This window comes from Flavonifractor sp. AGMB03687, assembly GCF_017811815.1.
Classification (GTDB): Bacteria; Bacillota; Clostridia; order Oscillospirales; family Oscillospiraceae; genus Flavonifractor.
Genome location: NZ_JADKZI010000001.1, coordinates 57,672 through 113,535 on the forward strand (window position 1 = coordinate 57,672; position 55,864 = coordinate 113,535).

The window sequence follows — 55,864 nt, forward strand, 5'->3', positions numbered from 1 at the left end:
GAGCAGCTGCGGGAACTGTTCCGGGAGGTGGAGGGCGATTGGCTGGAGCTGGTGGTCAAGCTGGGAGCCTACCTGGGCCTGCGGCGGGGGGAGATCTGCGGCCTGCGGTGGAGCGACATTGACTTTGAGCACTACGTCATCCGCATCCGGGTCACCCGCACCACCGCAGGGGACCGGGTGGTGGAAAAGGAGCCCAAGACCAAGAACTCCATCCGCACCCTGGGCATCGCCGGGCTGGAGGACCTGACCCGGCTGCTCCACGCCATCCGCCGGGAGCAGCTGGAGCAGGCCGCCGCCCGGGAGGATTACGTGGATAGCGGCTACGTCCTCACCGACGACAAGGGGGAGCCCAGGCATCCCAACATGGTCACCTGGGCATTCCGCACCTTTGTGGAGCGCCACGGGCTGCCCCCCATTACCGTCCACGGCCTGCGCCACACCTTCGCCAGCCTGGCCAACAGCGCCCGCATCCCGTTGCTGGACATTGGTAAGGCTTTGGGCCACAAGGATGTGTCCATCACCGGCCGGATCTACACCCACATCTTTGACCAAACCCACCAGGAGGTACTCAACACCGTGGCCGCCCGCATTGAGGCAGGTTAAGGGGCAGAAAAGACTTGACAAAGAGGGTACATAAGCATATGATTAGAATATAGATAAAAGTTTAGGAGGTATCCCATGACCCAGCGAGAGCGGCAGATCCTGAAATGGATCGAGGAGAACCCTATGATCTCCCAGCAGGAGCTGGCGGACAAGGCGGGCATCACCCGGTCGTCTGCGGCGGTACATATCTCCAACCTGATGAAGCAGGGGCACATTGCTGGTAAGGGCTACATCGTCCGCACCGCGCCCTACGCGGTGGTGGTGGGGGGCGTGAACCTGGACATCGGCGGGCGGTCCCTGGACAAGCTGGTGCCTGCGGACTCCAACCCGGGCCAGGTGCGCACCAGTCTGGGCGGCGTGGGCCGCAATATTGCCCACAACATGGCACTGCTGGGGATGGACGTGCGGCTGTTGACCGCCTTTGGCGACGACATGAACGCTCAGCGCATTGCTGCCAGCTGCGGCGAGCTGGGCATCGACATCAGCCAGTGCCTGACGGTGCCGGGAGGAGCCACCTCCACCTATCTGTTTATTGCCGACCACCAGGGGGACATGGCCCTGGCGGTCAGCGACATGGAGATCTACCAGCACATGACTCCCGCCTTCCTGGCCGGGCGGTCCCGGTTGCTGCACAACGCCCAGCTGATCGTGGTGGACACCAACATCCCGGCGGAGTCCATCGCCTGGCTGGCGGACAATGTGCGGCTGCCCATCTTCGCCGATCCGGTCTCCACCGCCAAGGCAGAGAAGCTGTGGCCGGTGCTGGGCAAGCTCCACACCCTCAAGCCCAACCGGATGGAGGCGGAGCTCCTCTCCGGCGTGACCATCACCGACGAGGCCAGCCTGAACAAGGCCGCGGATGTCCTGCTGGCCACCGGCCTGCGGCGGGTGTTCATCAGCCTGGGCGGCGACGGAATGCTGGCCGCCGACCATAAGGAGCGGCTCCATGTGCCCTGCTGTCCCGGTGAGATGGTGAACACCACCGGCTGCGGCGACGCAGGCATGGCCGCCATCGCTTGGGCCTACCTGGAGGGTACCAACCTGGAGGGCACCGCCAAGGCCGCCATGGCGGCGGGTGCCATTGCCATGGAGAGCGCCGAAACCATTAACCCGGCCATGAGCGCACAGCGGCTCCGGGACCGGATGAAATAAAGAAACGCTGACACAAGGATTTCATATGGAGGTATCTGTGATGAATCTGAACAAGTTTTTGGATGTAGCCCCTGAAGTAGCCGCTGCCGTGGCGGCTGGTAAGCCCGTGGTGGCCCTGGAGTCCACCATCATCTCCCACGGCATGCCCTATCCCCAGAACGTGGAGACCGCTCTGAAGGTGGAGCAGATCATCCGGGACAACGGCGCGGTGCCCGCCACCATCGCCATCCTGGGCGGCCGCCTGAAGGCCGGTCTGAGTGCCGAGGAGATCGAGTACCTGGGCAAGCAGGGCCAGAAGGTGACCAAGGCCAGCCGCCGGGACCTGGCGGTGCTGGTGGCCCGCAAGGCCGACGGCGCTACCACCGTTACCACCACCATGATGATCGCCCACATGGCAGGCATCCAGATCTTTGCCACCGGCGGCATCGGTGGTGTCCACCGCGGCGCCGAGACCACCATGGACATCTCCGCCGACCTGGAGGAGCTGGCCTCCACCCCCGTGATGGTGGTGTGCGCCGGCGCCAAGTCCATCCTGGACCTGGGCCTCACCCTGGAGTACCTGGAGACCCACGGTGTGCCCGTCATCGGCTACGGCACCAAGGAGCTGCCCGCCTTCTACACCCGCAAGAGCGGCTTTGAGGTGGACTACCGCATGGACAGCCCGGAGGAGATCGCCGCCGCCTTCCATGTCTCCCGTGAGCTGGGCCTCAAGGGCGGCATGCTGGTGACCAACCCCATCCCCGAGGAGTTTGCCATGGATCACGACGTGATCAACAAGGCCATCGACGAGGCCATTGCCCAGGCCAACGCTCAGGGCATCCACGGCAAGGCCACTACCCCCTTCCTGCTGGCCAAGGTGAAGGAGCTCACCGGCGGTGATAGCCTGGACTCCAACATCCAGCTGGTGTTCAACAACGCCAAGCTGGCCGCTCAGACCGCGGCCAAGCTGTGCGCCATGAACTGACAACGGAATATGCGCTTTTTCGTGGGGCGCCGCAGCATGCGGCGCCCCATTTTTCCATGTTTCGCCGGGGGAAATTGTAACAATGTTTCTTTTTGCTAACATTGGGGGGCCATACATTGAAACCCCTTTGGCCGGGACGTATAATAGGACACAGAATGATTGACACTGTGTCTGCCCGACGGTTTTCCGGGTGACCGGTGTAAAACCAGATGTCCCGCATGGGAGAAAAGAGGCGATTGTATGACGCGGAAGCATCTGATCTTCCGCCGGCTGTGTGCGGCGCTGCTGGCGCTGGCTCTGCTGCCGGCGGGTGCATGGGCGGCTGAGCCCGTTCAGGAGGAACCTACCCTGGGGATCTATACCACTGGGGATATGGCAGGCAGAGTGGGGCAGACCGACCCCCTTACCGGCCGGATCGAGTACCATAGTTATTTGAAGGTGGCTACGGCCATGGCCCAGGAGCGCCAGAACATGGAGGACACCCTGCTGCTGGACAGCGGGGACGCGGTGGCCAATACCCTGGTCAGCGGCAGTGCCGCCGATACGGCCCTGGCTCTGCGCACCATCGGCTATGACGCCCTGGTGCCCAGCGTGGAGGAGTTCCGGCTGGGCCAGGGACACCGGGCGGCCTTCTTCCAGGAGCTGACCCAGGCGGAGGGAACGGGCACGCCGGTGAATGTGATCTCTGCCGACTGGCTGAGCGGCGAGACCGGACAGACTATGTACCAGCCCTACCAGATCTTTACCACCCAGCTGGATGGTAAGGAGCTGCGGGTGGCTGTGGTGGGACTGGGTACCCTGGAGGTACCCCAGTCCATGCCCTCCTATTACTATCCCGACAGCCAGTTCGGCCACGAGGGCAATACCGACCATACCTACGCCTGGGAGTGGACCCATTGGGTGCAGCCCCAGTTGAGCAAGGAAAACTGCGACCTGGTGGTGGTGTGCTGCCACGACGACCGGAATGGTCTGGAGCAGTTTGCCGCTAAGACCACCGGCATCGATCTACTGGTGGGCGGGCACGGCCGGGCGGACAGCGGCACCTTCCAGAATGCCGCCGGTCAGGAGGTGTCCTGGGTCAGCAGCGGCGGCACCGCTCTCACCCGAACCACCGTGACCCTGAATGACAGCGGAGAGGCGGTCGTTGGAGAGAGCCAGCTGCTGGACCTGTCCGACTATCAGCCGGATCAGACCCTGGCCAAAGCCACGGAGGCGGGCCAGAAGGCTCAGGAGAGCGCCGCCGACCGTCAGGCAGGCCGCCTGTCCGGGGATTGGTCGGAATACAAGACCGATGCCGTCCACCAGAGTGCCGCCGGCGATCTGGTGGCCCAGGCCATGCTGTGGACCTCCGGGGCCGACGGAGCTCTGGTGACCAACGGAAGCCTGGGCAGCCTGCCGGAGGAGGTAGGCACCGGCAGTGGGATTCGCACCCTCACCTTGGGTGACTGCGCCAGTTTGGCCCTGGGCCGCAGCGCCGTCACCGTGGTGGAGATGACCGGTGCCCAGCTGAAAGCCTGGCTGGATACCTGTGCCGGCCGCTATACGGTGGATGAGTACGGACGCATCACCGGCGGCTATGACGCCGATTTCCTCTATGGCATGGACTATGAGCTCTATGTGGGAGCCCCTGCCGGACAGCGGGTGACCAACCTGACCTTTGAGGGGCAGCCCGTGGAGGACGATCAGGTCTTCCGCATCGTGTTGGAGGAGTCCCACCTGTGGGACGGGGAGTTCCCCGACTGTACGGTACTGTGGTCCGCCGGCGCTGATATGCAGTACGCCTCCACCCGGGGTACCATGGCCTCCATGCTGGCAACCTACCTGAGCCGCAACGGTACCGTCACCCCCAAGCGGGAGAGCACCTGGGCGGTCTATCAGGGAACGGTGGACAGCCCGCTGACCCGCCTGGAGTTTGTGGAAATGCTCTATGAGGTGGCCGGTCAGCCCGCACCGGGCGCCGACGGCGCCTTTGTGGATGTGGTGGGCAGCGACGCGGCCATCTGGGCGGCCGAGACCCGGATCGTCAGCGGTGACGGAAAGGGCAAGTTCCTGCCCCAGACGGCGGTGACCCGGGAGCAGGCGGCCGCCATGCTGTACAACTACGCCCGGGCCATGGGCCTGAATACTGCCACCAATGGTGAGGCGGTCAATTCCCTGTCCGACAGCAGTTCGGTTTCCTCCTGGGCACGGTCCGCCGTGGACTTCTGCCTGGCGACCGGCCTGCTGGAGCCGGTGGGGGAGAAGGGCGATCAGTTCCAGCCCGCTGCCACCCTGAGCCGCACCGAGGCCAAGGAAACCATGGCTGTTCTGGCCCAACTGGATTAAAACCGATGAAAGAGGCCCTGCCGCATCACGCGGCAGGGCCTCTTTTGATCTTTCACAAAACGGTAAGGAGGGGTTTAGAAATTTTTAAGATGATTCTGATACACTACCTTCAGAAGCAAAGGAGGAGACACAATGGAGCAGATTCTGAAGGTAGAAGGACTGTGCCGGGATTATGGCAGAGGAACGGTCACCCACGCGGTGGATCATGTGGATTTTTCGGTGGAAAAAGGGGAGTTTGTGGGTATTATGGGCCCCTCGGGCAGCGGCAAAACCACCCTGCTAAATTGTATTTCCACCATTGATACCCCTACAGCGGGACATATTTGGGTGGAGGGGCAGGACATCACCACCCTGAAGCAGAAGGAACTCTCCCGGTTCCGGCGGGAGCGGCTGGGCTTTGTGTTCCAGGACTGCAATCTGCTGGACACCCTCACCGCCTATGAGAACATCGCCCTGGCCCTCACCATCCGCAAGACCCCGGTCCGGCAGGTGGACCCCCTGGTGAAGGAGACAGCCCAGCTGCTGGAGATCACCGAGTGCCTGAACAAGTACCCCTACCAGATGTCGGGCGGCCAGCAGCAGCGTACCGCCGCCGCCCGGGCTATCATCACCCAGCCCGCCCTCATCCTGGCCGACGAGCCCACCGGCGCCCTGGACTCCAAGTCCGCCCGGCTGCTGCTGGAGCGGTTCGAGGTGATGAATCAGCTCCGTCAGGCCACCATTCTGATGGTGACCCACGACGCCTTTACCGCCAGCTACTGCCACCGCATTCTCGTCCTGCGGGACGGCGCGGTGTTTGCCCAGCTGGAGCGGGGGAACCAGGACCGCAGAGACTTTTTCCGGCGGATCATCGACGTGGTGACCGAGCTGGGAGGTGACCAGAGCAATGTTCTCTAAGCTGGCGGTCAAAAACGTGGGGCGCAGCTTCCGGGACTACGGGGTGTACTTCCTCACCGTGGCCTTCGGCGTGTGCCTCTTTTATGTGTTCAACGCTCTGGAGACTCAGACCGTGATCCGCTATCTGGCCCAGCATCCCCGGACCAATATCGTTGGGGCCATCCAGCAGCTCATCGGCATCCTGTCGGTCTTTGTATGGGTGGTGCTGGCCTTCCTCATCCTGTACGCATCCGGTTTTCTGGTGCGCCGCCGCTCCCGGGAGCTGGGCACCTACCTGATGCTGGGCATGGAGCGCTGGCAGGTGGCCCGGCTGCTGCTGGCGGAGACCGCCGTCACCGCCCTGGTGGCCCTGGTGGTGGGGCTGGTGCTGGGTGTGGTGCTCTCCCAGGCCCTGTCGATCTTTACTGCCGGGCTTTTCGCGGTGCCCAGGACCTTTTTCGCCTTTTCCATCTCGGTTCCCGCCCTGCTGAAGACCATCCTGGCCTTCGCGGCCATCTTCCTGCTGGTGATGCTCTACCACGCCTTTACCGTATCCCGGCGGAAGCTCATCGACCTGCTGCGGGCCCGGCGGGTGAACCAGGAGCTGAAGGTGCGCTCCCTGGGAGCCTCGGTCTTCTTTTTCCTGGCGGGCTGTGTCCTGCTGGTCATCGCCTACGCCATGCTGCTCACCCGGGGCCTATTGCGGGTGGACGCCCTGTTCTGGGTGATGCTGGGGCTGGGCAGCCTGGGTACCCTGCTGTTTTTCCGGGCGCTGTCCGGCTTCCTGCTGCGGCTGTGCCAGAGCAACAAGAAGCTCTACTACAAAAACCTTAACATGTTCATCCTGCGGCAGTTCAACGCCAACATCAATACCACCTACCGGTCCATGACGGTGATCTGCCTCATGCTGCTGCTGGCCATTGGCATCACCGCCACCTCGGTGGGCCTGAACAACACCGTGGCCCAGATGGCGGACCAGACCATCGTCCAGGACGTGGAGCTGGCCGTCTGGGAGGAGAAGGGGGAGATCCCCGACCTGCCCGCCGCGCTGAAGGAGGCGGGCTTTGACCCGGACGAACAGTGCAGCCGCTGGCTCTCCTTCCCGGTGTATCGGGATGAGGATGGACACTCCATTATGATCCAGGCCGATTATGACGCCTACGCTGCCGCCTGGGGGCAGGAGGTGGTGGATTCCTTCGTGGACAGCTGGCGCGTCCGCCTGGTGCCCCAGGTGGAGGAGGGCCTGACGGCCGACCGCTGCTACTTCCTGGCCGACTACGCCGGGGACGCCCAGACCACGGAGGAGGCCTTCCTGGCGGCGCTGGACCAGGCCCACTTCCTCTACAGCTACACCTATACCACCAAGCTGTCCACCTGGATGGAGCTGATGGGCACCAAGGTGCTGGTGCTCTTCATCGGCCTGTATCTGGGCGTGGTGTTCCTGGTGGCTTCGGCGGCGGTGCTGGCCCTCCAGCAGCTGAGCCAGGCCGCCGACAGCGCCCAGCGCTACCGGGTGCTGTCCCGGCTGGGCGTGTCCGAGCGGATGCGGGGCCGGTCGGTGGATATCCAGGTGTTCCTGGCCTTCTTCCTGCCTTTGGCACTGGCGCTGGTCCACGCCGTGGTGGGTATGACTGCTGCCAATGCCGTCATTGCCCAGGTGGGCAAGGTGGACGCCGCCGCCTCCAGTGCGGTCACTGCCCTGCTGCTGGTGGCGGTGTACGGGGGCTATTTCCTGGCAACCTGTTGGGGCAGTAGGAAAATCCTGCGGGCATCTGCTTAAAAAATGCGAAAAACCCTTGCAATCGTTCGCTGTTTATGCTATCATTTCATTTACGTGTAAGAGACTGCACGACTTTGTCGCGCGCAAAAATAGCATGGACAATGCCCCGTTTGCGGGGACGAAAGGACGATGTAGCGTGGATATCACCAAGCTGATTCTGAGCATTATCGACGTGGCGGCCTGCCTGTTCCTCATCGCCGTGGTGCTGCTCCAGTCCGGCAAGAGCGCCGGTCTGTCCGGTGCCATCGCCGGCGTTGCTGACACCTTTATGGCTAAGAACAAGGCTAAGAGCTGGGACGCCAAGCTGGCCAAGATGACCAAGTGGGTGGCCATCGGCTTTATGATCCTGACCTTTGTGATCTGCCTGCTCTGAGAAAGCGAAAAAACGCCCTTCCGAGTCCGGAAGGGCGTTTTTTGTTGCAAAAAAGCGGGGTGCAACTGCTGGTTGCGCCCAATACAAGGGAACTTGGTGGACGCAGAACGGCTTTTCCGCTATACTGAGCGGGAAAGAGAGGAGGAGTTCTATGACATTGGGAGAGACCATCCACCAGCTGCGCACCAGCCGGGGCATGTCCCAGGGGGACCTGGCCAATGCGCTGGAGGTGTCCCGGCAGTCGGTATCCAAGTGGGAGACCGATGCTTCGGTGCCCGACCTGGACAAGCTGGTGCGGCTGAGCCGCCTGTTCGGCGTCACCCTGGACCAGTTGGTGTGCGGCACGGAAGAGCAGCCCCGGGAGGCGGGTGAGACCCTGAAGCCCGAGAGAACCACCGGGGAGAGCGCCGCCCCCACGCCGGTGCGCAGGACCGTAGGAGCCGTGCTGCTGGCGGTGGGCCTGCTGGGGTTTTTGATATGCGTTCTGCTATTTGGCCTGGATGGACTGCTGTTTGGCCTGTTGTTCATCCTGCCGTTCATCCTGTGCGGGGCCTTCTGCCTGAAGATCCAGAAGCGGCTGGGACTGTGGTGTGCCTGGGGCGTCTACCTGCCTCAGCAGATCTACTGGACCATGGGTACTTCTATCACCTGGCATCTGGTGCTGTCCACCCCATGGTACACAGCCTCCATGAACTATCTCCGCCTGTTTGTGGGCTGGCTGATGCTGGCCGTTATGATCGTTCTGATCATAGTTACGGCCCGGAGCTGTTCCGATCTGTATAAGCGGCCTGCCCCCGGTACCATCGTGCTGACGGCGGTGCTGTGGGCGGCGGGGCTATCTACCTGGCGTATTTTCAGTCTGGTATGCAGCTTCTTTGTCAATGAGGAGGGCATCATCCGGGGCGGGTTGCTCCTGGGGCTGTTTCAGGGCTTCATGGCAGCCGCCCAGACCGCCGCTTTGGCGGCGGCATTGACGCTCACCCTGGCCCTGGTGCGGGGTGCCCGCGCCAAACCATAAAGCAACGCCGTAAGACCTCCGGCAGATGTGCCGGAGGTCTTACATTTTCGTTGAAGCAGGTGCGCAGAAGGGGGTATAATAAAGAAAAAAGCCATGAGAAAGGAATGTTTATGAAAGACAGACAAGAATTGACTGGTATTTATCAGGCCAGCGGCCGCGGCTTTGGTTTTCTGATCCCGGAGGAGGGGGAGGACTGCTTTATCCCGCCCCGGGCGGACGGCGGCGCCTGGAATGGAGATAAAGTAGTGGCCCGCATCACCGAGGAGGACCCCCAGGCGGGCCGCCGGGTGGCCAAGGTGGTCCAGGTACTGGAGCGGGCCAACAAGACGGTCACCGGCGTGCTGGAGCGGCAGGACCATACCCTGTGGCTGCGCCCGGACAACGAGCGCCTGCCCGGCCCCATCCAGGTGTTCACCAAGCGGAAGGGGGTGCGCCCCGGCGAGCGGGCCGCCGTAGCCATCACCAGCTTCGGCGGCGGACGGACCGCCCCCATGGGTACCCTGCGAGAGCGGTTCGGTCCGGCAGACCGGCGGGAGAGCGCCGTGGAGGCCATCCTCTACACCCACGATATTGAGCGGGCCTTCCCGCCCGCCGTGCTCATGGAGGTGGAGGGGGTGCCCCAGGCGGTGGAAGCGGCGGCTCTGGAGGGGCGGCTGGACCTGCGGGGCAAGACCATCATCACCATCGACGGAGCATCCTCCAAGGACTTTGACGACGCGGTGAGCCTGGAAAAGGACGAGACGGGCCGCTGGGTGCTGGGGGTCCACATCGCCGATGTGAGCCACTACGTGCGTCCCGGCTCCGCCCTGGACCTGGAGGCCTTCGAGCGGGGGACCTCGGTGTATTTTGCCGACCAGGTAGTGCCCATGCTGCCGGTGGAGCTGTCCAACGGCATCTGCTCGTTGAACCCCCATGTGGACCGGCTGGCTCTGTCCTGCATCCTGACCATGGACCAGAGCGGCACGGTGGTGGACCACACCATCGCCAAGACGGTGATCTGCTCCACCGAGCGGATGACCTATGAGGACTGCAATGTGCTGCTGGCGGGGGAGGACCCTGCCCTGGCGGAGCGGTACGCCCACATCCTGCCCATGCTGAAGGACATGGCCGGCCTGGCCAAACAGCTGGAGAAGATGCGGCGGAACCGTGGAGCCCTGGACCTGGAGACCAAGGAGAGCTATGTGATCTGCGACCAGGAGGGCAAGCCGGTGGATGTGGCCCTGCGGCAGCAGGGGGAGAGCGAGAAGCTCATCGAGTCCTTCATGCTGGCGGCCAACGAGTGCGTGGCGGAGTACCTGAATCGCCTCCACAAGCCCTGCGTCTACCGGGTTCACGAGAAGCCTTCTGATGAGAAGAGTCAGGCCCTGCGCACCATGGTGGCCCCCCTGGGTTATGACCTGAAGAATGCCGACAGTCCCTCCCTCCAGAAGCTGCTGGACTGGGCCAAGGGCAAGCCGGAGGAGGGGGCGGTGTCCATGATGGTGCTGCGCTCCCTGATGAAAGCCCGGTACGATGAGGACAACCTGGGCCACTTCGGCCTGGCGGCGGAGTATTACTGCCACTTCACCTCGCCCATCCGCCGCTACCCCGACCTGATGGTCCACCGGGTGCTGTCCGCCCTGCTGGACGGGTCCCTGGATAAGCAGGAGAAGAAGCTGACCACTGCCGTCCAGCGGGCCGCCGTCCAGTCCTCTCAGCGGGAGCTGGCTGCCCAGGAGGCCGAGCGGGAGATCGAGAAGCGCTATTTGGCCGAGTTCATGGCGGGCCACATCGGAGAGACCTTCGCCGGTGTGGTGTCCGGCGTTACCCGGTTCGGCCTCTTCGTGTCGGTGGCCGGGGGCGTGGAGGGCCTGCTGCCCGTGGAGGCCCTGCCCGGCGGAGGCTGGCACTACGACGAGGCCCACCTGACTCTGCTGGAGGACAACGGCAGCGGCCGGTATACCTTAGGTATGCCCCTGGAGGTGGAGTGCGCCGCCGCCGACCCGGTGAGCGGCCAGGTGGATTTTATCCTCCCTGGCGGCACCCCGGTGACCCGAAAGAAGCGGGAGGAGGAGCCCAAGGAACGGCCCGGCCGGGGTGGCAAAAAGAGCCCCCGCAAGCCGGGTAAGGGCCGGGCCATGCATGTGCCCAAACGGCGCAATGGAGGCCGAAAACGATGATGAAGCGTATTCTGAGTGGTATATTATTGCTCTCTGTATTGCTTTTGGCGGGGTGTGGCGGTCAAACGGCCGCCTCCACCCCCGCTCCCGCGGCCACGCCCAGCACCGCGCCTACGCCTGCTCCAACTCCCACGCCGGAGCCTACCCCAACCCCGGACCCGGTGGCGGAGGCTCTGGCGGCCATGACCACCGAGGAGAAGGTGGGCCAGCTGCTGGTGGCGGGCATCCTGGGGACCGAGCCCGGCGAGGACGCGGTCCAGGCCATCCAGGACTACCAGGTGGGCGGCATCATCCTCTTCGGCCGGAATGTGGAGAGCGCCGACCAGCTGGTCGCCCTGACCAACGGTCTGAAGGCCCTCAACGGTGACTACGTCCCCCTCTTCCTGTGCGTGGACCAGGAGGGGGGACGGGTGGACCGGATGCCTCCGGAGGTGGATCGCACCCCCGGTGCCGGACAGGTGGGAGAGAGCCTGAGCCAGGAGGACGCGGGGGCGGCTTACGGCGCCCTGCTGTCGGCGGAGTGCGCCGCCTTTGGCTTCAATCTGGATTTTGCCCCCAGTCTGGACATCTGGTCCAATCCGGAAAACACGGTCATCGGTGACCGGGCCTTCGGCGTGGAATGGGAGAGTGTCAGTGCCTTTGGGTTCCATGCGGTGGGGGCCATGGAGGAAGCGGGAACGGTGATTCCGGTGGTCAAGCACTTCCCCGGCCACGGGGACACCAGTGTCGACTCCCACGTGGACCTGCCGGTGGTGGACAAGACTCTGGACGAGCTGTGGCAAAGTGAGCTGGTCCCCTTCGGCATGGCGCTCTCGGGAGAATACTGGGGGGAGCAGAAGATGGACCCCGCCCCGGCGGTCATGGTGGCCCATATCCTCATGACCCAGATCGACCCGGACCTGCCTGCCTCCCTGTCTCCCGCGGTGGTCACCAGCTTGCTGCGGCAGGGGATGGGCTATGAGGGCGTGGTGTGCACCGACGATCTCACCATGGCGGCCATCTCGGATACATACGGCATGGGGGAGGCCGCTGTCCTGGCGGTGGAGGCCGGATGCGATCTGCTGCTGGTGTGCCATGAGGCGGACAACCTGACCGCCGCCCGGGAGGCGCTGCTGGCGGCGGTGGATTCCGGCCGCATCTCCATGGAGCGGCTGGACCAGAGCGTCTACCGTATTCTGTCCCTGAAAGGGGAATACAGCCTTACCAACGACCCGGTGGGTCAGCCTGACATTGATTCCCTCAATGCCCAGATTCAGGCCCTTGCCTGAACCAACCGTCCTCATAGCGGGGCCGTCTGTCCGAAAATCGTGGACAGACGGCCCCGTTTTCGCTATAGTGGGGTTGAAAGGAGGGGGGAGCATGAAGGTAACGGTTATCATCGATCCGGAGCGGGACGGGCCGGAGATCATGATCACGGCTCCCGCCCTCACCGACGAGGTGAAAGCCCTGGCGGCCCGATTGGAGGGAGGGGGCATCCTTACCGGCTGGCGTGGGGACACCGCCGTGCCTCTGGAGGAGGACGCCATCCTCCGCTGCTACGGGGAGGAGAAGGGGGTGAAGGTCCAGACCACCCAGGGGGTATTCGACCTGCGGGAACGGCTCTACGAGCTGGAGGCCAAGCTGGACCGGCACACTTTTGTGCGCATCTCCCACTCGGAGATCGTGAATCTGCGTAAGATCACCGCCATGGACCTGGGTCTCACCGGTACCATCCGCATTACCCTGGCGGAGGAGACGGTGTGCTACGTCTCCCGGCGGTATGTGAAGAAAATCAAGGAGGCCCTGGGGCTTTGAAAGGAGGGAGATCCTGTGACATACAGACAGAAGCAGTGGCTGGTCCGCATCCTCATCGGCGGACTGATCGGCATAGCGGCCCTGGTCCCGGTGGGGGGACTGTTCAACGACCTGGTCAGCGGAGGTCTCCTCGCCATGGGGAAACATACGCCCTTCCGGCTGGTGAGCTATGATCTGGAGCGGCTGGCCGGCCCCGCCGCCCTGGCGGTCCAGCTGGGGCTCTACTTCCTGATGGGGGCGGTGGTGGGGGTGTCTACCCTGCCTTTTGCCAACGACGGGGCCACTCTGGTCCGTCGGTCCCTGGCCCACTTTGTTGTTACCGCCGGAGCGCTTACCCTGATGGTGTGCCTGTGCGGGTGGAACTGGGGGAGGTGGGTGCCTCTGGTGGTTTATCTCTTCCTGTTGGCCCTGGTCTATGCCTTTATCTGGCTGGTCCGCTGGGCCATCTGGAACAGTGAGGTGGAGGCCATGCGGAAGAAGCTGGGGCTCATTCCAAAGCCCTCTCAGTGGAAGTGGAAGGAGACCCTGCCCTTCATCCCGGTGATCCTGCTCATCTGCCTGGGGCTGCCCTGGCTGCTCCGGCTGCTGGAGGGGGGCGGCATGCCGCTGTTCAGCGGTGCCATCTATGTGGGGATTCTGCTGCCCATCGGGTGTATGGCCGCCGGTATGTTCCTGGGGGAGTGGCACGGCTTTTGTCCCCTCTATCCGGTGCTGTGCGCGGTGGGGGTGCTGCCCGCTGTCTTCCTGCTCTATAATCACACCATACTCATTCTCCTGTGCGCTATCGCCTTTGGCTCCGGCCTGCTGGGGGTGGCGGCGGGGGCCTGGCCCAGAAAAAAGAAGGAGGACTGAATGGACCGGCTGTATCTGCTGATGATGGGCGGCGCGCCCATTCTGAGTGCTCTGCTGGGTACGATGGTGCTCACCCGGCTGATCTGCCGTCTGACCATGGGGCGCTTCCGCCCTCTTCGGCTGCTGCCCCTGGTGCTTCTGGCTATTCCGCTGATGGTTGCCGTCAATCAATACCTGATAAAAAATAGGTTCTGGGAACTGGGGATGCTGTACTCGGGTGTCGTGGGCGGGGCCATCCTCCTGGGCTGGCTGGCGGGATGGCGGCGCTGCCGGAGAAAGGAGAGGGCTTGAAGTGGAGATGCTGCTTTTGCTGTTCTGGGGCCCGCTGGTGGGTGCGCTACTCCTCACCCTGCTGCTGGGGAAATGGACCCGGCGCCGGTGGCCCATGGTGCTCCCCCTGGGCTTTCTGGTTATCCCCCTGGCGGGAGGCGTGTATGGCTGGAAGCAGGGCGGCTTTTTGTGGCAGCTGGAGGTGGCGCTGTGGGCCATGATCGGCGGGGCCATCTTCCTGGGCTGGCTGATCGGGCGGGCCCTCTGCGGAGGAAAGGAGCGCAAGTCATGAAACGGGAAGTGAAGCTGTACAATATCCTGCTGCCCATCTGGATCCTGTATTTCTTTCCCCAGGTGTGGATCATCACCCTCCCGGGGAATCTGATCATCGACTGTGGAGTGCTGCTCATTACCCTGGCGGTGTTGAAGCATACCGGGAAAAAGGCGGTGCTGAAACGGCTGTGGTGGAAGTTCTGGCTGCTGGGTTTTCTGGCCGACTTTATCGGGGCGATGTTCCTGTTTGGCTTCTGGTACCTCTCCCTGCTGCCGGACCCTGTGGGCAGCTGGGTGGACCAGGTGCTCTCCGCCGCCTTCCTCAACCCCTTCCGCACCCTGCCCGGCTTCCTGTACACCCTGGCCGGTGTGGCCATCGCCGGTGTGTGCATCTACTTCTTGGACAAAAGGGCCATGAAGTCCTGCGCCCTGCTGGACGGGCGGCAGCGGCATGTCATTGCCCTGACCATGGCCATTGTCACCGCCCCCTGGACCTTCTTGATCCCCCTCTATTCTTATTAAACGGAACGCCGCAGCCCCAATACGTTGGGGTTGCGGCTTTTTCGTCGGACCGGTATAATAGCGTTATCTGATACAAAGGCGGGATGGATATGGCAAGCCAAGGAGGCAGCAAGATCAGCTTTTTCGGGCTGGTGGCCATGGGCATCGGCTGTATGCTGGGCACCAGCTGGCTGCTGCTCACCGGCACCTGGCTGGATACGGCGGGGGGGCCCCTCAATCTGGCGGTGGCCTTCATTTTATGCATCATCATTGAACTGCCCTTTGCCTTCGCCTACATGGAGGCCATCCCTATGTTCCCCCTGCCGGGCGGCGAGGTGGTGTACTCCTACGCCGCCTTCGGCCCCAGAGGGGGCTTTGCCGTGGGCTGGGCGGGCATCCTGATGAACACCATCGTGTTCTGCTGGGTGGACCTGGCCGCCATCTCCCTGCTGGACGAGCTGTTCCCCGTTCTGAAGGAGAGCATGGTGCTCTACCATGTGGGGGATTTTCCGGTGACCCTGCCCAACCTGATCCTCCAGCTACTGCTGGCGGGAGCCATTCTGTGGGTGCAGATCAAGGGGGCCAATGTGTGTGCCTCCCTGGCCAAGATCGCCACGGTGGTGCTGCTGGTCATGTGCGCCATCGGTCTGGCGGTGTGCTTCGCCCACTTTGACCCGGCGGTGTATGCCGCCGACGGGGGTATGGAGTTTGACTTCGCCGGTTCGGCCTCCCTGCTTTCTCTGCTGGTGTTCTCGGTGGCCGGGTGGGAGACGGTGTCCAAGGCTGCGGCCGACGCCACCGGCCCCGCAGCCCGCAAGGCGGGGGCCGCCCTCATTACCTGCCTCATTCTGGTCACTGGTATTTTGTGCCTGGTGTCCACCGCCGTGGCGGGCTGTATGCCCTGGACCGAGGCGGTGGGCCGCACCGCCCCCTTTGCCGACGTGCTGGTGTCCATCACCGGCCTGCCCTGGGTGCGGCTTCTCTTCCTGGTCACCGCCTTTGTGGGTGCGGTGGGCGTGATGAACTCCACCCTCTACTCCTCCGCCCAGATGCTCTATGGCCTGTCTCGCTTTGCCCTGGTGTCCCGGAAGTTTGCCGTCCTCCATCCCAAGTACGGCACGCCGGTGCGGTGTATCTGCTTCACCGCCGCCTTTGTGGTGCTTACCCCCTTCACCGGCAAGCTCTTCTTCATCCCCTTTATCAATGTGGCCTCCCTGACCACCATCGTCATGTGGGTCATGTCCTTCGCGGCGGTGCTGTGGCTGAGAAGAAGCCGTCCTGAGCTGCGCCGGCCGGTGTCCATGCCCGGCGGGAAGGTGACGGCGGTGTTTGGCGTGCTGGCCTCTGCTTTCCTGGCGGGCAACATCCTGCTGCCCATGAGTCCCGGCGCCCTGGGCGGCCTGGAATACGCCCTGGCGGCGGCTCTGGCGGTGCTGGGCTGGGTGCTCTACCAGTTCCGGGACCGGTCTGTTACCGCCGGGGAGCAGGAAAAGCTGATCTTTGGGGACCTTCTGGGGGGAGAATTCCCCGCAACCCCTTGCAAAATCAGCAAAAAATGATATACTAGTGCCCACTGAGACCAATTTTTACGAATCGAGGGAAATGGAAATGGAACGCACCAAAATCGCACAGATTTTTGCGGACCAGGAGCAGTTCGGCGGCAAGGAGATCACCGTCTGCGGCTGGGCCCGTACCATCCGGGACATGAAGAGCTTCGGCTTTGTGGAGCTCAACGACGGTTCCTGCTTCAAGAATCTGCAGGTGGTCCTGGACGCCAATGTGCTGGACAATTATAAGGAGATCGCCGGTCAGAACGTGGGCGCTGCCCTCATTGTCACCGGTACCGTGGTTCTGACCCCCGAGGCCAAGCAGCCCCTGGAGATCAAGGCTACCAAGATCCAGGTGGAGGGCACCTCCACCCCCGACTACCCCCTGCAGAAGAAGCGCCACAGCGTGGAGTACCTGCGTACCATCCAGCACCTGCGGCCCCGCACCAACCTGTTCTCCGCCACCTTCCGGGTGCGCTCCGTGGCTGCCCACGCCATCCACTGCTTCTTCCAGGACCGGGGCTTCGTGTATGCTCAGACCCCGCTGATCACTGCCTCCGACTGTGAGGGTGCCGGCGAGATGTTCCAGGTCACCACCCTGGACCTGAACAATGTGCCCAAGACCGAGGATGGCCAGGTGGACTACTCCAAGGACTTCTTTGGCAAGAAGGCCAACCTCACCGTGTCCGGCCAGCTCAACGCCGAGAACTTCGCCATGGCCTTCGGCAACGTGTACACCTTCGGCCCCACCTTCCGCGCCGAGAACTCCAACACCCAGCGCCACGCCGCTGAGTTCTGGATGATCGAGCCCGAGATGGCCTTCGCCGACCTGAACGACTATATGGACACCGCTGAGGCCATGATCAAGTATATCATCAACACCGTCATGGAGAAGTGCCCCGACGAGATGAACTTCTTCTCCTCCTTTGTGGACAAGGGCCTGAAGGAGCGGCTGGAGCACGTGGCCAACTCCGACTTCGGCCGCGTCACCTACACCGAGGCAGTGGAGCTGCTCAAGCAGAACAACGATAAGTTTGACTACAAGGTGGAGTGGGGCTGCGACCTGCAGACCGAGCACGAGCGCTACCTCACCGAGCAGATCTTCAAGCGTCCCGTGTTCGTCACCGACTACCCCAAGGACATCAAGGCCTTCTATATGCGCCTCAACGACGACGGCAAGACCGTTGCCGCCGCCGACTGCCTGGTGCCCGGCATTGGTGAGATCATCGGCGGTTCCCAGCGTGAGGAGCGCCTGGAGCTGCTGGAGAGCCGCATCAAGGAGCTGGGCATGAATCCTGAGGACTACTGGTGGTACTTGGACCTGCGGCGCTACGGCTCCTGCCGCCACGCCGGCTTCGGCCTGGGCTTCGAGCGGATGGTCATGTACCTCACCGGCGTGTCCAACATCCGCGACGTGGAGCTCCATCCCAGAACGGTGGGCAACGCTGATTTTTAACAGAGAAGGAAAGAGAACCCCGATGGGGCGCTGCATGGAGCAGCGCTTCATCGGGGCTCTTTTTATCCCTCCAGCAGGGGCAGCAGCTGATTGCGGCAGATCCACTGGTCGTTGTACCGGCGGCGCACGATGGTTTTGGCGTTCAGGCTCCGGTCCTCCCGCATCAGATTGACGATGGCCCGCCCGTGCTCCTCATAGTAGGCCTGCTCGGAGGGGGAGTAGCTCTCGTGGGTGTCAAAGCCAAAGTTCCGGGCGTCCCATCGCATGAAGTAGGCTCCCAGGCTCTCCCCCAGTTCCTTCAGGGCGGGGACAGCCTGGTTGAGCACCAGAAAGTTGCCCCGACTGGCGGCCTCCAGCACGGTGAGGCCGAAGGACTCCGAGTAGGAGGGGCAGATGAAGAGGTTGGATAGCTGGAACAGCTCAAACACCCCCTGCCGGGGGAAGCCGTCGGGGAAGCCGATGTCGGAGGTGAAGAGCAGGTCCCCGTCCCCCAGGCCGTACTTTTTACCCTCGGTGCGGATCATGGCCTTGTAGACCTTGGGGGAAATATCGGCGCTGGGAAAGTCGCAGAAAATGACCTTGATGTCCTGCTCGGTGGCGGCGCGGATAGCGCCCGCCAGGGCGGCCACCTTCTCCAGCCGCTTGCCGGTGGTGAGCCGGGCGGGATAGACCGCCAGCAGGTCCGGGCGGGTCAGATCCATGTGCCGGGCCACCGTCTGTGCCGCCTCGCTCATGGAGGGGATCAGGGGCAGGGTGTTGTACACCACGGCACACCGGCCCTCCGGCACGTCGTACTGCCGGGCCAGGGCCGGGATGCCCGAGCGGGTGGGGTAGACAAATTTGGTCCGGGGCAGGTCGGTAAACCGGGCGGAGAAGGGGTATTCCATCTCCGGAGGCCGGGCTGCCGGGAAGGAGTGGGTGAAGGCCAGGAAACGCAGGTGGGGCAGTGCCTGCTGGGCCTTGCGGACGGCGATGTTGTGGACCAGATGCCAGCCCTGGTAGAGAATGTCGTGGAGGATGCACACGTCCACATCCTTCAGATGGGCCACAAGGTCTTGGGCAATGTGGTCGGCCTCCTCAAAAAAGGTGTCGTGGACCTGTCCGGTGGGGGAGGAGTAGTCGTGCCACTGGATGGCCTGCCCGTGGAGGGTGTTGGTGATCTTGACCCACTCCAGCCGCTCATCTACAAAAATGCCGCTCCGCTCCTGGTCGGGGCAGGTCTCGCTGACCAGCATTTTTACTGATACCCCAGCTTCCAGCAGCATCCGGATCTGGTCCGCCGCCACATTTACCAGGGAGTAGGTGGGGGACAGACCGGAAAACATGGTCAACAGGGCCACCTTCATACCGCATACCTCCTTGTCCGGATGGGATGCACCGGCGCGGCAGGAGCTGCCGCGCCGGCACTTTGTTTGTCAGGGCATATCGTCACAGATGCAGGCATCAAAGAGATCCAGCTTCTGCTTGAGCACGGTTTCCAGACTGGACACCGCGTCCACCATGGATTCCACCGACTGGTTGGCCTTGAGGATGGTGTCGGCTCTGAGGTCCTCAAAGGCCAGGATCTTCTGCAGCTTCTCGCCCTCGGCGTTGAGGATATGGGACAGGGCGGTCTGCTGCAGGGCTACCGACTCAAAGAGATCGGTGATGGCCTGGCTCCGGGGGATGGGAGCCGCTGTGGTGGTGGAGGTTGTGCTGGTGGTGGAAGTGGTGGTCGTGGTGCTGGTTGTCGTCGAGGTTGTGGTGCTGCTGGTGGTACTGGTTGTCGAAGTGGTGGTACTGGTTGTCGAAGTGGTGGTGCTGGTAGTACTGGTGGTAGAACTGGTGGTGGTGCTGGTTGTGGTCGAGGTGGTACTGGAGGTGGTGGTGCTGACGGGCACCAGACAGCCGGTGGCTTCGGGCAGCTCCCCCTCAAAGAGCTCGTTGTGGCTCTCTGCGTTGCCGGCGTAGCTGTCAAAGATGATGTTGCCGTTGATCTGGCTGAAGGTGGTGGCTGCGGCGGCAAAGGGGGCCAGGACGGAGCCGTAGATGGCGGTGGTACTGTTGGACCAGGTCAGGGCCTCCGGGAAGTTCCACAGGATCTTCCGGGCGTTCTCCCGGGTGGCGGTGATGCCGTTGCGGAAGATCTGGTAGCTGCCGTACAGGATATTGGTACCCGACACATTGATAAGGATGGTGGAGCTGATGGGTGCGGTGATGTTGATGCCGTTGAGCCGAGCCAGAGACAGACCGGAGCCGTACAGGTTGGCGCTGTCCAGTTGGAAGATATTCAGAGTCTCATCGGTGCCGGTCAGGTTGAGCTGGCCGAACACCACGGTGCCGGTGCCGTTGGCCTCCAGAGAGCCCCAGTAGAGAGAGGCGCATTTCAGGTAGCTTTCCGCCTCGGCAAAGTCGATGGGCGTACCGGTGGTCAGGGCGCCGTTGGGATTGCCCATGGTGTAGTTGATCACTGTACTGGTGGGGCTGATGACGGTGTTGCCGCTGGCGTTGGAGCCGCCGGACACGTTGACGGCGCCGCCCACCACAAAGGAGGCGTCGGTGCCTGCCGGGGGAAGGGGCGTGATGCCGGCGCCCACGCCGTAGTTGCTGAGGACGGCGTTGCCGCCTACCGCTACCCGACCCTCGGCATCGGTGTTGCTCAGGCTCAGGTTTCCGAATACGAATACGTTATAGTCATTGGCAAGGCCAAAATTGATCGCCATAAAAGGTCCTCCCAAGGAAGAGTGTGAGGGTATCACATGTGCACGCCTATCCTATGCGGCGTGTTCCCCGATGGTGCCAAAAAAGCGGGGCCCCCATAAGGGAGCCCCGCCTGCGGTGCTTATTCCGGAACGACCTCTTCGGCGGGCTTGCACAGGCAGCCCTCAAAGGCGGACAGCTTGGAGTGAAGGATCATTTCCAGCCGGGACACGGCGTTGACCATGGACTCCACCGACTTGTTGGTGGCCAGCAGTACGTCGGGGGTGACGTCCTCCAGGGCGACCATCTTCTGGATCTTCTCACCCTCGGCGTTGAGGATGTGGGACAGAGCGGTCTCCTGCAGGGCCACGGACTCGATGATATCGGTGATGGCCTGGGTACGGGTGGTGTTGCTGGAGGTGATAACGGGCATTCCCATAATAGCGTATGCTCCTTCAAGTGTATTGAGCGTCTGCTCGCAGTATGCTATGCCCGCCGGATGGATTACGTGATAAAAAGAGCGCCCCGCATTGCGGGGCGCTCTTTGCGCATGTGTTACATCTTCTGCTCCAGGGACTTGGAGTCTACCTCGTCCTTGAGCTGCTGGGCGAAGCTGTCGAAGGACATGACGGTCTGCTGGCCGTGACGGTTGCGGACGGCCACGTCGCCGCTCTCGGCCTCCTTGTCGCCCACCACCAGCATGTAGGGCACCTTCTGCATCTGAGCCTCGCGGATCTTGAAGCCGATCTTCTCGCTGCGGTGATCGGTCTCCACCCGGTAGCCCAGCGCATCCAGCTTGGCGGCTACCTGGTCGGCGTACTCGGCGGCCCGGTCGGTGATGGGCAGCACCTTCACCTGCACGGGGGACAGCCAGGTGGGGAAGGCACCGGCGAAGTGCTCGGTGATGACGCCGATGAAGCGCTCGATGGAGCCCAGCACCACGCGGTGGAGCATGATGGGACGGTGCTTCTCGTTGTCGGCGCCGGTGTACTCCAGCTCGAAGCGCTCAGGCAGCTGGGAGTCCAGCTGGACGGTGCCGCACTGCCAGGTACGGCCCAGGGAGTCGGCCAGATGGAAGTCCAGCTTGGGGCCGTAGAAGGCGCCGTCGCCCTCGTTGATCTCGTACTCCTTGCCCATCTCGGTGATGGCTTCCTTCAGGATGTCCTGGTTGTGCTCCCACTGCTCCACGGTGCCGATGTGGTCCTCGGGCATGGTGGACAGCTCGATCTTGTAGGGCAGGCCAAAGACGGAGTAGACCTCGTCAAAGAGCTTGACCACGTTCTTGATCTCGTCCTTCAGCTGCTCGGGGGTCATGAAGATATGGGCGTCGTCCTGGGTGAAGCAGCGCACCCGGAACAGGCCGTGGAGGGCGCCGGACAGCTCATGGCGGTGGACCAGACCCAGCTCACCTACCCGCAGGGGCAGGTCCCGGTAGGAGTGGGGCTCGCTGGAGTAGACCAGCATGCCGCCGGGGCAGTTCATGGGCTTGACGGCGAAGTCGGTGTCGTCAATGACGGTGGTGTACATGTTGTTCTTGTAGTGGTCCCAGTGGCCGGAGCGCTCCCACAGCTGCCGGTTGAGCATCATGGGGGTGGAGATCTCCACATAGCCGTAGCGCTTGTGGACCTGACGCCAGTAGTCGATCAGGGTGTTGCGCAGCACCATGCCCTTGGGCAGGAAGAAGGGGAAGCCGGGGCCCTCGTCCCGCAGCATGAACAGGCCCAGCTCCTTGCCCAGTCTGCGGTGATCGCGGCGCTTGGCCTCCTCGATGCGCTGCAGGTAGGCGTCCAGCTCGTCCTTCTTGGGGAAGGCGATGCCGTAGATGCGCTGGAGGGTCTCACGGTTGGAGTCGCCGCGCCAGTAGGCGGCGTTGCAGGCGGTAAGCTTCAGGGCGTTGCCCTTGATGCGGCCGGTGGAGTCCAGGTGGGGACCGGCGCACAGGTCGGTGAACTCGCCCTGCTTGTAGAAGGAGATGTGGGCGTCCTCGGGCAGGTCCTGGATCAGCTCCACCTTGAAGGGCTCGCCCTTCTCCTCCATGAACTTCAGGGCCTCCTCACGGGGCAGCTCGAACCGCTCCAGCTTCAGCTTCTCCTTGCAGATCTTGCGCATCTCTGCCTCGATCTGGGTCAGGTGCTCGGGAGTGAAGGCGAAGGGGGCGTCCATGTCGTAGTACCAGCCCTCGTCAATGGAGGGGCCGATGGCCAGCTTTACTTCGGGCCACAGACGCTTGACGGCCTGGGCCATCACATGGGAGCAGGTGTGCCAATAGGTTTTGCGGTACTCGGGATTTTCAAAGGTAAACTCGTTCTTGACTTCTTCGGACATAACTAAAACCTCCTTGTAAATTGGGGCGGAGGGTAAAGAAAACGCCTCACCCCTGTTGGTCAGGGGTGAGGCGTATAAAACGTCCCACGGTTCCACCCTGCTTGCAAGTAGCGTTTGAGCCGTCGCGAGCAGCGCGGATGGACCGGAGCGAGGGCGAGGGGAGGGCCGTAGGGCCCGGACACCAGCCCGAGTCGGAGGGAAGCCGCGCGTCGCGAGCAGGCGAAACGTGATCGCTTGCCGCTTGTGACTTTCTGTAACGGGAAAGCCCCGGCCCGGTCATCCCGGGCGGCTCGGGAGTGGTACAGCCGCCGCGTGTCGTGGGTCCCTTCCACCAAAACGGGACCTTCTCTGTCCGCCGCTGTGCGGGTTCTTCTCCGTCCATGCCATTTTAACGAGGAAACTATAGCACCAAACCGCGGCCCTGTCAAGCGGCAAAGTGGACAGAAAGAGAAGGAGAAAGCAGGGAAATTGATATTTACAGTTTATTCACAATACATACACGATTTAGCCTTATTTACAGGGTATGATACAGACAGATTCAGAGATGAATCGAAACAAGAGACCATCCTCCCAAACCAATTCCTCTCTTATCCCTCTCCAACACCTTTGCAACACACACAACACACACCCAAAAAGCCCCGGCCATACGGCCGGGGCTTTTTGGTGCTTTCCGGGCAAAAAGAGAGGACCGGTAAATACCGGTCCTCTCGGATAGGCAGGTCTTACTTGCCGGGGTGAGCGGCCTTCCAGTCGCGGTTGTAGCGATGCTCGTTGACGATGAGCACCAGCACCACGTTGACCAGAGCCACGCCGGCGAACACCAGGTAAGCCATCTTGATCTGGCCACCGGTCATCTTCTGGACAACGCCGTTGACCAGGAAGCACAGAGCGGTGATAGCGCCCTGGATGGGGAAGATGACGCTGTTCACCTTATCAAAGCCCTGACGGCCGAAGATAGAGGTGGGCAGGGAGGTGGTGAAGTTGGCGGAGCCGCCGATGCCCATGGCGATCATGAACAGGGAGACATACACCAGGGGGGAGGAGCTGTCGGCAGCGCCGAAGTTGCACAGCAGGGCGATGGCATACCAGATGCCGAAGCCAACCATGGTCTTCTTGGTGCCGATCTTGTCGTCGATGATACCGATGAGCCAGGAACCGACCACGCCGCCCAGGGCCAGGATGGTCATGACGTTCATAGCGGCCTGGGGGGTGAAGCCCAGCTGAATGTTACGGGTGACCAGCTGGCTCATAACGCCCACGGAGCAGATCTGGAAGAAGCCGGTGGTGATAGCGGCCAGCCACAGCTCCTTGGTGCAGAGCAGCTTGGCGGTGGTCCAGCCGCCGTCACCCTCCACCGCGTCGGTGGTGTCGTACTCGTTCTTGTAGACCTCGTCGGACACGTTGTCGGGGTTGATGCCGCGCTCCTGGGGAGTGTTGCGGATGAAGATCATACCCAGGACGCCCAGGACGATAGCAGCGACGCCGATGGGAATGATACCGGCGGAGAAGTTCTCCTGGCCCACGTTGGCCAGCTCAGCGCCGCCAACGCTGGTAACAACAGCGGTGGGGGCGATCAGGATGGCAACCAGCTGCACATAGAAAGCGGAAGCGAAGTTGTGGCCCATGGTGGTGTAGCCCATGACCACGCCCTTCTTCTTGGGGAACCAGGTGGCAACCAGAGTACCGCCGGCCACATAACCGGCGGACATGATGCTGCCGTACACGAAGCACATAGCAATGGTGTAGACCGCAATGCTGGGAGCGTTGCAGGCCAGGATGTAAGCGATACCGGAGATGATGCAGCACACACCGGAGGTCATGCGGGCGCCAGCCTTACGGTTGATCTGGCCCACGATGATGAAGAACACCACGCCGACGATACCGGCCAGGGAGTTCATGTTCATGATGTCGCCCTGCTCCAGGCCCAGACGGAAGGCCACGTTGGGGGCGGTGATGTTAGCGCCGTCGTTGCACATACCGACGTACAGGAAGAACATCAGCAGGCAGTAGATGATGACAACCCAGCCTGCTCCGAAGTTGACGACGGAATTCTTATTGCCGTCGCGGAGGTTTTGTTTCGCCATTCATTTTCCCTCATCTCTAAATGGTTTGGATCAGGACATGTGCCGGCAAGTCCATTCCTTGTTGCAGGTATACTTTATCCAGTTAGGGGCTTTTGTGCAATCCCCACAAGTTGGTGAGTTACTAACCAAAAAGTTCATAGTGACCAGGAAGTAAGTATCCGGTTTTGTGGAACCTATCTAAAAGTATAGTTAAAAATTTGACAAACTAATGCGTGTAAATTTTGGTTTAGAAATTGAAATGATCAGTATGCACAATTTCGGGACGGAAATTTTGTCGGCTGGAAGAGGCGGGGACGCAGCGGCTGGAACAGAGGTGAAAAAACGCACAAAGGGCTGGGAAAGGACAGAAGGAACTGAGAGAGCGCTGACGGCGCACAGAACGAAAAAGAGCGGTGCGGTGTGTTAGGACAGCGGGGCAATAAAAAGCGCTCTGAGGGGCGTGTGCGGCCTCAGAACGCGAAATGGGTAAAAATACACAAAAAGACCCGCGGGAGGGACTGCCGGTTAGCGGCAGCTCCTCCCGCGGGTTTAACAGGGAAATTTGCAGCTCTTACTTCAGGCTGAGGATCTCACGGGCCTCGTCGGGAGTAGCAACCTGCTTGCCGAACTCCTCGATGACGCGGCGGGCGCGGTCCACGAACTGGACGTTGCTCTGAGCCAGCTGGCCCTTGGCGTACATGACGTTATCCTCCATGCCCACACGGATGTGGCCGCCCAGGGCCACGGCGCCGTACAGCATGGTCATGGCGGAGTGACCCACGCCGAAGCAGCTCCAGGTGGAGCCGGGGCACAGGGACTCCATGGTCTCCTTCATGAAGATCAGGTTCTTCATGGTGCCGGGGATGCCGTTGGCGCAGCCCATGCAGAACTGGAAGTGCAGGGGCCCCTTCAGCACGCCCTTCTTCAGGTAGTACTGAGCGTTGGCGATCATGCCGGGGTCAAAGGCCTCGATCTCGGGCTTGACGCCCCACTCCTGCATGTTCTTGCCCAGCTCCTCCAGGAAGGCGGGGGGGTTGAGGAACAGGGAGGTGTGCAGCCAGTTCATGGAGCCGCAGTCGTAGGAACCCATCTCGGGGCGCAGCTCCTTCAGGTGGATCTGGCGGGTCTCGTCGGTGGCGTTCAGGTCACCGGAGGTGGTCATGTTCAGGATGATGTCGCAGTCGGGGTGATTGGAACGCAGCAGCTCCACGGTCTCGCGGAACTTGTTCTTGTCCATGGTGCCCTTGCCCTGCTCGTCACGCATGTGCAGGTGGGCAACAGCGGCGCCGGCCTTCCAGCAGGCGTACACGTCCTCGGCGATCTCAGCGGGGGTCATGGGGACGTTGGGGTTGTTCTCCTTAGTGGGCCAGGCACCGGTGGTAGCCACGGTGATAATGGTCTTATTCTTCAGATCGGCCATGATCGGTCATCGTCCTTTCGAGATTAAATGAAGATACCGCATAAAGCGGCGGGCGACCGCCCGCCGCTTTACGCATGGCATGGAATGGGAAGGGAATTTAAGGGTAGTTAATAGAACAAAGAGAGGGGGAAGGATTACTTGTTGCGGTTGAACAGCTTCTGCATGTACTCCAGGCCGCTGGCGCCGTGACCATCCTCATCGGCGTAGCCGGTGCCGCCGTACTTGTAGGTGCGGTCGGGCACGGAGGGATCGATGTTCTCCTCGTCGATGTAAGCGACGCAGCGGGACATGGCGCCGTCGCCCATGTACCAACGCAGGGGGAAGCAGAAGAACTGGAACACGGTGCCGGGCTTGATCTTGTCCAGGTCGCCGCCCAGGTTCTCGACGCCCACGATGCCGTGGCCGAGCATCTCCTTGTGGCAGGGCTCCCAGGTGCCCCAAACGCCCAGGTTCTCCAGCTCGCCGAACTTCTCGTCGTAAGCGGCCTGGCCGTGGATGCGGATGTACTCGAACTTATCGAACTCGGCATAAGCCTCCTCGCCGAACAGCTCCTTGTACTCCTCAGTGATGGGCTTGCCGGTGGCGCCCAGCAGGTTCATGCGGGTCATGCCGTTGTTGCCCATGGCGGTGTGCAGGGGGTGATCCAGAGCCTGGCCGTCCATGGCCACGCACTTCACGCCGTGCTTCACGAACCACTTGCCGGCGTCAATGCCGGTGCCGATGGCGTAGTGATAGTAAGCCTTGGAGTCGTCGAACAGGCGGTGCATACCGGTGTTCAGGCACAGAACCTTGCCCTTCAGGGAAGCGGGATCCACGCCCCACTTCTTGCAGGCCTCGTCCAGGTGCTTGTCGGTGATCAGGGTCCAGGGCTCCACGTCCAGCTTCAGCACAACAGCCTCGCCGGTGTAGGCGTCGATGGGCATCTCGTGAGTGTAGCGAGCGCGACGGCCGTCGAACTCGTACTCCATGACGTGACGGGGAGCGTCGCAGTGAGTGCCGGTGTGCATGGTGCAGGTGATCTTGGAAGTCAGAACGCCGCCCTTAGCCATGGTGTGAGCGTTGGTGATCTCGGGCTTATCGAAGTAGGGCCAGCGAGGAATCTCAGCGCTGAAGGGGTGGGTCAGATCAACATAAACTTTACCCATAACAGGTGCCTCCTTAGATAATATACAAATGCTTGCGGATAGACCGGATGGCTTACTTGCCGTACAGCATCCGGATCAGATACTCGTTCAGATCGGCGTTGGACTTGGCGACCTGCTCGGGGGTCCACTTCTGGAAGCCCTCGCCGGTCTTGAAGCCGATCTTGCCTTCATCCCGCAGCTGCTTGAGCAGGGGAGAGGGCTTGTGGGAATCCTCCAGGTCCTGGAGGATGTAGTCGTGGATGTTGTAGGTCAGGTCGGTGCCCACCATGTCGGCGTTCTCCATGGGGCCCAGCTGGGGCAGACGGAGACCGAAGGAGTAGCGGACCGCCTCGTCCACGGTGGCGGCATCGGCGATGCCGTTCTCCACGATGGAGATAGCCTCACGCCACAGGGCGTGCTGCATACGGTTGGCAATGAAGCCGGGCACGTCCTTCTTGCACAGCACGGGCTTCTTGCCCACGGAGCGCAGGACCTCCATAACGGTCTGAGCAGTCTCATCGGAGGAAGCGTCAGACTTGACCACCTCCACCAGGGGGATCAGGTGGCCGGGGTTCCAGAAGTGGGTGCCCACGAAGCGCTCACGGTGCTTCAGCTCAGCGGAGATCTCGCTGGGGCTCATCACGGAGGAGTTGGTGCAGAAGATGGTGTCCTCGGCGCAGCGCTCTTCCAGCTTGGCGAAGGTCTCGCGCTTGATCTTCATGTCCTCGAACACGGCCTCGATGACGAAGTCGGCGTTCTTGACGATGTCGCTGTCCATGTCAGTGGTGAAGGAGATGCGGGAGAGGCGGTCAGCCAGCTCCTCCTCGGTGATGACACCCTTCTCCACCAGCTGTTTGGTGTTGGTGCGGATACCGGCCTCCACGTCGGTGGGGTACAGGTCGTACATGCCCACCTGGAAGTCGGGGTTGGAAGCGAACACGAAGCCGATGTTCTTGCCCATCATGCCCGCGCCGCAGATCAGGATATTCTTGATTTTCTTCATTGCGTTATGCCGTCCTTTCCGTCAAACGGAAATTACACCACCAGGTAACCGCCGGAGCAGTCGCAGTTGCTGCCGGTGATGAAGTTGGAGGCGTCGGAGGACAGGAACAGAGCGTAGCCAACGAAGTCGTCGGGCTCGCCCAGGCGGCCGATGGGCTCGCGGTTCAGGAAGTTCTTGTACACGGCGGACTCGGGATCGAACATCCACTCGGTCAGGTCGGAACGGAACACGGTGGGGCAGATGGAGTTGACGTTGATGTGGTACTTGGCGGACAGGTCGCAGGCCAGGCAGGAGACCATCAGGTCAGCGCCGCCCTTGGAGGTGCAGTAACCGGTGTAGCCGGCCATGCCGCGCTTGGAACGCTGAGAGGTCACGATGACCATCTTGCCGCGCTTGGTGTTGTCGGCCTCGTACTGAGCCACCATCTGATGGGCAACGTACTTGGTCACGATGTAAACGCTCTTGCAGTCGGCGTCCATGATGTACTGCCAGTCGGCAACGGACTGCTCCAGCACGTTCTGGGGCTTGTTGTAGCCGTGGGAGACAGCCAGGATGTCGATGCAGCCGTACTGAGCCACGCAGGCCTTCACCAGAGCGTCCACATCCTCCTCCTTGGCGGGATCGGCCACGAAGTAGGCGCAGTCAATGCCCTCAGCCTTGAACTCGTCCTCCAGAGCCTTCAGCTTGGCGTCGTTACGGCCGGTCATGAAGACCTTGGCGCCGGCGTAGCCGTAAGCCTTAGCCAGAACGCAGCCCAGAGCGCCGGTAGCGCCGGTAACCAGGGCAACCTTGCCCTTGACGGAGAACATATTCTCAACGAAATCCTTTTTCACGGGAACCATGATGATTTCCTCCTTATGTTAATGAATGGTCAAATGGCTGGTCGCAGGCCCAATTAGGCGTTGGGGTAGTTGATGATGACCAGCATACGGGCGGGCAGGTTGCTCTCGTTCTTCAGACCGCGGCCCTCGTTGGGGGGGAAGGAGATGGACTCGTTCTTGTGGATGACGTACTTCTTGCCGTCCTTATCGGTGACGGTCATCTCGCCCTCCAGCACGTAGTAGACCTTCTCCAGCGGGTTGTCCTCGTAAGCCCACTCAGCACCGCCGCCGGGCAGGAAGGTGGAAACGCCAACCCAGAACTTCTCAGCACCGGTCTCTTCCTTGCCGTGAATGCGCATGGCGACGCAGCCGAAGTGGCCGGCGGCCTCATAAGTCTTGAGCTCCTCAACAGTACGCTTAACCATTTGAAATCCGCTCCTTTAATTGTTTTTAGGTGTGTTTTGTGTCTTTGCCAGGCCCCGTTGGCCTCAGCACTTTGTCTGGTTATAGTGTAGTCACGGAGCGGGTTTTGTGCAATACACACAATTATGTAAGTAGGTAACTTGACGGTTTGCACCCACCAGAAGGTAAGTATCACAAAATTGTAGAAAACGCCTAAAGTAAGGGGGTGAAAATGTACAAAAAGAATGAAATAAAGCATAAAATTTGAGGGGTTTGTTGAAACTATACAATTTCTTTGTTAAAATTTTGGCATAGCTGACGCGGAAGTATGGTTCCCCACCTTGTAGGGAATGGGGCTGCTGTGGTATCATTGATAGCGGAGGGCGGACAAGCCCCCCATGCGTAAATCTGGGAGAGAAAGAGGTAACTGCTTGTGTGGAACGATCATTTTGACACACCGACAAATCCCTACCACTATGTGCTGCACTGCATCGGCGGGAAGTGGAAGATGACCATCCTCCATGAGATCCACACCTACGGGAGCATTCGCTTCAACCAGACGTTGAAGGCTCTGCCCATTTCAGAGAAGGTGTTCAGCCAGCAATTGAGGGAGCTGGTGGAGGCGGGACTCATTCGCCGCATCTCCTATGACACCATCCCGCCCAAGGTGGAGTATGTGCTCACCTCCAGTGGAGAGCAGCTCATCCCTGCACTGGACGCGCTCTATATCTGGAGCATCCGGCAGATGGACGAGCGGGGCATCCCCATCGACTCCGACGCCTTTGTAGTCCACACCTCCAGCAAGTACACCGAGGAGCTTGAGGACATCATGAAGGCCAATGACTTTGAACCGGGCCGCACCCGCCAGCGGCGGGACCGGGATTGAGGCGGCACTATGTCAGGAAAGACCCTGCCGGGACCGGCTTTGCCGGTTTCCGGCGGGGTTTTGCTCTTCCCGGCCGGACCGCCGTTGCAATATGGTCCGGTTTGGGGTATCATATTCGCTAGAAAAAGATCCTGAGCAAAGGAGGCGCGTGATATGCGCGATGGATTTGTCAAGGTAGCCGCCGGTACCCCCAAGATCCGGGTGGCCGACTGCCGTTATAATGCGGAACAGATCTTTACTCTCATGCGGGAGGCGGATAAGCAGGGCGTCAAGGTACTGGCTCTGCCTGAGCTGTGCCTTACCGGCTACACCTGCGCCGACCTGTTCCTTCAGCCCACCCTGCTGAGAGGGGCGGAGGAGGGCCTGGCCACCATTCTGGAGGCCACCAAGAATCTGGACATGGTGGCGGCTGTCGGCCTGCCCGTATGGAACAAATGGGACAACAAACTGTATAATTGCGCTGCTGTGATACAGAGCGGAGAGATTTTGGGCCTGGTACCCAAGACCTATCTGCCCAACTATGGGGAGTTCTATGAGCAGCGGTGGTTCGCCTCCGGGGCGGGAGTGGAGACCACCATTCCCCTGTGCGGGCAGGATGTCTCCCTGTCGGACGGCGACCTGTTTGCCTGCAACGATATGCCCAATCTGGTGATCGGTGTGGAGATCTGCGAGGACCTGTGGGCTCCCGAGCCCCCCTCCATCCACCTGGCCCGGTCGGGCGCCACCCTGATCCTGAACCTGTCCGCCTCCAACGAGCTGGCGGGTAAGGCGGCCTATCGCCGGGGCCTGGTGTCCGGCCAGAGCGGACGGCTGGTGTGCGGCTATGTGTACGCCAACGCCGGAGAGGGCGAGTCCACCACCGATCTGGTGTTTGCCGGCCACAACATCGTGGCGGAAAACGGAACCATTCTGGCCGAGCGGCGGTTTGCCACTGGCCTCACCATCAGCGAGATCGACGTGGACCGGCTGGTCTACGAGCGGCAGCGGATGAATACCTATCGGGCCGACCCCAGCCGGGAGTGCTGGCGGGCCACCTTTGATCTGGACCTGACTGACACCCGGCTCACCCGCCCGGTGTCCCCCACGCCTTTCGTGCCCCAGGACCAGAACGACCGGGCCGAGCGGTGCAACGAGATCCTGTACACTGCCGCCCTGGGTCTGAAGAAGCGGCTGGAGCACACCCACGCCAAGACGGCGGTGGTGGGCCTGTCCGGCGGCCTGGACTCCACTCTGGCGGTGCTCATCACCGCGGTATCCATGGAGATGCTGGACCGGCCGGCCAGCGATATCATCGCGGTGACCATGCCCTGCTTCGGCACCACCGACCGCACCAAGTCCAACGCGGTGCTGCTGGCCGAGCGGCTGGGCTGCACCCTCAAGACCATCGACATCGGGGAGGCGGTGCGCCGCCACTTCAAGGACATCGGCCAGTCCATGGAGGATCACGATGTCACCTTTGAGAACGGCCAGGCCAGAGAGCGTACCCAGGTACTGATGGACATTGCCAACCAGACCGGCGGCCTGGTCATCGGCACCGGCGACCTCTCCGAGCTGGCCCTGGGCTGGTGTACCTACAACGGCGACCACATGAGCAACTATGCCGTCAACGCCGGTATCCCCAAGACCCTGGTGCGCCATCTGGTCAGCTTCATCTCCGACGACAAGGAGGCGGAGGACCCCCAGCTGTCCACCGTGCTGGCCGACATTCTGGATACTCCCGTGTCCCCCGAGCTGCTGCCCGCCATCGAGGGCCAGATCGCCCAGAAGACGGAGGATCTGGTGGGCCCCTACGAGCTCCACGATTTCTACCTCTATTACGCCATCCGCTGGGGCTTCTCCCCCAAAAAGGTGCTGCGTCTGGCGGAGCAGGCTATGGGCAAGCGATATGACCGGGCTACTCTCCTCAAGTGGCTGAAGAACTTCTACCGCCGGTTCTTCTCCCAGCAGTTCAAGCGCTCCTGCCTGCCCGACGGCCCAAAGGTGGGCTCGGTGGCACTCAGCCCCCGGGGCGACTGGCGCATGCCGTCCGATGCTGTGGTCTCCCTGTGGATGGAGGAACTGGAGGGACTGGAGTAACGTGAACCTCTACTGGAAACTATTTTGGCTCTTTGCCCGGGTAGGCGCCTGCACCTTCGGCGGCGGCTACGCCATGCTGCCCATCCTCCAGCGGGAGCTGGTGGAGAAGCGAGGCTGGGTGCAGGAGGAGGAGCTAACCGACTACTTCGCCATCGGCCAGTGTACCCCCGGCGTCATTGCCGTCAATACCGCCACTTTTGTGGGCCATAAACTGGCCGGCGGTGTGGGAGGCGTGGTAGCCACCCTGGGCGTGGTCTTCCCCTCCATCGTTATCATCATGGTCATCGCCGCCTTTTTGCAGAACTTTGCAGAGCTGCCGGTGGTGGTTCATGCCTTCAACGGTGTGCGGGCCTGTGTGTGCGCACTCATCCTGTCCAGCGTGCTCAAGCTGCGCAAGAGTACCATGGTGGATGTGCCCACCGTACTCATCTTTATGGTGGTGGTTGTGCTGGCGGTGGTGGGCAACTTTGTCACCTTCCCTGCGGGGACCACGCTGGCGGCAGTAATGGGCTTTGTCACCTCCCCCATCATCCTGGTGGTGGCGGCGGGCGTTACCGGACTGTGTGTCCGGGCCGCCAAAGGAGGGCTGAAGAAATGAGTTATCTCCAGCTCTTTTATGAGTTCTTCAAGACTGGCCTGTTTGCCATCGGCGGCGGACTGGCCACCATCCCCTTCCTTACTGATATGGGCACCCGCACCGGCTGGTTCACCGCCGGTGATCTGGCCAATATGATCGCCGTCTCCGAGTCCACCCCCGGCCCCATGGGGGTGAATATGGCTACCTATGTGGGCTTCCACATCGGCGGCATTCTGGGCGGCGTCATCGCCACGTTAGGACTGATCTGCCCCTCCATCATCGTCATCTTGATCGTGGCCGGATTTTTGAAAAAATTCCGGGAGAGCCGGGGGGTGGACGCGGTGTTTTACGGTATCCGCCCCGCCTCTACCGCCCTCATTGCTGCGGCTCTCATGGAGGTGTGCGCCATTGCCCTCATCAACACCAGCGCCGCCTTTGGCACGGCGGAGTTTTTCCACTGGAAGGGCATCCTGCTGGCGGTGGCAGTCTTTGTCTGCCTCCAGATCAAGCCCCTGAAAAAGCTCCATCCCATCGTGTTCATCGCCGCCTCGGCGGTGGTGGGCGTGCTGTTCCAATTTTAAACTGAAACGGAAGAGGGGGCTGCTGCACCGCAGCAGCCCCCTCTTTACAGGAGAAATGGTATGCGTATTGCCAATGTCGTGTCCGACTCCATCGTGGACGGCCCCGGCCTGCGGTTCACCGTCTTTACCCAGGGCTGTCCCCATCACTGCCCCGGCTGCCATAACCCCGATACCCACGACCCTGCCGGAGGCCGGGAGGCCACGGTGGAGGAGCTGGCGGAGCAGATGCTATCCAATCCCCTCACCGACGGGCTCACCCTATCGGGCGGGGAGCCTTTTGACCAGGCAAGGGAGTGCGCCGCCCTGGCGGCCCGGGCCAAAGAGCACGGCCTCAATGTGTGGGCCTATACCGGTTACTGCTACGAAACCCTGCTGGAGCAGGGAAAGCCCGATGTGCTGGCCCTGCTGGAGCAGGTGGATGTGCTGGTGGATGGGCCCTTTGTGGAAAAGCTCAAGTCCTACGACGCTCTCTTCCGGGGGAGCACCAATCAGCGGCTCATCGACGTGCCCAAAAGCCAGACGTCGGGAACGGTGGTGCTGTGGAGCCGGCCCGACCCGCTGGCCCACTTTACCCGGCCGGAGTCATAGGACCCCGCTCTGGCGCAGTCCGGCCCCGGTGCGTACCCCCAGCAGAAAGGCGTGGGCAGCGGCGAAGGCCACCACCGCGTCCACATCCTTTTGGGTCTCCTCGGTCTGGCTGCCCTCGCACAGGGAATGGCGGAAAGTATCCCCATCGTCCCTGGGCTGGCGGTCCAGGTAGGGCCTGATGTATCCTTCATAGAGGAAGGAAAGGAAATCGCTCACAACACCACCTCCAATGTCGTGTCAATTATACACCACATAAAATGTCATGTCAAGGGGGCGCTGCCGATATGGAAAAAATCATGGAGCCCTTTGGTAACCGGCTCAAAGAGCTGCGAAAGGGAAAGCATCTGACCCAGGTGGAAATGGCACAACTGCTGGACTGTACCGACCGGCACTATCAGCGGATGGAGTACGGGTATATCAACGTGCCGTCTCTGACGCTGATTCGTTTGGCCGACTATTTCGGGGTGACCACCGACTACCTGCTGGGGCGGACGGAAGGGACCGAAGTATGACCCTGGCCGATTTTCGGGCCCGCTGGGCGGGCCATGTGCCTGAAATACAGGATGTGAAGCAGGAATGCGCCGTGCTGGTCCCTCTGGTGGAGGGACCGGAGGGGCTGAGCCTGCTCTTTGAGGTGCGCGCCTCCACCCTGGCCCACCAGCCGGGGGAGGTGTGCTTCCCTGGCGGCAAGGTGGAGCCGGGAGAATCTCCCCAGGACTGCGCCCTGCGGGAGACCTTTGAGGAGCTGGCCATCCCCACCGGTGAGGTGGAGGTCATATCCCCCCTGGACCTGCTGGTGCAGCAGGGCAAGTTTGTGATGCATCCCTTTCTGGGCGTTGTGAGCCCGGCGGGACTGGCCGCCATGCGCCCCAGCCCCGCCGAGGTGGACAGCACCTTCCTGGTACCGGTGGAGTGGCTCAAGGCCCACCCGCCGGAGGTCTATTCCTATGAATTGCAGCCTCAGGTAGGGGCGGATTTCCCCTATGACCGCATCGGTTTCCCCAACGGCTACCGCTGGCGCAGCGGGGAGTCCAGCGTGCCTGTCTACCCCTGGCCGGACCGGCCCATCTGGGGCCTCACCGGCCGCATCGTCCGCCACCTGATGGAGGAGACGGTATGAGAGGGCCGGAACAGCTGGGCCCCTATCGCTACGAGCAGTCGGACGTCTGTTTCCCCCTGGGGCAGGACAGCCTGGCTCTGGCCGAATTTGCCACCCTGCGGCGGGGGGACAAGGTGTGCGACCTGGGCTGCGGGGCGGGAGCCCTGCTTTTGCTGTTGGCCGGACGACAATCCACATTGGAGCTGTCCGGTGTGGAAATTTCCCCTGAGGACAGCGCCCTGGCCCGCAAAAATCTGGCGGAAAACGGCCTGACGGGGGAAATTTACACCGGTGACGTCCGGCGGGTGTGCAAAACCCTTCCGGCGGGGGGCTTCTCCCTGGTGGTCTCCAACCCGCCCTACTTCCGAGCGGGCAGCGGGGGAGACGGCGGGGCGGCCCGCATGGAGGAGGCCACTCTGACCGACTGGTGCGCCGCCGCCGGACGGCTGGTGAAAAACGGCGGGCGGTTCGCCCTGGTCCACCGGCCGGAGCGGCTGGCGGAGCTCTTTGCCGCCCTTCAGCACAGCGGGCTGGAGCCCAAGCGGCTCCAGCTGATCCAGCACAAGGAAGATACGCCCCCCTCCGCCGTTCTGGTAGAGGCGGTGCGGCAGGGCAGGCTGGGCCTGGAGGTCTTGCCTGTACGACTGATGAACCGGAGGTAACCACTATGGCCGGAATCTTATATCTGGTACCCACCCCTATCGGCAATCTGGGGGACATTTCCCAGCGGATGGCGGACACCCTGGAGGCGGTGGACTTTATCGCCGCCGAGGACACCCGGGTGTCCCTCAAGCTGCTCAATCACCTGGGGCTGAAAAAGCCCATGATCTCCTACTACCGCCACAACACCGAAGCGGGAGGCCAGGCGGTGCTGGGCCGCCTGCTGGCTGGGGAGAGCTGCGCCCTGGTCACCGACGCAGGTACCCCGGCGGTTTCCGACCCCGGCGAGGACCTGGTGCGGCTGTGCGCCCAGAGCGGGGTGGAGGTGGTGGCCATCCCCGGCCCCTGCGCCCTCATTACCGCGCTGTCGGTGTCCGGCCTGCCCACCGGCCGCTTCACCTTTGAGGGTTTCCTGGCCATGAACAAGAAAAACCGCCGGGCCCACCTGGAGGAGCTGCGGCAGGAGCAGCGGACCATGATCTTCTATGAGGCCCCCCACAAGCTGACCGCCACCCTGGCCGACCTGGCGGAGGCCTTTGGACCGGACCGGCGGATCTCCCTGTGTCGGGAGCTGACTAAGCTCCATGAGGAGGTGCGCCGCACCACCCTGGGGGAGGCTATGACCTGGTACGAGGCCAATCCGCCCCGAGGTGAGTTCGTCCTGGTGGTGGAGGGTGCCGCCGAGAATGCCAAGGAGGCTCCCACCCTGGAGCAGGGGCTGGAGCGGGTGGCCCAGCTGCGGGCCGAGGGGTTGTCCCTGAAAGATGCCGCTCGGCAGGCCGCCAAGGAGACCGGCTTGCCTAAGAATGAGCTCTACAGCAGGGCTATGAATGAATAAACACTGTTATCCTAATGAGCATAATTGAATATTACAAACCGTATATTTTCGGCCTGTTTCGAAAAGGTCGAAACTGTAAAAAAACGGTCGATTCGCCGGGAAAACAGGGAAAAAGATGGGAAAAAACAGCACAAAATTGAAATATTCTTTTAACCCGTGTTAATTGCATAATTATTAGCAAATTTAGCAAAAGAAAGGGACTCCCCCTGCAATATGCAGGAGGAGTCCCGATTTTTTTCTGCTTGGGTTACTTCAGCTGGAGCTCACGGATGCAGTTGGTGCAAACGTTTTTGCCCTTAAAGTTGACCACATCCTTAGCATCATCGCAGAAAATGCAGGCGGGCTGATACTTTTTCAGCACAATGGAGGCGCCGTCCACATAAATCTCCAGAGAATCTTTCTCCGCGATATCCAGCGTGCGGCGAAGCTCGATGGGCAGGACGATGCGGCCCAGCTCATCTACTTTGCGTACGATCCCAGTTGACTTCATAAGTGTTACTTCCTTTCCCTATTAGCTTCCAATTATTCCCCTCATTAACTAGAAACTGACACAATTATAACACAACGTATTGCCCTGTCAAGCAATGTTACAAAATCTTCATATATTATCTGCCATTTTTCGCCTCGAAATTGGGTATCTTTTCCGAAGCTGGATCGTATAGATAGCCCGATCTGGAAATTCGGACGGAGAAAGGGGCGGAGCGCATGGCAATGGCGGCGATCTGGACGGGGATGGTGGTGATTTCCATCCTGTGCGGGCTGGCCACCGGCAACGGGGCGGCGGTGGGAGCGGCGGCTCTGGAGGGAGCCGGGGCGGCGGTGGACCTGTGCCTGGCTATGGCGGGGGTGCTCTGCCTGTGGATGGGGGTTATGGAGATCATGAAGCGCTCTGGCCTGTCCGCCGGTCTGTCCAAGCTGCTGCGCCCCCTGCTGGGCAGGCTCTACCCGGACTTTGCCCGGGACCGGGAAGTGATGGACAGCATCTCCGCCAACGTGTCGGCCAACCTGCTGGGGCTGGGCAACGCGGCCACTCCCCTGGGCATCCAGGCGGCCCGGCAGATGAGCCGCCGCACCCCGGGGGTGGCCTCCGACTCCCTGTGTATGCTGGTGGTGTGCAACACCGCCTCCATCCAGCTCATCCCCACCACCGTGGCGGGGGTGCGGCTGGCCGCCGGGTGTGAGACCCCCTTTGACATTCTGCCGGCGGTGTGGCTGGCCTCCGCCCTGTCGGTGTGCGTGGGCATTGTGGCGGCCAAGCTGCTGTCCAAGCTGTGGAGGGATTGACCATGGGGACCTTTTTTACCATGCTGGTGCCCATCATCATCGGGACCGTGGCCCTATGGGGCATGGTGCGGAAGGTGGACGTGTACAGCGCCCTTATCTCCGGCGCCGAGGAGGGGCTGGGGGTGCTCATCCGCATCGTACCCGCTCTGGTGGGTCTGCTGACAGCGGTGTATATGCTGCGGGCCTCCGGGGCCCTGGAGCTGGCGGCGGAGGCCCTGGCCCCGGTGCTCACCGCCGTAGGCATCCCGCCGGAGACGGTGGCCCTGATGCTGGTGCGGCCCATCAGCGGCTCCGCCGCCCTGGGGGTGGGAGCGGAGCTCATCTCCACCTACGGTCCGGACTCGGCCATCGGCCGCACCGCCGCCGTCATGCTGGGCTCCACTGAAACCACCTTTTACACCATTGCCGTCTACTTCGGCGCGGCGGGCATCGTCAAGACCCGCTACGCCGTGCCCGCCGCCCTGTGCGCCGATCTGGCCGGCTTTCTGGCCGCCGCTTGGGCGGTGCGGCTAATCTTCTGAGGAGAACAAAAGGAGGCCCGCTGCATTTGCAGCGGGCCTCCTTTTGTTATAGTGTAAAATCCTCGTCCTTTAGCTTGCCCAGATCCAGGGACACCGGCGGAGTGGGCACCCGCTTCAGCGGGTCGTACCGGAAGGAGCGGCAGCTGCCTCCGGGGGAGACCACGCCCTTCTTGACGCAGAGGACCTGCTCCTCATCCAACTTGGTACCGCGCTGGCAGTAGCAGCAGCGAGGCTCAATGTCTTTTTGGAACAGCATACGATCCCTCCTCTTCTCTTAGGTCACACGGAAAATTTCGTGCCTAATATTATATCACGCTTTTCCGGCGTTTGCCAAGGCCTTTTCGTGAGCCCAGGGCGGCTGCCAGCAGGAAACCCAGGAAGATGAGCCAGGCGGCCAGGATGGAGACGGTGAGGGCACTGTGAAATTCCATACCGGCGATGCCGGCCACCTGATCGGCCAGGTAGTTGGAGACAGGGGCGTTGAGAGGGACAAAGCGGACCAGAACCCCCACGAAGAGAGCGGAGAGAAAGCCGTGGAGCAACTTGCCGACCAGGTAGGTGCCCACCGACAGGCCGCTGCCTCCGATGAAAGAGAGCACCTGGCAGTGGACCGACACACCGGCCCATCCCAGCATGAAGGCGGCCATGGTGAGCCGCCCGCTGAGGGCGCCCCCCTCCGACAGGGTGGACACCCCAGAGGAGATCTCCAACGCACCGGTGAGCAGCCGCTGGGCCCACTCCGGGGTCAGGCCGAAGGGGGCCAGCACCGTGCCCAGCACCTGGGCCAGGCCGGGCAGGAAGCCGGAGCGGATGAGCAGCTGGATGACCACCGTGAAAAATACCACGAAGGCACAGATATTTAAGGTGGAGAGAAAGGCGTTTTTCACCGAGCCGGTAAAGGCGGTGGAAAAGCGCTGGGCCTGGAACTGGGGGGAGGAGCGGTGGGTTTTGCCCTTACCGCAGTCCTCACCGGCCTTGTAGAACCGGAAGAGCAGTCCCACGCACACCGAGGCCAGGGCGTGAGCCAGATAGAGGGCCACCCCCACGGTGCTGCTGGCGAAAATACCTGCCCCCACCACCCCCAGGATAAAGGCGGGGCCGGAGTTGTTGCAGAAGGCCAGCAGCCGCTCTGCCTCGGTGCGGGTGCACATCCCCCGCTCATACAGGTTGATGGCGGTCTTGGCCCCCACCGGGTAGCCCCCCACAAAGCCCAGGGCGAAGGCGGAGGCACAGGCGCCGCTGACATGGAAGAGGGGGCGCATGACCCCCTCCAGCAGTCGGCCCAGGTAGCGGGCCAGCCCCAGCTCCACCACCAGGGAGGAGAGTACAAAGAAGGGGAACAGGGATGGGATAATTACGTTATAGCACAGCTGGAGGCCGGTCCGGGCCGCCTCCATGGATGGCTTGGGGTAGAGCATCAGCGCCAATGTGGCGCACAACAGGACAAGGCCCAGAATGAAATCGCGGACTCGGGCCTTGGATAGCAGCTGGGACATGGCACACACCTCCTTCACAGATGGGTATGCGCCATGGGGAAAAAAGTTGCCTGTCCCCTCAGCCGCCGGTGCGGAACACCTGGCTGAACAGGGTGTAGTCCTGTTCCAAACGGGACAGCAGCTGGTAGGAGCCCCGGTGGAGGGTCCAGTCGATGACCACACCCCGGAAGTGCCGCAGCAGGAAGTCTGCGGTCCACTCCGCCGACCAGCCGGGCAGCAGCCCGCCCTCGGCCTCCGCCTGCCCCAGACAATTTGCCATGGCCCGCAGGGTGAACCGGCTGGAGTCCATGGAGGAGGTGTCGTCGGGGGAATCCAGCCGCCGTTGATAGTAGCGGGCCACCAGCTCCCAGCCCAGGTTTTCCAGGAACTGCGCGTAGTTGGTCATCAACCGCCACAGCCGTTGGGCGGGAGGCTCGTCCTCATGGCCGGCCAGGGCCTGCTCCAGGTAGGTGTCCAGAGGGGCAAAGCCCCGGGAGAGCAGGTCCTCCTTGGAGCGGAAGTGGTGGTAAAAGGCACCGGTGGTGATCCCGGCCTGCTGGCAGATCTCCCGGATGGAGACCTTGTCAAAGCTCTGCTTGCGGGACAAGTCCATGGCGGCCTGCAGAATAGCCTGTTCGGTCTGTTTGGCCTGCTCTTTTCTACGGGTACGATAGTCCTCCACGCGCTTCCACCTCTTGACAGCGGCGACCCTTTGCCGCTATAATTTAAGTAAGTCACATAACGACGTTATGTCAGTTTCCCAAACTTGATTATAGAGTAGGATGATCAGCTTGTCAAACGTACAGAAGATCGCGTTGCTCACCGATTCCACCGCCGATCTGTCCCCCGCCCTGCGGGAGGAAAAGCCCATCTATACGGTCCCGCTGAAGATCGTATGCGACGATGGGGAGTACTCCGACGGGGTGGACATCTTCTCCGGAGATATCTATGAGCGGCTGCACCGGGGCGAGCTCCCCCGGACCTCGCTGCCCGACGGCGGCAGCGTCAGCGACACCCTGGACCAGATCAAGGCCGACGGCTATGAAAAGGTGCTGGCCGTCATGCTGTCCTCCGGCCTGTCGGGCACCTATAATATGGTGCGCCTTCTGGCCGAGAGCCGCAGCGATCTGGAGATTGCCGTGTTTGACTCCAAGAGTGGCTCCCTGGGTATGGGGATCATGCTGCTCCAGCTGTGGGAGGACATCCTGGCCGGGGTCGACTGGGATACCCTGGTGAACAAGCGGGTGCCTCAGCTGATCGCCAATACCTTCCCCTTCTTCTCGGTGGATACCCTGGAGTATCTCAGCAAGGGCGGGCGCATCGGCAAGGTGACCGCCCTGGCCGGTACCCTGCTGAGCATCAAGCCCATCATCTCCTTTGCCGGGGACGGACAGCTCCAGAGCGTGGCCAAGGTGCGGGGCCGTCGGCAGGTACAGGACAAGATCCTGGATCTGATGGCTCAGAAGCTCAAGCCGGGCGTCCGGTACAACCTGGGCATCGCCAACGGCGGCGCGCCCGAGGAGATGGAAGAGTTTGCCGTCCGGATGAAGGAGCGCTTCCCCAATGCCGAGCACATGTGGGCTGGCGAGATCGACGCCACCCTCAGCGTCTATATCGGCGACGGCGTGCTGGGCGGCGGCATTCAGCTGCTGGAGGATTGAACCCAAAACCATGAAAAAAGCCCTGCTGCATAGGCAGCAGGGCTTTTTTGTGTTCAGGCAGCGGGCTTATCCAGCCGCTTGCGGACGTCCTGGCGCAGCAGGGTGTAGGCCACCGAGGCGATGGGAACGCTGATGAGGATGCCGGGCACGCCCATCAGGCTGCCGCCTACGGTGACGGCGGCCAGCACCCAGATGCCGGGCAGGCCCAGAGAGGTGCCTACCACCCGGGGATAGATCACGTTGCCCTCCACCTGCTGGAGGATGATGAGGAAAATCACGAAGATAAAGGCCTTCAGGGGGGAGACCATCAGCAGCAGGACGGCCGACAGAATGGCGCCAATGTAGGCGCCCGCCACCGGGATGAGGGCGGAAGCGCCCACCGTGACGCCGATGAGGGGGGCGTAGTCCGGCTGGATGAACAGCATGCCGACGGTACACAGTCCGCCCAGGATGCAGGCCTCGATGCACTGGCCGGTGACAAACTTGGTAAAGGTGGCGGCGGTGAGGGAGACCACATCGGAGATGGGTCCGGCCACCTTGGCGGGGACATAGGTCTTCAGCAGGCGGCGGCACTGGCCCAGCAGCTTATCCCGTCCGGAGAGCATATAGATGGAGAAGACCAGGGCCAGCACGCCGGTGACGACGATGGAGACCAGACCCGTGGTGAACTCCACGATCTGGGGGCCCAGGTTGGAGAGGAATTTCAGGGCGTTGTTGAGGATGCCCTCCAGGGTGGTGTTCAGTTTGGACAGGTCCAGCTGCTCGATGTCCAGATGCAGATACTCCAGCAGATGGTTGATGGTGTTCTGGGCGTTGGCGATGTAGCCGCTGAGGTTGAGGACAAAGGTCTGGATGCTCTCCACCAGCTTGGGCAGCACAAAGGAGAAGATGGCCACCACAACAATGATGAGAGCCAGATAGGAGGTAAGGACGGCCAGGGGGCGGGCGGCGCCCCGGGCAGAGGTTTTGTCCAGCCCCCGGCTGTACAGCCGGAAGAAGAACTGACAGGGGCGGTTGAGCACAAAGGCCAGGCAGAAGCCAATGATGAGAGGCTTGAAGACCGACAGCAGAATGCCCAGTCCTCCGGCCAGCACATCCAGACGGGCCAGTACCATCACCAGGACCACTGCATAGGTGATGATGAGCAGGATGCTTTTAAACAGCTTTTTATCCATAATAAACCTCAGTTCCATAGCAAAGAATGGTAGCTTCACTATAGCATTCCGATGATATGCCGTCAACGGGAAAGGCGTATGCTTCATAAAAATTTAAGCAGAGGTCGAAAGAAAGGCAAGTTCATGAAATTTTACTTGACAGGAATGAACTGCCGCCTTATAATCTAGTAAACAGATAGGAATTAAGTAAATTCCGGAAAGGAGCCACCTATGGCTGAACGATTCATTTATGCTGACCACGCGGCTACCACCGCTGTAACCGATACCGCCCTTGCCGCCATGCTGCCCCATTTCACCCGGGACTATGGCAATCCCTCCAGCCTGTACCGCTTCGCCCAGGAGGGCAAGACCCACCTGGAGGAGGCCCGCGCGCAGGTGGCCGCCTGCCTGAATGCAAAGCCCGAGGAGATCTACTTCACCTCCGGCGGCACCGAGGCCGATAACTGGGCCCTGCGGGGTGTGGCCGAGCTGATGGCCCTCAAGGGCAAAAAGGCCGGCCACATCATCACCAGTGCCATTGAGCACCACGCCATCCTCCACACCGCCCAGTACCTGGAGAAGCAGGGCTACGAGGTGACCTACCTGCCGGTGGACCGGGATGGCCTGGTGAACCCCGCCAACCTGGAGGCGGCCATCCGGCCGGACACCATCCTCATCTCCGTCATGGCAGCCAACAACGAGATTGGCACCATCCAGCCCATCGCGGAGATCGGCGCCATTGCCCGGGCCCACAAGGTGCTCTTCCACACCGACGCCGTCCAGGCGGTAGGCCATATCCCGGTGGATGTGGAGGCGTGGAACGTAGATTTGCTCTCCCTGTCCGGCCATAAGTTCGGCGGACCCAAGGGGATCGGCGCTCTGTATATGAAAAAGCCCCTCCGCCTGCCTGCCCTCATCCAGGGCGGCGGTCAGGAGAAGGGCCGCCGCTCCGGCACCGAGAACGTACCCGGTGCGGTGGGTATGGCCGCTGCCCTGAAGGAAGCGGTGGACCGGCTGCCGGAGGAGTCCGCCCGGCTGGCCGCCCTGCGGGACAAGCTCATCGACGGACTGAGCAAGCTGCCTTACACCAGCCTCACCGGTCACCCGGTCAAGCGGCTGCCCGGTACCGCCTCCTTCGTGTTCGAGGGCGTGGAGGGCGAGGCCCTGCTGCTCCACCTGGACGCCAAGGGCATCTGTGCCTCCTCCGGCTCTGCCTGCTCCTCTGCCTCTCTGGACCCCTCCCACGTGCTGCTGTCCATCGGCCTGCCCCACGCCATCGCCCATGGCTCCCTGCGGATCTCCCTGGGCGCGGACAACACCCAGGAGGACGTGGATTATATGCTGAACGAAGTGCCCGCTGTGGTGGCCTACCTGCGGGAGATGTCCCCCGTTTGGGACAAGGAAGCCCAGAAACCCACCTGGGTTCTGTAATTGGAAAGGAGAATATTACATGCTGTATTCGGATAAAGTGATGGACCATTTTGAGCATCCCCGCAACGTGGGAGAAATCGAGAACGCCGACGGCGTGGGCCAGGTGGGCAATCCCAAGTGCGGTGACATCATGAAGATGTACCTGAAGATCGACGGCGACGTCATTACCGACGTGAAGTTCAAGACCTTCGGCTGCGGTTCCGCCATCGCCACCTCCTCTATGGCCACTGAGATGATCAAGGGTAAGACCATCGGTGAGGCCATGAATCTGACCAATGCCGCTGTGGCCGAGGCCCTGGACGGCCTGCCCGCCTATAAGATGCACTGTTCCGTGCTGGCGGAGGAGGCTATTAAGGCCGCCCTGGCCGACTACTACACCAAGAAGGGTGAGCCGGTACCCGACTCCCTCAAGCTGCCCTGTGACTGTGAGGACGGACACTGCTGCTCCTCCTGCGGTTAAACAAGAATCAGAAAGCCCGCCGCGGAATGTTCCGCGGCGGGCTTTTGTTATGCAGGCGGGCTCAGGGGCTGGAGGGCCTCCTCCGGCGGAGGGGCCAGGGGGAAGGTGACGGTGGCCTTGAAGAGATCGCCGTCGATGGAGAGGTCGAAGGTACCCCCCTGCAGCTCGGTGAGACTGCGGGCGATGGACAGCCCCAGGCCGGAGCCGTCGGTGGTACGGGAACTGTCCCCTCGCACGAAACGCTCCATCAGCTGCTCCGGAGGAATGTTCAGGGGTTCCCGGGAGATGTTTTTCACGGAAAGAACGGCCTTATTATCCTGGTGCTCGATGTCCAGGTAGACCCGGGTGCCCTCCAGGGCGTACTTGTTGCAATTGGACAGCAGGTTGTCGATGACCCGCCACAGGTGGTGGCCGTCGGCCTGGATCCAGATGGGCTCGTCGGGGTAACGGGTGACGGTGGTCAGGCGGTTCTGGGCAAATTTCTCTTCAAATTCCCCCAAAGCCTGCTGCACCAGCTGGACCATGCTCAGGGGCTCCAAATGGACCGGCAGGGTGCCGGTGGAGGCCTTGGATGCTTCCACCAGATCCTCCGTCAGCTTTTTCAGCCGTAAACTCTTGCGGGTGAGCACTTCGATGTAGGACTGGATCTGGGGATTGTCTATGGGTTCTTTTTTCAGCAGGTCCACATAGTTGATGATAGAGGTGAGGGGGGTCTTCAGGTCATGGGATACGTTGGTGATGAGCTCGGCCCGGAAGCGCTCGCTGCGGATGCGCTCATCTACCGCCTGGCTGATGGTGCCGCCCAGATCGTTGAGCTGCCGGGCGTGCTCGGCCAGGTCCCGGTACAGCCCCTTGGTGTCGATCTTGAAGTTGGGGTCGCCCCCCAGGATGCGCTGGGCCCCCTGGCGCACCCGCTTCCACTGGATGGTCCACCGGCACAGCAGCCAAAGCACCAGGCCCTGATAGACGGGGATGAGCACGATGGTCAGACCAGTAAGGACGGTGCCCACCAGGTAGAGCAGGAAAAACAGGATGGTGCGGCCGGTCAGAGGCCAGCTGTTCACTATGTTGCGGATGGCCCGGCCCAACACCGAGATGAGCCGCCACACCAGGGTGTTGGACCAGAAGGTGCGGGCCCGGATGCGGACGATGCAGGTGAGCAGGGCGGAGAGCAGGCACAGGCCAATGCCGCAGGATACCAGGGCCAGGCCCACCACCAGGTCGGTGGTGGGACCGTTGGCGTTGAGGGCAACGGCCATGGGGTCCCCGCCGGCCAGCAGCAGAAGAAATGCCCAGGCTTCCAGCAGCAACAGCAGGTCCAGGGGGATGCGGTCGAACCAGGTGAGATGGATGCCCTTCTGATCCGGATATCGGCCTGCCGTGCGGCACAAGAAGGCGCACAGAAGTACGCAGGACAGGTCCAGCACCACCGTGAGCACCGCCAGGGCGGGCAGATAGCGGGCGTACTCAGTAAAGTCGGCGGCGCCCTCATAAAAGTCGTCATGAACCGGCAGGGTGGGGTCCACGCCGTACTCCACCGCCAGCTCCACATAGAGCAGCCGGGTGTCCTTGGACTGGTCATAGTCCCAGGAGTAGCCGTTGAAGGTATAGCCGTATTTGGCTGCCAGGGAGGCGTCGTTGGGGGTGATGAGCTGCTCGCTGCCGTCGTCCAGCACCGCATAGAGCAGATAGAACTGCTTTTCGCCGTTCCACACGAAGTAGTCCCCCCGGCGCTCGGTACCGTCGTTGTAGCTCATGGAGATGGAGTCCCGGTATACGGTATGGACGCTGCCCTCCATGGAAGCGCCGTCCTCCAGATTGGTGTACACCAGCGTGCCGGTGTCGTTGCGCCGGATGGAAAAGCGGAAGTTGGTCCGGGTATCGTCCAGCTTGTACTCCAGGTCGGCCAGCCGCTGCTCGTCCAGGTAGGATAGCTTGGCGTCCCATTCCTGGTACTGGAGCAGGCGGGCCAGTTCGACCACCTGGTTGTACCAGATGTTCATGTTCTGGAAGCAGGAGTTGCTGGAGTAGTAGCCCACCCCGGTCCACAGGGTGTCCCACTGGGAGAAAATAAACAGGGAGGCCCATACGCCGCCCACCCCGGTACCCAGTGCCAGCAGGAAGGCCAGAACCCGGACTGCCAGGCGGGTGCCCAGTTGCTTCATGGTATCACTGCTCCTTGTCTGTGGCGGGTCAGATCTTTTCCATCTTGTAGCCCAGGCCCCACACTACCTTGATATACCGGGGATTGGCCGGGTCGATCTCGATCTTTTCCCGCAGATGCCTGATGTGTACCGCCACCGTGTTCTCCGAGCCCAGGGAGGGGTCGTTCCACACCAGCTCGTAGATCTGGCTGGTGGAAAAGACCCGGCCGGGATTTTTCAGCAGCAGCAGTAAGATGTTGTACTCCAACGGGGTGAGGTTGACCCGGTCCCCGTCCACCGTCACCGACTTGGCGCTGTCGTCCAGGGCGATGCCGCCGTTGGTGAGCAGCTTGGCGCTGTCGCCGCCGCCGCTCTTGCCCCCCAGGCTGGTGTACCGCCGCAGCTGGCTCTTCACCCGGGCGATGACCTCGATGGGGTTGAAGGGCTTTGTGATATAGTCATCCGCCCCGATGTTCAGCCCTAGTACCTTGTCGGCATCCTCGCTCTTGGCGGTGAGGAGGATGATGGGTACGTTATATTTTTCCCGCAGTTTGGCGGTGGCTCGGATGCCGTCCAGGCCGGGCATCATGATGTCCATCAGGATCAGGTCCACCGGCTGGGTCTCGGCGGCCTTCAGGGCTTCCAGCCCGTCATAGGCCTTGACGGTGCGGTAGCCTTCGCTGGTCAGGTAAATATCCAGGGCGGAGACGATATCCTTGTCGTCGTCGCAGACGAGAATGGTATACATGCACTCACCTCATTTGAAAGCAGAGTATAGCACAGGGATCTTAAGACAAAGGGTGTAAACCGGTTAAGAACCCTTTAAGATCCGATATAGATGAATAGGATCAGACACCATTGTACCCCCAACCGCCCGCAAAAGCAATGACCGGTACCGGTAGGCCGCGAAGGGAGCAGAAGTGGGTCGAATGAGGTAAAATGGCGGATTTGGCCATGTAAAATGTATGAAAAATACTTGCGGGGCCCGAACTATCCCGATATAATAGCCCCAGGAAGAACATGCGGCGTCCCCGCCGTGCCGCCGAGCGGGCGATGGGGCCGCCGCCTTTTTACCATGGAGGCGCGTATGGAACTGTGGATGGAAGAAGGAGACGCCTGGGCGCTGCTGGCCCGGAAGCTGGGGGAGCACTTTGCCTGGGCGCAGCTGCCTCCGGTAGCCCGCACCGATACCGGCAAGCCCTGGTTTCCCCAATACCCCCAGTGCCACTTTAACCTGAGCCACAGCGGCGACCTGGCCCTGTGCGGTGTGGGGGAGCATCCCCTGGGGGTGGATGTGGAGCTGGTGCGCCCCCGGCGGGAGGGTCTGGCCCGCTATGTGCTCTCGGAGGAGGAATATGCCTGGTTCACTCTTCAGGGTGGGGACTGGGGGAGCCTGTACACCCTCTGGACCCTGAAGGAGGCCCGGGCGAAGTGCAGCGGCACCGGCCTGCGGCAGGCCCCCCGCACCATCGCCGTGCCCCTGCTGGAGCCGGGGCAGACCGGCACTCTGGACGGGCTGACCTTCCGGTCCTACGCCGGGGAGGGGTGGCGTGCGGCGGTGTGTTCCGCCGGTCCGGAGCCCCTGCCGGAGGCCATTCAGGGCGGGATGTAACAAACTGTTCCTCAATCTTAATATCTTTTTAAGAAACAGGACCGGATTTTCTAAAGGAACATCCGTTATAATGGATCATGAAAAAGAGCCAAGTGAGGAGGGAGCGGCGTGAACATTCTGATCGTAACGGGAAAGTTTGGTATGGGCCACTGGTCCGCTTCCATATCGCTGCGGCAGCAACTGCTGCGGTCGTTTCCCGAGGCACAGGTGGAAGTGATGGACCTCATCGCCTATACCAGCCACAATCCTGAGTCCATGTACAAGTGGTTCAATGTCCTGGTGACCCGGGGCAGCGGCCTGTTCAACCTTTATTATAAGTTTACCCAGAACAAGGATTCCGATGAGCGCCCCCTCAACGAGGAGCAGTGCCCTGACCGGGTGGAGGAGCTCTTTGCGGTCAAGCGGCCCGACGTGGTCATTGCCACCCATCCCATCTGCGCCCGCATCGTGGCCCGCTGGAAGCAGGAGACCGGCAGCAGCCTGCCTCTGGTGACCTGCGTCACCGACCTGACCAGCCACTCCGAGTGGATCCACCGGGACACCGACTGCTATCTGGTGGGCACCGAGGAGATCCGGGAGCGGCTGGCGGAGAAAGGCGTGGACCGGGACATCATCTATGTCACCGGCATTCCTGTCCGGGCGGAGTTCAAGCTGCCCGTCCACCGGGGCGAGCGGCAGGAGCGCAACCTGCTCATCATGGGCGGCGGCCTGGGCATGATGCCCCGGAAGGACTCCTTCTATGAGGCCCTGGACAGCATGCCCGGTGTGAACACCACCATCATCACCGGCCGCAACCAGAAGCTGTATGACCGGCTGGTGGGCAAGTACCCCCACATCAATGTGGTGGGCTTTACCGACCGGGTGTATGAGTACATGGCGTGGGCCGATCTGGTGCTCACCAAGCCCGGCGGCATCACCGTGTTTGAGAGCATCTTTTCTGAGCTGCCCATCCTGGCCTGGGAGCCCTTCCTGGAGCAGGAGAAGCGCAACGCCCGCTTCTTGGTGGAGCGGGGCATGGGCCGTGTGGCGGCCAAGGAGCCCGACGAGTGCCTGATGGCCATTCGGGAACTGATCTATGACGACGATACGCTGGCGGATATGTCGGCGAAAATGCATGCAATGAAGGAACAGCTGGAGCAGGAGAGCCTCATCCACATCCTGGCCCGGCTGACCGCGGGAAGAGGGGTGTGCGCCTGATGGACAAACGGAAAAGCCTGGTCGGTATCGGATTGATCCTGGCCCTGATGCTCTTTACCGGCTATATGCTGTTCCGGGACATGTCCTTCTCGCGTCTGGCCGGTACCCTGAGCCAGCTCAACCCCCTGTGGCTCCTGGCGGGCCTGGGGATGATGTTCCTCTTTGTGGGCAGCGAGGCCATGTGCTCCCGCATCATTCTGGGGCGGCTGGGCCATAAGGTGCGCTACCGCCGCTGCCTGGGGTACTCCTTTGTGGGCTTCTATGTCAGCTCCATCACCCCTTCCGCCACCGGCGGGCAGCCCGCCCAGGTGTACTACATGTCCCGGGATAACATTCCCGCCGCCCACGGGGCCCTGAACATGATGCTCATTGCCGTGTGCTATCAGGTGGTGGTCATCGGCTACGCCCTGGTCTGCGCCCTCACCCACTTCGATCTGGTGAGGAACCTGGGGGGCGGCCTGGGCCTGCTGCTGCTCTACGGCGCCCTGGTCAACGGCGTGCTGACGGCGGGCATGCTCTGCCTGATGTTCCTGCCCAACGCCGCCCGCAAGCTCACCGGCGGCGTACTCCGCCTGCTGGTGAAGGTGCACATCATCCGGGACGAGGAGAAGGCCCGCCAGCGGCTGGAGAAGCAGATGGAGGAGTACCGGCGGGGGGCCGAGTGCGTGAAGGCCAACCCCGGCATGGTGCCCGCTCTGCTGGCCATCACCGTGGTGCAGCTCACCGCCCTGTTCTCCGTCCCTGTGATGGTTTACTTTGCCTTTGGCCTCAGCGGCAGCAGCCCCCTGAACATCATCGCCACCCAGGCGCTGGTGACCCTGGCAGTGTCCAACCTGCCTCTGCCCGGCGCGGTGGGCGCCTCCGAGGGCGGCTTTGTCACCGCCATGGCCCTCTTCTTTGGTGCGGGGCTGGTGACCCCCGCCGTGCTGGTGTCCCGGGGCATCAGCTTCTATTCCTTCCTGCTCCTCAGCGCGGTGATCGCCCTGGCGGTTCATCTGCGTGGCCGCCGTAAGCGGAGTGAGAGAGGGACTGTCCCTTACCCTAAGCGGGCCCGGGGGCCTATCGTGACCTGAAAAACGGCGTCCACGGGACGCCGTTTTTTCTCTTGTGCCGCCGGGTCTGGTGCATTATAATCAGAGGGAAGAAAAAGGAGGCGGGACGATGTATTACTTGGGAATTGATCTGGGCGGCACCAACATAGCCGCTGCAGTTGTGACTGAAAAGGGCGAGATGCTGGGCAAGGTCAGCCTGCCCACCCCCCGGGATGTGCCGGCGGAGCAGGTGGCCGATCAGATGGCGGCGGCCTCCCGGGCCGCGGTGGAGCAGGTGGGCCTGTCCATGGACGATATCGCGTCGGTGGGCATCGGCTCCCCCGGTACCATTGAGCCGGATACCGGCGTAATCCGGTTCTGGTCCAACCTGGATTTCAGCAACGTACCTCTGGCCGCCCTGATGCGGGAGCGGCTGAACAAGGAGATCTATCTGGAGAACGACGCCAACGCCGCTGCGCTGGGGGAATTTGCCGCCGGCGCCGGCAAGGGCAGCAACTCCATGGTGGCCATTACCCTGGGCACCGGTGTGGGCGGCGGCGCCGTCCTTAACGGCAAACTGTACACCGGCTTCAACTATGCCGGTATGGAGGTGGGCCACTTTGTCATCGAGCACGGCGGCCGCCTGTGCACCTGCGGCCGGAAGGGCTGCTTTGAGGCCTACTGCTCCGCTACCGCCCTCATCAAGCGCACCCGCGAGGTGATGGAGGAGCATCCCGACTCCAAGCTGTGGGAGCTGGCCGGCTCCCTGGAGGCGGTCAACGGTCGTACCCCCTTTGACGCCGCCGCCTTGGGTGACGCTGCCGCCGGCAAGGTCATCGACGAGTACGTGGATTACCTGGGCTGTGGTGTGGCCAGCCTGGTCAATATCTTCCAGCCCGAGGTGTTCTGCATCGGCGGCGGTCCCTCCGCCCAGGGGGAGACCCTGATGGCCCCGGTGCGCTACATCCTCAACCGGGAGGACTATGCCCGCAACAGCGTCCACCGTACCCGGCTGGTGCGGGCGGCTCTGGGCAACGACGCCGGCATCATCGGCGCCGCCCTGCTGCCTCTGTTCCGCTGATCCCCACAGGGCCCGCCATAGGCGGGCCCTGTTCCTTTTGGGAGGCTCACTCCACCGGCTCGTAGCCGTCGTAGCAGTCCGGGGCTTCCCCATTTTCCTCTCCCTCCGGCCTGGGATACAGGACCAGGGACAGACCGAACAGAGCTGCCGTCCCCAGGGCGATGACCTGGAGCTTGTGCTCCTCCAGCCAGGGCTTATGCTCCTCCAGGGCGGACAGCCGGGTGGCACCGCCGTACAACAGGGCGGCCCCGCCGCCGCACAGGGCCAGCCGCAGCAGGAGCTGGATCTTCTCCGATGCTTGTTCCATGGATACCCCTCCTTTTGTTCCAGTATAGCGGGGAGGGAAGGGCGCCATGCACCCCCCTTAAGAAATTGTGGAGAAATGGTTAAGATTTACCCGGCGGCCTTGTATGTAGCACGGAAATCGGCTATAATGTGACAAGATTTTGAAAAAATATCCGCCGGAAAGGCGGAATTCCGCAGTATCGAGGGCGAATGCATGAAAGGCAAGCAAAAACAACGTCCAGCAGTCCAGGAGGGCCCCAGGCCCCGCCGGGACGTACCTCGGGTAAGCGCCGATCCTGAGCTGGGTCTCACCATGGCCCAGGTCAAGGAACGCCAGCAGAATGGCTGGGCCAACGATCCGGTGGAATCCCCCACCAAGACCGTGGGCCAGATCGTGCGCGCCAACGTCTTTACCTTCTTCAACTTTATCTTCGTGGTTCTGGCCGTCCTGCTCATTATCGTGGGATCGGTGGAGGACCTGCTTTTCCTGCTCATCGCCATGGCCAACACCGGCATTGGCATTTTGCAGCAGCTGCGCTCCAAGCAGACCATCGACAAGCTGAACCTGCTGGCCGCACCCAGGGCCAACGTGGTGCGGGAGGGACATCTGGGCTCGGTGCCCGCCTCCCACCTGGTGCAGGACGACGTGGCGGAGCTGGCCTCCGGCGACCAGATCCCTGCCGACGCCACTGTGCTCTCCGGTCAGGTGCAGGTCAATGAGTCCCTCATCACCGGCGAGGCCGACGCAATTGTGAAAAAGCCGGGGGACGAGCTGCTGTCCGGCTCCTTTGTGGTGGCGGGCCGCTGCCGGGCCCGGCTGGACCGGGTGGGCGCCGAGTCCTACGCCGCCCGCCTGACCCTGGAGGCCAAAAAGGACGTCACCGTGGGCAAGAGCGAGATGATGTCCTCCCTGGACAAGCTGATCCGGGTTATCGGTATCCTGCTCATCCCCATCGGCATTGCCCTGTTTGCCAAGGAATTCTTCATCGTGGGCCGCACCTTCCAGGAGACGGTGGTGTCCACCGTGGCCGCCCTCATCGGCATGATCCCAGAGGGCCTCTACCTGCTGACCAGCGTGGCACTGGCGGTGAGTATGATCCGCCTGGCCCAGGGCAAGGTGCTGGCCCAGGACATGAACTGCATCGAGACCCTGGCCCGGGTGGACGTGCTGTGCGTGGACAAGACGGGTACCATCACCGAGCCCCGCATGGAGGTGGGCGAGGTGGTGTACCTGGACGAGGAGAAGTACGCCGAAACCGAGGTCACCGAGATCCTCAACGCCTTCTATCAGGTGTCCGAGGCGGACAACGACACCGCCCGGGCCATGCAGAAGAAGTTCCACGGCGCCTCCACCTGGCACGCGGAGCTTACCATCCCCTTCACCTCTGCCACCAAGTGGAGCGCCGCCGTTTTTCCCGGCCACGGCTCCTACGTGGTGGGCGCCCCCGAGTTTATCATGGGGCCCCGGTACTCCGACCTGAAGGAAGCAGTGGACCCCTGGTCCGCCAAGGGCTACCGGGTGCTGCTGGCAGCGGAGTACCAGGGTACCCCCGACCAGAAGGGGCTGGACCCCCGGCGGGTGTGCCCCATGGCCCTGGTGCTGCTGTCCAACCGGGTGCGGGAGTCCGCGCCCAAGACCTTCCAATACTTTGCCGAGCAGAAGGTGGCCGTCAAGGTCATCTCCGGCGATAACCCGGTGACGGTGGCCGAGGTGGCCCGTCAGGCGGGCATCCAGGGGGCGGACCGCTTTGTGGACGCCGCCACCCTCCAGAGCGACGCCGACATGGACCGGGCGGTGCGGGAGTACACCGTGTTCGGCCGGGTCACCCCCGACCAGAAGCGGCGGCTGGTCCGTGCCCTCCAGAGGGCGGGCCACACCGTGGCCATGACCGGCGACGGCGTCAACGACGTGCTGGCCCTGAAGGATGCCGACTGCGGCATCGCCATGGCCTCCGGCGCGGAGGCCGCCTGCCACGCCGCCCAGCTGGTGCTCCTTAACTCCGACTTTTCCGCCATGCCCAAGGTGGTGGCAGAGGGCCGGCGGGTCATCAACAACATCCAGCGTGCCGCCGCTCTCTATCTGGTGAAGAACATCTTCTCCTTCTTCCTGTCCATCATTTCCCTGTTTGCCACCTTCCCCTACCCGGTGACCCCGCTGCAGATCTCCTTCCTCAGCGCCGTCACCATCGGAGTGCCCTCCTTCTTCCTGGCGCTGGAGCCCAACCATGGCATCGTCAAGGGTAAATTCCTTACCAATGTGTTCCGGGCGGCCCTGCCCGGCGGTCTCACCGATTTGATCATTGTGCTGGGGCTGGAGGCCTTCTACCTGGCCTTCGGCTTTACCACCGATCAGCTGTCCACCATGTCCACCATTCTGCTGGTGATGGTGGGTCTGCTGGTGCTCTATCAGGTGTGTAAGCCCTTCGACTGGAAGCGTCGGGTGCTGATGGGGGCCATGACCGGCTCCTCGGTGATCGCCATCGTTTGGTTCGGCGCTAACTTCGGACTGAGTGCCCTGACCGTCCAGAACGTGCTGGTGCTGGCGGTCTTCCTGGGCCTGGCCTATCCCGTCATGCATGTGATCCTGAATATCTGCCAGCTGGGTGCCCTGCTGCTGGACAAGCTGAGCCACAGGGGGGAGCACCGATGAGTGTGACGCTGCGGCCCTATCGCCCGTCGGACTGCCCCGTTCTGGCGGAGCTCTTCTATCAGACCGTCCACGGGGTGTGCGGACGGGACTACACCCCGGAGCAGCTGGACGCCTGGGCCGACGGCCAGGTGGACCTGGCGGCCTGGGACGCCTCCTTCCGGGCCCACACCACTTTGGTGGCGGAGTGGGACGGGATGGTGGCCGGTTTTGCTGACCTGGCCGACGACGGCTATCTGGACCGGCTCTACGTCCACAAGGACCTCCAGGGCCGGGGCATCGCCGCCGCCCTGTGCGACGCCCTGCCCGGCGCCAAGCTGACCCATGCCTCCATTACCGCCCGGCCCTTCTTTGAACATCGGGGCTGGCAGGTGGTGCGGGAGCAGCAGGTGGAGCGCCATGGGGTCAAATTAACCAATTTCGTCATGGAATGGAAGGCTGTGGATGCACGGCTGTGACAAGAATTTACCTTTACTTTTGACCAAACCCCTGATATAATAGCGGAGAATCAAATAGTGTCCGCAGTTGCGGCATTGCCGCCAAGGGGGAAGCCGGTGAGAATCCGGCGCAGTCTTACCTCTACTGTAAGCGTGGACAAAGGCGCAGAGACCATTGGCCCATGGGGCTGAGAAGGTGCGCCGGCGGAGGAAGCGCGAGCCAGGAAACCCGCTGCAAGGGATACGGTACAACGTAGCTCTGAGGTGGAGAGGTGCGGCGTTTTTTGGATGAAAAAAGCCCTCCCCAACATGGGGAGGGCTTTTTTGAGCGCAAAGGAGGCGGTTTGGTGCTGGAAGTA

57 protein-coding genes and 1 riboswitch (2 of these 58 only partly in view) are annotated in these 55,864 nt (G+C 62.1%); of the genes, 38 read left to right on the forward strand and 19 right to left on the reverse strand.

The window, feature by feature from the left end:
- The 17 genes from J9789_RS00230 to asnS form a co-directional block, all read left to right on the forward strand.
- Positions 1-603, forward strand: the 3' portion of a protein-coding gene (locus J9789_RS00230; protein WP_209341183.1) for a site-specific integrase. The gene continues 540 nt to the left of window position 1, outside the view; the window shows 603 of its 1,143 coding nt (coding positions 541-1,143); the start codon falls outside the window, past its left edge; its stop codon occupies positions 601-603.
- A 75-nt stretch (positions 604-678) separates the two neighbouring features.
- Positions 679-1,755 (forward strand): PfkB family carbohydrate kinase, encoded by a 1,077-nt coding sequence (locus tag J9789_RS00235; protein ID WP_209341184.1) that lies wholly within the window; start codon positions 679-681, stop codon positions 1,753-1,755.
- Between the two features lie 40 nt (positions 1,756-1,795).
- Positions 1,796-2,719, forward strand: a complete 924-nt coding sequence (locus tag J9789_RS00240; RefSeq protein WP_209341185.1) for a pseudouridine-5'-phosphate glycosidase — start codon at positions 1,796-1,798, stop codon at positions 2,717-2,719.
- A gap of 240 nt (positions 2,720-2,959) precedes the next feature.
- Positions 2,960-5,044, forward strand: coding sequence for a 5'-nucleotidase C-terminal domain-containing protein (locus J9789_RS00245; RefSeq protein WP_209341186.1), 2,085 nt, complete (start codon positions 2,960-2,962; stop codon positions 5,042-5,044).
- Between the two features lie 132 nt (positions 5,045-5,176).
- On the forward strand, positions 5,177-5,941 hold the full coding sequence (locus J9789_RS00250) for an ABC transporter ATP-binding protein (protein ID WP_209341188.1): 765 nt from the start codon (positions 5,177-5,179) through the stop codon (positions 5,939-5,941).
- Positions 5,931-7,700: an FtsX-like permease family protein gene (locus J9789_RS00255; RefSeq protein WP_209341190.1), complete on the forward strand. Its 1,770-nt coding sequence runs from the start codon at positions 5,931-5,933 to the stop codon at positions 7,698-7,700. Before J9789_RS00250 ends, J9789_RS00255 begins: the two co-directional genes overlap by 11 nt.
- Positions 7,701-7,836: 136 nt before the next feature.
- Positions 7,837-8,073, forward strand: a complete 237-nt coding sequence (gene secG, locus J9789_RS00260; RefSeq protein ID WP_348633605.1) for a preprotein translocase subunit SecG — start codon at positions 7,837-7,839, stop codon at positions 8,071-8,073.
- 151 nt (positions 8,074-8,224) lie between these two features.
- Entirely contained in the window at positions 8,225-9,091 is an 867-nt protein-coding gene (locus J9789_RS00265; RefSeq protein ID WP_209341194.1) for a helix-turn-helix transcriptional regulator, read from the forward strand.
- A 59-nt stretch (positions 9,092-9,150) separates the two neighbouring features.
- Complete coding sequence (gene rnr / locus J9789_RS00270) at positions 9,151-11,250, forward strand: ribonuclease R (RefSeq protein ID WP_209342216.1); 2,100 nt, start codon at positions 9,151-9,153, stop codon at positions 11,248-11,250.
- Positions 11,247-12,518: a beta-N-acetylhexosaminidase gene (gene nagZ / locus J9789_RS00275; protein WP_209341196.1), complete on the forward strand. Its 1,272-nt coding sequence runs from the start codon at positions 11,247-11,249 to the stop codon at positions 12,516-12,518. The genes rnr and nagZ overlap by 4 nt, the downstream gene beginning before the upstream one ends.
- Positions 12,519-12,609: 91 nt before the next feature.
- Positions 12,610-13,044, forward strand: coding sequence for a LytTR family DNA-binding domain-containing protein (locus J9789_RS00280; RefSeq protein ID WP_209341199.1), 435 nt, complete (start codon positions 12,610-12,612; stop codon positions 13,042-13,044).
- A 15-nt stretch (positions 13,045-13,059) separates the two neighbouring features.
- Positions 13,060-13,896, forward strand: a complete 837-nt coding sequence (locus J9789_RS00285) for a DUF3021 domain-containing protein (RefSeq protein ID WP_209341200.1) — start codon at positions 13,060-13,062, stop codon at positions 13,894-13,896.
- Positions 13,897-14,187, forward strand: a complete 291-nt coding sequence (locus J9789_RS00290; protein ID WP_209341202.1) for a hypothetical protein — start codon at positions 13,897-13,899, stop codon at positions 14,185-14,187.
- A 1-nt stretch (position 14,188) separates the two neighbouring features.
- The gene (locus tag J9789_RS00295) at positions 14,189-14,458 is read left to right on the forward strand and encodes a hypothetical protein (protein WP_209341204.1); all 270 of its coding nucleotides are present in this window, start codon (positions 14,189-14,191) and stop codon (positions 14,456-14,458) included.
- A complete protein-coding gene (locus J9789_RS00300) occupies positions 14,455-14,961 on the forward strand; it encodes a hypothetical protein (RefSeq protein WP_209341206.1) in 507 nt (168 codons plus the stop codon). The genes J9789_RS00295 and J9789_RS00300 overlap by 4 nt, the downstream gene beginning before the upstream one ends.
- 89 nt (positions 14,962-15,050) lie before the next feature.
- Positions 15,051-16,499 carry an APC family permease gene (locus J9789_RS00305; RefSeq protein ID WP_209341207.1) on the forward strand — a complete coding sequence of 483 codons (1,449 nt, stop codon included), beginning with the start codon at positions 15,051-15,053 and terminating at the stop codon, positions 16,497-16,499.
- Positions 16,500-16,548: 49 nt separating this feature from the next.
- Positions 16,549-17,943 (forward strand): asparagine--tRNA ligase, encoded by a 1,395-nt coding sequence (asnS, locus tag J9789_RS00310; protein ID WP_209341209.1) that lies wholly within the window; start codon positions 16,549-16,551, stop codon positions 17,941-17,943.
- 62 nt (positions 17,944-18,005) lie between these two features.
- On the opposite strand, the gene J9789_RS00315 is transcribed toward asnS, so the two are convergent.
- From J9789_RS00315 to J9789_RS00360, 10 genes are all read right to left on the reverse strand, one after another.
- Positions 18,006-19,289 (reverse strand): glycosyltransferase, encoded by a 1,284-nt coding sequence (locus tag J9789_RS00315; protein WP_209341210.1) that lies wholly within the window; start codon positions 19,287-19,289, stop codon positions 18,006-18,008.
- Positions 19,290-19,358: 69 nt separating this feature from the next.
- On the reverse strand, positions 19,359-20,645 hold the full coding sequence (locus J9789_RS00320) for a choice-of-anchor A family protein (RefSeq protein ID WP_209341212.1): 1,287 nt from the start codon (positions 20,643-20,645) through the stop codon (positions 19,359-19,361).
- Between the two features lie 119 nt (positions 20,646-20,764).
- Positions 20,765-21,061 (reverse strand): hypothetical protein, encoded by a 297-nt coding sequence (locus tag J9789_RS00325; RefSeq protein WP_209341214.1) that lies wholly within the window; start codon positions 21,059-21,061, stop codon positions 20,765-20,767.
- Positions 21,062-21,177: 116 nt separating this feature from the next.
- Positions 21,178-22,947 (reverse strand): threonine--tRNA ligase, encoded by a 1,770-nt coding sequence (gene thrS, locus J9789_RS00330; protein WP_209341216.1) that lies wholly within the window; start codon positions 22,945-22,947, stop codon positions 21,178-21,180.
- A 722-nt stretch (positions 22,948-23,669) separates the two neighbouring features.
- Positions 23,670-25,031 (reverse strand): MFS transporter, encoded by a 1,362-nt coding sequence (locus tag J9789_RS00335; protein WP_209341217.1) that lies wholly within the window; start codon positions 25,029-25,031, stop codon positions 23,670-23,672.
- 550 nt (positions 25,032-25,581) lie between these two features.
- Positions 25,582-26,430, reverse strand: coding sequence for a 3-keto-5-aminohexanoate cleavage protein (locus J9789_RS00340; RefSeq protein ID WP_348633606.1), 849 nt, complete (start codon positions 26,428-26,430; stop codon positions 25,582-25,584).
- A 134-nt stretch (positions 26,431-26,564) separates the two neighbouring features.
- Positions 26,565-27,575: a cyclase family protein gene (locus J9789_RS00345; protein ID WP_087187580.1), complete on the reverse strand. Its 1,011-nt coding sequence runs from the start codon at positions 27,573-27,575 to the stop codon at positions 26,565-26,567.
- Between the two features lie 52 nt (positions 27,576-27,627).
- A complete protein-coding gene (locus J9789_RS00350; RefSeq protein ID WP_209341218.1) occupies positions 27,628-28,557 on the reverse strand; it encodes a 3-hydroxyacyl-CoA dehydrogenase NAD-binding domain-containing protein in 930 nt (309 codons plus the stop codon).
- A 32-nt stretch (positions 28,558-28,589) separates the two neighbouring features.
- A complete protein-coding gene (locus tag J9789_RS00355; RefSeq protein WP_204706069.1) occupies positions 28,590-29,399 on the reverse strand; it encodes an SDR family oxidoreductase in 810 nt (269 codons plus the stop codon).
- Positions 29,400-29,452: 53 nt separating this feature from the next.
- Complete coding sequence (locus tag J9789_RS00360) at positions 29,453-29,803, reverse strand: cupin domain-containing protein (protein ID WP_087187583.1); 351 nt, start codon at positions 29,801-29,803, stop codon at positions 29,453-29,455.
- 410 nt (positions 29,804-30,213) lie between these two features.
- Here J9789_RS00360 and J9789_RS00365 point away from each other — a divergent pair, with 410 nt between their 5' ends.
- The 5 genes from J9789_RS00365 (at position 30,214) to nrdG (ending at position 34,488) form a co-directional block, all read left to right on the forward strand.
- The gene (locus tag J9789_RS00365) at positions 30,214-30,666 is read left to right on the forward strand and encodes a helix-turn-helix domain-containing protein (protein WP_209341219.1); all 453 of its coding nucleotides are present in this window, start codon (positions 30,214-30,216) and stop codon (positions 30,664-30,666) included.
- Between the two features lie 153 nt (positions 30,667-30,819).
- Positions 30,820-32,742 (forward strand): NAD(+) synthase, encoded by a 1,923-nt coding sequence (locus tag J9789_RS00370; RefSeq protein WP_209341221.1) that lies wholly within the window; start codon positions 30,820-30,822, stop codon positions 32,740-32,742.
- A gap of 1 nt (position 32,743) precedes the next feature.
- Positions 32,744-33,340, forward strand: a complete 597-nt coding sequence (locus J9789_RS00375; protein ID WP_209341223.1) for a chromate transporter — start codon at positions 32,744-32,746, stop codon at positions 33,338-33,340.
- The gene (locus J9789_RS00380; RefSeq protein ID WP_209341225.1) at positions 33,337-33,900 is read left to right on the forward strand and encodes a chromate transporter; all 564 of its coding nucleotides are present in this window, start codon (positions 33,337-33,339) and stop codon (positions 33,898-33,900) included. Before J9789_RS00375 ends, J9789_RS00380 begins: the two co-directional genes overlap by 4 nt.
- Before the next feature lie 60 nt (positions 33,901-33,960).
- Positions 33,961-34,488: an anaerobic ribonucleoside-triphosphate reductase activating protein gene (gene nrdG, locus J9789_RS00385; protein WP_209341227.1), complete on the forward strand. Its 528-nt coding sequence runs from the start codon at positions 33,961-33,963 to the stop codon at positions 34,486-34,488.
- On the opposite strand, the gene J9789_RS00390 is transcribed toward nrdG, so the two are convergent.
- Entirely contained in the window at positions 34,483-34,704 is a 222-nt protein-coding gene (locus J9789_RS00390; RefSeq protein ID WP_209341229.1) for a hypothetical protein, read from the reverse strand. The two genes, nrdG and J9789_RS00390, sit on opposite strands and share 6 nt — an antisense overlap.
- A 68-nt stretch (positions 34,705-34,772) precedes the next feature.
- On the opposite strand from J9789_RS00390, the gene J9789_RS00395 reads away from it, so the two are divergent.
- Genes J9789_RS00395 through rsmI form a run of 4 tightly spaced genes read left to right on the forward strand, consistent with a single transcriptional unit; the run spans position 34,773 to position 37,085 of the window.
- Entirely contained in the window at positions 34,773-35,000 is a 228-nt protein-coding gene (locus tag J9789_RS00395; protein ID WP_245184965.1) for a helix-turn-helix transcriptional regulator, read from the forward strand.
- Positions 34,997-35,608: a CoA pyrophosphatase gene (locus J9789_RS00400; protein WP_209341231.1), complete on the forward strand. Its 612-nt coding sequence runs from the start codon at positions 34,997-34,999 to the stop codon at positions 35,606-35,608. The genes J9789_RS00395 and J9789_RS00400 overlap by 4 nt, the downstream gene beginning before the upstream one ends.
- Positions 35,605-36,249: a methyltransferase gene (locus J9789_RS00405; RefSeq protein ID WP_209341234.1), complete on the forward strand. Its 645-nt coding sequence runs from the start codon at positions 35,605-35,607 to the stop codon at positions 36,247-36,249. Before J9789_RS00400 ends, J9789_RS00405 begins: the two co-directional genes overlap by 4 nt.
- 5 nt (positions 36,250-36,254) lie before the next feature.
- Positions 36,255-37,085 (forward strand): 16S rRNA (cytidine(1402)-2'-O)-methyltransferase, encoded by an 831-nt coding sequence (gene rsmI, locus J9789_RS00410; RefSeq protein WP_209341236.1) that lies wholly within the window; start codon positions 36,255-36,257, stop codon positions 37,083-37,085.
- Between the two features lie 247 nt (positions 37,086-37,332).
- On the opposite strand, the gene J9789_RS00415 is transcribed toward rsmI, so the two are convergent.
- A complete protein-coding gene (locus J9789_RS00415) occupies positions 37,333-37,575 on the reverse strand; it encodes an AbrB/MazE/SpoVT family DNA-binding domain-containing protein (protein WP_087336421.1) in 243 nt (80 codons plus the stop codon).
- Positions 37,576-37,790: 215 nt separating this feature from the next.
- Here J9789_RS00415 and J9789_RS00420 point away from each other — a divergent pair, with 215 nt between their 5' ends.
- Positions 37,791-38,369 (forward strand): spore maturation protein A, encoded by a 579-nt coding sequence (locus J9789_RS00420; RefSeq protein WP_209341238.1) that lies wholly within the window; start codon positions 37,791-37,793, stop codon positions 38,367-38,369.
- 2 nt (positions 38,370-38,371) lie between these two features.
- A complete protein-coding gene (locus J9789_RS00425; protein ID WP_209341239.1) occupies positions 38,372-38,890 on the forward strand; it encodes a nucleoside recognition domain-containing protein in 519 nt (172 codons plus the stop codon).
- Between the two features lie 46 nt (positions 38,891-38,936).
- On the opposite strand, the gene J9789_RS00430 is transcribed toward J9789_RS00425, so the two are convergent.
- Genes J9789_RS00430 through J9789_RS00440 form a run of 3 tightly spaced genes read right to left on the reverse strand, consistent with a single transcriptional unit; the run spans position 38,937 to position 41,047 of the window.
- The gene (locus J9789_RS00430; RefSeq protein ID WP_087336414.1) at positions 38,937-39,146 is read right to left on the reverse strand and encodes a hypothetical protein; all 210 of its coding nucleotides are present in this window, start codon (positions 39,144-39,146) and stop codon (positions 38,937-38,939) included.
- Positions 39,147-39,195: 49 nt separating this feature from the next.
- Complete coding sequence (locus J9789_RS00435; protein ID WP_209341242.1) at positions 39,196-40,386, reverse strand: nucleoside recognition domain-containing protein; 1,191 nt, start codon at positions 40,384-40,386, stop codon at positions 39,196-39,198.
- A gap of 58 nt (positions 40,387-40,444) precedes the next feature.
- Positions 40,445-41,047, reverse strand: coding sequence for a TetR/AcrR family transcriptional regulator (locus tag J9789_RS00440; protein ID WP_348633607.1), 603 nt, complete (start codon positions 41,045-41,047; stop codon positions 40,445-40,447).
- Between the two features lie 100 nt (positions 41,048-41,147).
- Here J9789_RS00440 and J9789_RS00445 point away from each other — a divergent pair, with 100 nt between their 5' ends.
- Positions 41,148-42,026 carry a DegV family protein gene (locus tag J9789_RS00445; protein ID WP_209341243.1) on the forward strand — a complete coding sequence of 293 codons (879 nt, stop codon included), beginning with the start codon at positions 41,148-41,150 and terminating at the stop codon, positions 42,024-42,026.
- 53 nt (positions 42,027-42,079) lie between these two features.
- On the opposite strand, the gene J9789_RS00450 is transcribed toward J9789_RS00445, so the two are convergent.
- The gene (locus tag J9789_RS00450; protein WP_245184966.1) at positions 42,080-43,201 is read right to left on the reverse strand and encodes an AI-2E family transporter; all 1,122 of its coding nucleotides are present in this window, start codon (positions 43,199-43,201) and stop codon (positions 42,080-42,082) included.
- Positions 43,202-43,411: 210 nt separating this feature from the next.
- On the opposite strand from J9789_RS00450, the gene nifS reads away from it, so the two are divergent.
- Together nifS and nifU are read left to right on the forward strand one after the other, a co-directional pair.
- Positions 43,412-44,611, forward strand: a complete 1,200-nt coding sequence (gene nifS, locus J9789_RS00455; protein WP_209341247.1) for a cysteine desulfurase NifS — start codon at positions 43,412-43,414, stop codon at positions 44,609-44,611.
- A 19-nt stretch (positions 44,612-44,630) separates the two neighbouring features.
- On the forward strand, positions 44,631-45,071 hold the full coding sequence (nifU, locus tag J9789_RS00460; protein ID WP_209341249.1) for a Fe-S cluster assembly scaffold protein NifU: 441 nt from the start codon (positions 44,631-44,633) through the stop codon (positions 45,069-45,071).
- Positions 45,072-45,118: 47 nt separating this feature from the next.
- Here the strand turns inward: nifU and J9789_RS00465 are convergent, their stop codons facing one another.
- A complete protein-coding gene (locus J9789_RS00465; RefSeq protein WP_209341250.1) occupies positions 45,119-47,236 on the reverse strand; it encodes a HAMP domain-containing sensor histidine kinase in 2,118 nt (705 codons plus the stop codon).
- Between the two features lie 28 nt (positions 47,237-47,264).
- Positions 47,265-47,963 carry a response regulator transcription factor gene (locus J9789_RS00470; protein WP_209341251.1) on the reverse strand — a complete coding sequence of 233 codons (699 nt, stop codon included), beginning with the start codon at positions 47,961-47,963 and terminating at the stop codon, positions 47,265-47,267.
- A 339-nt stretch (positions 47,964-48,302) separates the two neighbouring features.
- Here J9789_RS00470 and J9789_RS00475 point away from each other — a divergent pair, with 339 nt between their 5' ends.
- From J9789_RS00475 to J9789_RS00490, 4 genes are all read left to right on the forward strand, one after another.
- On the forward strand, positions 48,303-48,827 hold the full coding sequence (locus J9789_RS00475) for a 4'-phosphopantetheinyl transferase superfamily protein (RefSeq protein ID WP_209341252.1): 525 nt from the start codon (positions 48,303-48,305) through the stop codon (positions 48,825-48,827).
- A gap of 108 nt (positions 48,828-48,935) precedes the next feature.
- Positions 48,936-50,024 carry a glycosyltransferase gene (locus J9789_RS00480; RefSeq protein ID WP_209341254.1) on the forward strand — a complete coding sequence of 363 codons (1,089 nt, stop codon included), beginning with the start codon at positions 48,936-48,938 and terminating at the stop codon, positions 50,022-50,024.
- Positions 50,024-51,097 carry a lysylphosphatidylglycerol synthase transmembrane domain-containing protein gene (locus tag J9789_RS00485; protein WP_209341256.1) on the forward strand — a complete coding sequence of 358 codons (1,074 nt, stop codon included), beginning with the start codon at positions 50,024-50,026 and terminating at the stop codon, positions 51,095-51,097. Before J9789_RS00480 ends, J9789_RS00485 begins: the two co-directional genes overlap by 1 nt.
- An 88-nt stretch (positions 51,098-51,185) precedes the next feature.
- Positions 51,186-52,136 carry an ROK family protein gene (locus J9789_RS00490; protein WP_209341258.1) on the forward strand — a complete coding sequence of 317 codons (951 nt, stop codon included), beginning with the start codon at positions 51,186-51,188 and terminating at the stop codon, positions 52,134-52,136.
- Between the two features lie 46 nt (positions 52,137-52,182).
- On the opposite strand, the gene J9789_RS00495 is transcribed toward J9789_RS00490, so the two are convergent.
- Complete coding sequence (locus J9789_RS00495) at positions 52,183-52,443, reverse strand: hypothetical protein (RefSeq protein WP_209341260.1); 261 nt, start codon at positions 52,441-52,443, stop codon at positions 52,183-52,185.
- A gap of 192 nt (positions 52,444-52,635) precedes the next feature.
- Between J9789_RS00495 and J9789_RS00500 the strand changes: the two genes are divergently transcribed.
- From J9789_RS00500 to cbiD, 3 genes are all read left to right on the forward strand, one after another.
- Complete coding sequence (locus tag J9789_RS00500) at positions 52,636-55,071, forward strand: cation-translocating P-type ATPase (RefSeq protein WP_209341262.1); 2,436 nt, start codon at positions 52,636-52,638, stop codon at positions 55,069-55,071.
- Positions 55,072-55,073: 2 nt separating this feature from the next.
- On the forward strand, positions 55,074-55,526 hold the full coding sequence (locus tag J9789_RS00505) for a GNAT family N-acetyltransferase (RefSeq protein ID WP_209342230.1): 453 nt from the start codon (positions 55,074-55,076) through the stop codon (positions 55,524-55,526).
- Between the two features lie 47 nt (positions 55,527-55,573).
- Positions 55,574-55,757, forward strand: a riboswitch (cobalamin riboswitch).
- Between the two features lie 95 nt (positions 55,758-55,852).
- On the forward strand, positions 55,853-55,864 hold the 5' end (the start) of the coding sequence (gene cbiD / locus J9789_RS00510) for a cobalt-precorrin-5B (C(1))-methyltransferase CbiD (protein WP_348633608.1). The gene runs 1,125 nt beyond the window's last position; only the first 12 of its 1,137 coding nucleotides appear in the window; its start codon is at positions 55,853-55,855; the stop codon falls past the right edge of the window.

What these genes read in the sequence shown, in the direction of transcription:
- J9789_RS00325 (WP_209341214.1), bottom strand. Translation starts at nt 21,061, where the DNA reads ATGGGAATGCCCGTTATCACCTCCAGCAACACCACCCGTACCCAGGCC.
- J9789_RS00415 (WP_087336421.1), bottom strand. Translation starts at nt 37,575, where the DNA reads ATGAAGTCAACTGGGATCGTACGCAAAGTAGATGAGCTGGGCCGCATC.
- J9789_RS00485 (WP_209341256.1), top strand. Translation starts at nt 50,024, where the DNA reads ATGGACAAACGGAAAAGCCTGGTCGGTATCGGATTGATCCTGGCCCTG.
- nifU (WP_209341249.1), top strand. Translation starts at nt 44,631, where the DNA reads ATGCTGTATTCGGATAAAGTGATGGACCATTTTGAGCATCCCCGCAAC.
- J9789_RS00430 (WP_087336414.1), bottom strand. Translation starts at nt 39,146, where the DNA reads ATGCTGTTCCAAAAAGACATTGAGCCTCGCTGCTGCTACTGCCAGCGC.
- J9789_RS00235 (WP_209341184.1), top strand. Translation starts at nt 679, where the DNA reads ATGACCCAGCGAGAGCGGCAGATCCTGAAATGGATCGAGGAGAACCCT.
- J9789_RS00300 (WP_209341206.1), top strand. Translation starts at nt 14,455, where the DNA reads ATGAAACGGGAAGTGAAGCTGTACAATATCCTGCTGCCCATCTGGATC.
- J9789_RS00495 (WP_209341260.1), bottom strand. Translation starts at nt 52,443, where the DNA reads ATGGAACAAGCATCGGAGAAGATCCAGCTCCTGCTGCGGCTGGCCCTG.
- J9789_RS00445 (WP_209341243.1), top strand. Translation starts at nt 41,148, where the DNA reads ATGATCAGCTTGTCAAACGTACAGAAGATCGCGTTGCTCACCGATTCC.
- J9789_RS00405 (WP_209341234.1), top strand. Translation starts at nt 35,605, where the DNA reads ATGAGAGGGCCGGAACAGCTGGGCCCCTATCGCTACGAGCAGTCGGAC.
- nifS (WP_209341247.1), top strand. Translation starts at nt 43,412, where the DNA reads ATGGCTGAACGATTCATTTATGCTGACCACGCGGCTACCACCGCTGTA.
- nagZ (WP_209341196.1), top strand. Translation starts at nt 11,247, where the DNA reads ATGATGAAGCGTATTCTGAGTGGTATATTATTGCTCTCTGTATTGCTT.
- J9789_RS00265 (WP_209341194.1), top strand. Translation starts at nt 8,225, where the DNA reads ATGACATTGGGAGAGACCATCCACCAGCTGCGCACCAGCCGGGGCATG.
- J9789_RS00250 (WP_209341188.1), top strand. Translation starts at nt 5,177, where the DNA reads ATGGAGCAGATTCTGAAGGTAGAAGGACTGTGCCGGGATTATGGCAGA.
- J9789_RS00320 (WP_209341212.1), bottom strand. Translation starts at nt 20,645, where the DNA reads ATGGCGATCAATTTTGGCCTTGCCAATGACTATAACGTATTCGTATTC.
- thrS (WP_209341216.1), bottom strand. Translation starts at nt 22,947, where the DNA reads ATGTCCGAAGAAGTCAAGAACGAGTTTACCTTTGAAAATCCCGAGTAC.
- J9789_RS00245 (WP_209341186.1), top strand. Translation starts at nt 2,960, where the DNA reads ATGACGCGGAAGCATCTGATCTTCCGCCGGCTGTGTGCGGCGCTGCTG.
- J9789_RS00370 (WP_209341221.1), top strand. Translation starts at nt 30,820, where the DNA reads ATGCGCGATGGATTTGTCAAGGTAGCCGCCGGTACCCCCAAGATCCGG.
- J9789_RS00450 (WP_245184966.1), bottom strand. Translation starts at nt 43,201, where the DNA reads ATGGATAAAAAGCTGTTTAAAAGCATCCTGCTCATCATCACCTATGCA.
- J9789_RS00470 (WP_209341251.1), bottom strand. Translation starts at nt 47,963, where the DNA reads ATGTATACCATTCTCGTCTGCGACGACGACAAGGATATCGTCTCCGCC.
- nrdG (WP_209341227.1), top strand. Translation starts at nt 33,961, where the DNA reads ATGCGTATTGCCAATGTCGTGTCCGACTCCATCGTGGACGGCCCCGGC.
- J9789_RS00255 (WP_209341190.1), top strand. Translation starts at nt 5,931, where the DNA reads ATGTTCTCTAAGCTGGCGGTCAAAAACGTGGGGCGCAGCTTCCGGGAC.
- asnS (WP_209341209.1), top strand. Translation starts at nt 16,549, where the DNA reads ATGGAACGCACCAAAATCGCACAGATTTTTGCGGACCAGGAGCAGTTC.
- J9789_RS00335 (WP_209341217.1), bottom strand. Translation starts at nt 25,031, where the DNA reads ATGGCGAAACAAAACCTCCGCGACGGCAATAAGAATTCCGTCGTCAAC.
- J9789_RS00280 (WP_209341199.1), top strand. Translation starts at nt 12,610, where the DNA reads ATGAAGGTAACGGTTATCATCGATCCGGAGCGGGACGGGCCGGAGATC.
- J9789_RS00435 (WP_209341242.1), bottom strand. Translation starts at nt 40,386, where the DNA reads ATGTCCCAGCTGCTATCCAAGGCCCGAGTCCGCGATTTCATTCTGGGC.
- rsmI (WP_209341236.1), top strand. Translation starts at nt 36,255, where the DNA reads ATGGCCGGAATCTTATATCTGGTACCCACCCCTATCGGCAATCTGGGG.
- J9789_RS00290 (WP_209341202.1), top strand. Translation starts at nt 13,897, where the DNA reads ATGGACCGGCTGTATCTGCTGATGATGGGCGGCGCGCCCATTCTGAGT.
- J9789_RS00240 (WP_209341185.1), top strand. Translation starts at nt 1,796, where the DNA reads ATGAATCTGAACAAGTTTTTGGATGTAGCCCCTGAAGTAGCCGCTGCC.
- J9789_RS00305 (WP_209341207.1), top strand. Translation starts at nt 15,051, where the DNA reads ATGGCAAGCCAAGGAGGCAGCAAGATCAGCTTTTTCGGGCTGGTGGCC.
- J9789_RS00360 (WP_087187583.1), bottom strand. Translation starts at nt 29,803, where the DNA reads ATGGTTAAGCGTACTGTTGAGGAGCTCAAGACTTATGAGGCCGCCGGC.
- J9789_RS00400 (WP_209341231.1), top strand. Translation starts at nt 34,997, where the DNA reads ATGACCCTGGCCGATTTTCGGGCCCGCTGGGCGGGCCATGTGCCTGAA.
- J9789_RS00475 (WP_209341252.1), top strand. Translation starts at nt 48,303, where the DNA reads ATGGAACTGTGGATGGAAGAAGGAGACGCCTGGGCGCTGCTGGCCCGG.
- J9789_RS00500 (WP_209341262.1), top strand. Translation starts at nt 52,636, where the DNA reads ATGAAAGGCAAGCAAAAACAACGTCCAGCAGTCCAGGAGGGCCCCAGG.
- J9789_RS00355 (WP_204706069.1), bottom strand. Translation starts at nt 29,399, where the DNA reads ATGGTTCCCGTGAAAAAGGATTTCGTTGAGAATATGTTCTCCGTCAAG.
- J9789_RS00425 (WP_209341239.1), top strand. Translation starts at nt 38,372, where the DNA reads ATGGGGACCTTTTTTACCATGCTGGTGCCCATCATCATCGGGACCGTG.
- J9789_RS00350 (WP_209341218.1), bottom strand. Translation starts at nt 28,557, where the DNA reads ATGAAGAAAATCAAGAATATCCTGATCTGCGGCGCGGGCATGATGGGC.
- J9789_RS00420 (WP_209341238.1), top strand. Translation starts at nt 37,791, where the DNA reads ATGGCAATGGCGGCGATCTGGACGGGGATGGTGGTGATTTCCATCCTG.
- J9789_RS00340 (WP_348633606.1), bottom strand. Translation starts at nt 26,430, where the DNA reads ATGGCCGATCTGAAGAATAAGACCATTATCACCGTGGCTACCACCGGT.
- J9789_RS00395 (WP_245184965.1), top strand. Translation starts at nt 34,773, where the DNA reads ATGGAAAAAATCATGGAGCCCTTTGGTAACCGGCTCAAAGAGCTGCGA.
- J9789_RS00345 (WP_087187580.1), bottom strand. Translation starts at nt 27,575, where the DNA reads ATGGGTAAAGTTTATGTTGATCTGACCCACCCCTTCAGCGCTGAGATT.
- J9789_RS00490 (WP_209341258.1), top strand. Translation starts at nt 51,186, where the DNA reads ATGTATTACTTGGGAATTGATCTGGGCGGCACCAACATAGCCGCTGCA.
- J9789_RS00465 (WP_209341250.1), bottom strand. Translation starts at nt 47,236, where the DNA reads ATGAAGCAACTGGGCACCCGCCTGGCAGTCCGGGTTCTGGCCTTCCTG.
- J9789_RS00380 (WP_209341225.1), top strand. Translation starts at nt 33,337, where the DNA reads ATGAGTTATCTCCAGCTCTTTTATGAGTTCTTCAAGACTGGCCTGTTT.
- J9789_RS00315 (WP_209341210.1), bottom strand. Translation starts at nt 19,289, where the DNA reads ATGAAGGTGGCCCTGTTGACCATGTTTTCCGGTCTGTCCCCCACCTAC.